Below are 57,671 nucleotides of genomic sequence, written 5' to 3' on the forward strand. Positions count from 1 at the left end.
AGTCGCCCCTTGATTGTGAACTGGTCACCAAGCAATGAGGTTCCATTGGGAAGCGCTTCGCCCTTTGTGGCCGAATTGGTCAGGTTTTTTGAAGCCGCTGCCGTCGTCATAAATCACCAAAAACCTGCGCCGAAACAATAGCGCGTTCAAAAAATTCAACCCTGAACATAAGCGAAGAATGTGGTGGCAATGGGGCCAGCAAGCAAAAAATCGCCTATGTCAGGTGCAGAATATCGACAATAGCCGCTATTCTACCTGAATTGTGTCAGTATTTGCCCATATGAACGCGAGATTCAAGAATTAATTGCGCTTGTAGAAAAGACTGATTCTATGCCACCCAACCCTGCAAGTTGCGGGTGATTACTGCAGATAGTGCGTCAATATGTGCCGGATCATCGTTCAGGCAGGGGATATAGGTAAAATCTGTCCCACCCGCCTCTTCAAAGCTTTCTTTGATCTCTTCGTTGATTTCTTCCAGCGTTTCAATGCAATCGGCAGAAAACGCAGGGGCGCAAACGGCGATGTTCTTGATGCCATCCTCGCGGGCCAGCCGCGCGACCTCTTCGACGGTATAGGGTTTTAGCCATTCTTCGGGGCCGAATTTCGATTGGAACGCTGTTACGATCTGGCTGTCGTCCCACCCCAACCGTTCTTTCAAAAGCCGCGTCGTTTTCTGGCATTGACAGTGATAGGGATCGCCTTCGCGCAAATAGCGTTCAGGCACACCGTGGTAGGAACAGATCAGCTTTTCCGGTTTTTGATCCGCCCCCGCATAGGCGCGTTCAATGGATTGCGCCAGCGCGTCGATATAGGCGGGATCTTCGAAATAGGGTTCAACAACGCGGGCGATGGGTTGCTGTTTTTGGTCGATCAAGGCGCGGAAAAATTGGTCGTTCGCGGTGGCCGATGTTGGCCCCGCGTAATGCGGATAAAGCGGAAAGAACAGGATTTTGGTGCAGCCTGCGGCAACCATTTCTGCAACCTTTGATTTGGTCGACGGGTTGCCATAGCGCATGCAGAAATCAACCAAGACCTTATCGCCATAGGCCTCTGTCATCTTGGCCTTAATCGCTGCGGTTTGCTGTTTGGTGATGGTCAGCAACGGGCTTTCGTCAGCGTCATTGTTCCAGATTGACCGATACGCCGCGCCTGATTTTGACGGGCGCGTCGTCAGGATAATCAGCTGCAAGATCGGTTGCCAACGCCACGCGGGGTAATCGACTACGCGTTTGTCGGACAGAAATTCGCTAAGGTAGCGGCGCATGGGCCAATAATTGGTTGAATCGGGCGTGCCGAGATTGGCCAACAAGATCCCGATCTTTGCGGGCTTGATCGCAGGATGGTCTTTGGGCGCGTGCGCCGGACGGGTTGCTGGCTGGGATGTGTCGGACATTGGCATCACCTTTGGCTGGAATTTGGTTAGGTATCGGACGGATCAAGCGGCGTTTCAACCGCGCCAAGCGCATCGGCTAATCGCGTGCGCGCGCTGCCGGGCCGCAGGGGCTGTTGTTGCCCGTCACCGGGCGCCCAACCTGTCAGAGTGATCAATTCAAACGTGGCATCCACGCGCCCGTCATCATTGCTGAAATGTTCGGCATAGATGCTGGCGGTTTCGGTCATCACATTGCGCCGTGTCATGTGTTTGATCCGGTCGGCCATCGCGTTCGTTTCGCCCATCTTGCGCAGGTCGTGCATCAGGTGGAACGCGTTCATATAGCTTGCGGTCAGCGGTGTGCCGTCAGCCACCGGCAGCGCAAAGCCCGCCCGCTGCAAAAGCGCGCCCAGATCACGAATTTCACCCATCGGCGCGATGCGCGGGGAAATTCCGCCGGCGACGATTGCTTCGGCTTCAGCCAGTGACGCGCGCAATTCGTGCAATGTTTGCCCGCCAAGGAACCCGCACAGCAAAAGCCCGTCGGGTTGCAGCGCGTGGCGGCATTGCACCAATTGCCCGACAGGATCATTCGCCCAATGTAGCGCCATTACATGCAGCACAAGATCATGCGCGCCAGGTGCCAGCGCCAGAACCTCGTCATCTGCAACAATCGTGGCATCAGGAAACGCCTGCGCCCAAAAATCGGGAAAGCCGGTCACAATCGCGACGGACGTAAAGGTTCTGTTAACCTCGTTCAGTCTTTCATGCAGCTCAGCGGCCAATGTGTCGTGCAAGAACAATGCGTCGGCATCTGCGCGGGCGCGGTTGCGTTGCAGGGCGGGGCGGTCAAACAGGGTGGGCATCTTTTCCATGCCCCCCATCTAGGGTGCAATTATGCGAATGCAAAGCGTGATCAGAGCAATATACCCTGCGCAATGCGTCGCATGTGATGCGCAAACCGAAAGCGAATTCGGATTATGTGGCGCCTGCTGGCGTGAAACGCGGTTCATCGGTGGGGTGATTTGTGATCGTTGTGGCACGCCTTTGCCCGGTGATACGCCGGATGAAATGCTGCAATGCGATGACTGCATGAAAGTCGCCCGCCCGTGGGATCACGGGCGCGCGGCGCTTGTTTACACAGGGGTCGGGCGGCGGCTGGTGCTGGGGCTGAAACACGGGGATCGCACAGATCTGGCACGGCCTGCCGCGCATTGGATGGCGCGGGTGGTGCGGCCTTTGGTGCAGGCAGACAGCGTTTTGGTGCCCGTGCCGCTGCATTGGACGCGGCGGGTGCGGCGACGCTATAATCAGGCGGCATTGCTGGCATTGGCGCTGGGCAGGGTGTTGGAAGTACCGACCTGCGCCGATGCGCTCTTGCGGCCCAAAAAGACCAAACCGCTAGAGGGGCACAGCCGTGATGCGCGTTTTGCGGCGCTATCGGGGGCGATCACGAACAATCCTAAACGTGCAGGCGCTATCGCAGGCAAATCGGTGCTTTTGGTGGATGATGTGATGACCTCTGGCGCGACACTTGCCGCCGCAACCGAGGCCGCAATGCAGGCCGGTGCCAGAAATGTGTCAATTGTTACGCTGGCAAGGGTGGCCAAAGACGCCTAAATACATCCCGACGGATAAAGGATGACCACGATGAGCACTGTCGAGATCTACACAAAAGCCACCTGCGGATTTTGCCATATGGCGAAACGGTTGCTTTCAGCCAAAGGTGTGAGCTTTGCCGAAGTTGATATTCTCAAGCAACCCAAGCGCCGCGCCGAAATGATTCAGCGCGCCAATGGCCGCAGCACGGTGCCGCAGATTTTTATTGCGGGCAAACATATCGGCGGCTGCGATGATTTGATGATGCTTGATCGCAATGGCAAGTTGGATGCTATGCTGGCGGCATGAAAACCGCCATCTTACAGCTAAATAGCAGCGATAACCCCGCGCAGAACCTGAACGATACGCTTGCGCTGGTTGCGCAAGCAGCCGCGCAGGGTGCGGGGTTTGTGCTGACGCCAGAGGTGACAAACTGCGTTTCCATGGACCGCGACCACCAGCAAAGCGTCTTGCAGAATGAGGCGGATGATCGCACGCTTGCGGGGCTTTGCGCCGCGGCAAAGGCGCATCGGATATGGCTGTCGATCGGATCACTTGCGCTAAAAACGGATGATCCCGACGGGCGCTTTGCCAACCGGTCCTTTGTGATTGATCCCATGGGCGAGATCGTTGCGCGCTACGACAAAATCCACATGTTCGACGTGACAATCTCCGACAGCGAATCCTACAAAGAATCAGCGGGTTACAGACCAGGCAGTCGTGCCGTTGTTGCGCAAACGCCCTTTGGCGCGCTGGGGTTAAGTATTTGTTTCGATCTGCGCTTCCCCTATCTTTATCGCGCTTTGGCGCAAAGCGGCGCAGAAATCCTGCTGGTGCCCTCGGCGTTTTCGCCTGCGACGGGTGCTGCGCATTGGGAACCGCTTTTGCGTGCAAGGGCGATTGAAACAGGGTCTTATGTGCTAGCCGCTGCGCAGACGGGCACCCATGCCGCAATCACGGGTCGGACGCGCCAAACATATGGGCATTCGCTCGCAATTTCGCCTTGGGGCGAGGTGTTGGCGGATTCCGGCACAGTGGCGGGGATCACAATGGTTGATATTGATCGCACAAAAGTGGCACAAAGCCGCAAACGTATCGCGGCCCTTTCATTTGATCGGGCCTTTGAAGGTCCCTGATGTCCGAAAGCAATAAAAACCTTGCCGTGACGCTCTTTAGCGAGATTCTGGTCGTTGATCAGTTGGCGCGCGCAAGCGTGGCGCGGGTTCTGCCCAAGGGGATGGAGCTGTCGCATTTTTCGGTGCTGAACCAGTTGGCCCATGCGGGCGTGGAACGCACACCGGCCCAGCTGGCCAAGACATTTCACCTGACCCGTGGCGCAATGACTAATACGCTTGCCAAGCTCGAACGCGCAGGTTGGGTGCATGTGCGGCCTGATTGGGATGATGCGCGGCGCAAACTGGTTTCAATCAGCCCCGCCGGTCAATCGGCGCGCGATGTGGCGCTGGATGTCATCGCGCCGCTAATCGCCGAGGTCGTGAACACAGTGGGCGCTGACAAAGTGCGCAGCGCACTGCCGGTCCTGCGCGAAATGCGGGTTAAGCTAAGCGAGATAGAATAGTCGCTGCTAGGTGACAGGTTTTATGGCCGCTGTGACGTAGTTCACAGAAAGGTCCCTGTCCGAAATAGCCCATGTAAACCGCGCAAAATTGAACACAAACCCCTTGCGGTCGACGGGCGTTAGCCCTGCATTCGCGATCAGCGCATATAATTCATCCGGCGTAATAAATTTTGCCCATTCATGGGTGCCTTTGGGCAGCCAACGCATGATCCATTCGGCGCCGATAATGGCCATGCCAAATGATTTTGCGTTGCGGTTGATGGTCGAACAAATCTGGATGCCGCCGGGTTTGAGAAGTTGCTTGCACGCCGTCAGGAACCCAAGCGGGTCTGCGACATGTTCGATGACCTCCATATTCAGGACCACATCAAACTGTTCACCATCAGCGGCCAGCGATTCAGCCGTTACAAAACGGTAATCGATATTTAGACCTGATTGCGCCGCGTGGACCTTTGCGACGGCGATGTTGCGCTCTGCCGCGTCGGCCCCGACGATCGTCGCCCCTAGCCGCGCCATCGGTTCGCACAGCAAACCGCCGCCGCAGCCGATATCAAGAATACGCAGCCCTTTGAACGGTGCGGGCTGCGACAGATCACGCCCGAATTCACCGGCGATCTGCCGCGTAATGTAATCCAAACGCACAGGATTCATCATGTGCAACGGCTTGAACTTCCCGTCTAAATCCCACCATTCTGCGGCCATAGCCTCGAATTTGGCGATCTCGGACGGGTCGACGGTATTGGTGGCAGACATGTGCTGGCTCCGGATGGTCAGGGCATTGTAGGTGGGATATAGGGTGATTATGGATAAAACCGTAGGACAAAAAAGCGCATACGCGTATCTTTACCCCGCTTTGGAACCGTTCGCGCGGCAAATGCTGGACGTGGGCGACGGGCATACGGTCTATTTTGAACAATGCGGGAACCCTGATGGCATCCCCGTTGTTGTCTTGCATGGCGGCCCGGGCGGTGGCTGTAGCCCTGCGATGCGGCGCTATTTTGACCCCGCAGTTTACCGGATTGTTCTGTTTGACCAGCGCGGCTGTGGCAGATCGCGGCCCCATGCAAGCGTCACGGCCAATACAACATGGCATTTGGTTGCGGATATCGAACTGATCCGCCGCACACTCGGAATTGATCGCTGGGTTGTCTTTGGCGGCAGTTGGGGCGCGACATTGGCGCTGATCTATGCGCAGGCCCATCCGGAATGCGTGCGCGCGCTGGCCTTGCGGGGTGTGTTCTTGATGACGCAGCCAGAACTGGATTGGTTTTACGGCGGGGGCGCGGGGCGATTCTGGCCCGAATTATGGGATGCGTTTGCATCGCTGATACCCGCGGATGAACAGGACAACTTTGTTGCCGCCTATCACAAACGCCTGTTCAGCGGTGATCGCGCCCAAGAGGTAAAGTTTGCCCGCGCATGGACGCTTTGGGAAAATGCGCTTGCCGCGATGGGCAGCGACGGTGTGTCGGGCGAGGCACCAGCAGAATACGCGCGCGCATTTGCGCGGCTTGAAAACCATTATTTTGTGAATGGCGGTTTTCTGGATGCGTCACAACAGATCCTGCATTCGTCGCAAATGGCCAAAATCGCGGATATCCCCGGCGTGATCGTGCAAGGACGGTATGACATGATTTGTCCGCCGCATGCGGCCTATCAGCTTGCACAATCTTGGAAAAGCGCGCAGTTGACCATGGTAGCGCAAGCCGGACACGCATTGTCAGAACCCGGCATCAGCGCGGCGCTTGTCCGCAGTATGGATCAATTCGGCGCCACACAGAGCTTCACCGGGCTTTAGGGTTTACACGCTATCTCAGGCCGTTAGGGTGGGGTGCGGCTATTTGGGAAAACGATACTTTGGACACCGTCCTTAAGATTATCTTGCAGCGCCTTGCGCTGGGCATAGTTACCCTACTGATTGTATCTGTGGTCATTTTCATTGCCGTGAATATGTTGCCTGGGGATTTTGCGCAGGCGATCCTTGGTCAGGGCGCAACCGAAGAATCTGTTGCCGCGATCCGCCGCGATCTGGGTTTGGACCAACCGCTAGTGACGCGGTATTTTGGCTGGCTTGCGGGTGTTGTGCAGGGTGATTTCGGGTCCAGCTTTGCCAGCGCGAATGCCGCCAGTTTTAGCGGCACGACCTCTGGCACGACCACGGTTGCCCAGCAAATTGCGCCGCGTTTTGGCAATACGATGTTTCTGGCCGCTGTGACTGCCGCCTTTGCCGTGCCATTGGCAGTGGGATTGGGCATTCTGGCTGCGCTTTACCGCAATTCAGTGTTCGACCGCGCCACGAACATCTTCACGCTTACATCTATCTCAAGCCCCGAATTCTTTCTTGCCTATGTGCTGATCTTGTTTCTGGCAGTGCTGAACCCGATCTTTCCATCGCTTTCAAACATCTATGACGGGATGGCGTTTGGCGAACGGTTGAACAAATCCATGCTGCCCGCGCTGGTGCTGACGCTGGTCGTCACCGCGCATATGATGCGGATGACGCGTGCCGCGATTATTAACCTTCTTGCCAGCCCCTATATCGAAATGGCGCGGCTAAAGGGCATGTCGCCGATGCGCGTGATCGTGAAACATGCGCTACCAAATGCACTTGCACCGATCATTAACGTCGTTGCGTTGAACCTTGCCTATCTGATCACGGGTGTTGTCGTGGTCGAAGTGGTATTTGTTTATCCCGGTATTGGGCAGCTGTTCGTAGACAGTGTGAAAACCCGCGATATTCCAGTGGTGCAAGCCTGCTGCATGATCTTTGCAGCCGCCTATATTCTTTTGAACCTGACGGCTGACATCATGTCGATCCTGTCCAACCCGCGCCTGAGGCATCCGAAATGATTTTATGGATCGCAGCGACATTGATCGGCATGGGCGCATTGGCTTGGGCGTTCCGCTATGCAGGGCAGCAGATCACCAATCAGGCGCCAAAGTTTCGCGATATGCCGTTTGGTGTGGCTTATGGCTATGTGCTTGCGGCGTTTTGTTTAGGCTGGCTGGTCTGGGCCTATATGCAAGGGCGCAGCAGTGATCTTGCGACTGCGAATAAATTCTTCTTTTTGCGGATCGGTATTGAAGGTTTCATCATCTTCGCGATCGCGGCCTATCTGTTTCGTTTGGCGGGGCGCAGTATTGGCACTGCTTGGACCCGCAAGATGTTCCGTGAGATGCCACTGACTGCGGCTTTTGGGATCTTGATAATCCTGATCTACGCATTTGTTGCGATTTTTGCTGGCCAAATACCTGCAAAGTTTATTGCCTATTCTGCCAGTCTTGGCCTTATTCTATGCATTGGGTTGTTCTTGGTTGGGGCTCCAGAGAAGAGGGTTCAGGCGATAGGTATCGTTGCGGTGGCCTTTGCCCTGACTCTCGCAATGTACTTTATTGGGCCGATAGCCCCTTACGGCCAAGAGCAAATCATTCCGGGTGTGGCCGCGAATATTACGCCGGGCGGTGATCCTGCGCTGGGCGGCAATCCTGATTTCCCCCTGGGAACAGATCAAATTGGCCGCGATATCCTTAGTCGTCTGATCTATGGCGCGCAAAATACCGTTGGCATTGCCTTTGCGACAACCTTTCTTGCGTTTTTGCTTGGCGGTACGTTTGGATTTCTGGCTGCGACATTTGGCGGTTGGTTGGATCAGATCCTGTCGCGGATGGTGGATGTGCTGATGGCCATTCCTTCGCTGATCTTTGCGCTGTTGCTGATGACAATCGCCAGCGTCTGGGCACCGCGTTTGGGGATTCCGCTGACCGTATTCATGGTGCTGATTATCGCGGTAATCGACAGCACCCGCGTCTTCCGCCTGTCGCGTGCTGTTGGACAAAACATCGTAGTGATGGATTATATCGAGGCCGCGAAACTGCGCGGTGAAGGGTTTGGTTACATCATCTTTAAAGAAATTCTGCCCAATGCCACGGCGCCCCTGCTTGCCGAATTCGGGCTGCGCTTTTGCTTTGTCTTTTTGACCATCGCGGCGCTGTCATTTCTTGGCGTGGGTATCCAGCCGCCGCTGGCCGATTGGGGCACGATGGTGCGCGACCTTGCCGGCTTTGTGAATTACGCGCAGTTTGCGCCGATGGCCGCGACCGCACCGCTTTTGGCGGCGGGGGCGATTGCGTTGCTGACAGTTGCCGTCAATTTTGTGGTGGACTGGATGCTGCATAAATCATCGGGGCTTAAGGAATGATTGAACCGCTTCTGAAAATGCGCGGCGTCAAGATCGAAGGCCGCAGCGACGATAAATGGAACCCGATTATCAACGGGGTGAATCTGACCTTGAACCGCGGCGAGGTGCTGGGCCTGATTGGTGAATCCGGTGCGGGCAAATCCACGTTGGGGCTGGCTGCGATGGGCTATACCCGCGATGGCGTGCGGATCAGCGGCGGCAGCGTCGAATTTGACGGGATTGATCTGCTGACGGCATCCGCTGCGGTCAAACGCGACCTGTTGGGCAAACGCATCGCCTATGTCGCGCAATCCGCCGCCGCCAGCTTTAACCCCGCCCACCGTCTGATCGACCAGCACGTCGAAGCCCCGATGCAGCACGGCCTTATGGACCGCTCCGAGAGCGAAGAAGACGGGATGGACCTGTATCGCAAGTTGCGGCTGCCGAATCCCGATGAAATCGGCTTTCGCTATCCGCATCAGGTGTCGGGCGGGCAACTGCAGCGCGCGATGACCGCAATGGCGATGTCATGCCGCCCTGATCTGATTATCTTTGATGAACCGACAACCGCGCTGGACGTGACGACCCAGATCGAGGTGCTTTCGGCAATTCGCGATATCGTGACGCGTTTTCGCACGGCGGCGATCTATATCACCCATGATTTGGCCGTTGTCGCGCAGATGTCGGACCGGATTAAGGTGCTGCTAAAGGGTGACGAGGTCGAAACATCTGACACCCGCACGATGCTAAGCGCGCCGACGGAAGAATACACAAAATCGCTTTGGGCTGTGCGTAGCTTCTTGCGCCCAGCGAAACCCGCGGTTGTGACGGGAACGGTGCCACAGCTTAGCATCAAAAACGTTGATGCTGCCTATGGCGACACACCTGTTTTGCATGATGTGAGTTTTGATATGCATGCTGGACGCACTGTTGCGGTCGTTGGTGAATCTGGTTCAGGGAAATCCACGACAGCGCGGTGTATCACAGGGCTATTGCCGCCGACTGCAGGACAGATTTTGCTTGAAGGTGAAGAACTGCCAGCCAGTTATAAAAAGCGTAGCAAGGATCAGTTGCGACAGATCCAGATGATTTACCAGATGGCCGATACCGCGCTGAACCCGCGTATGTCGATTGGCCAGATCATAGGACGGCCTGTGCAGTTCTATCTGGGGCTTACGGGGGCCGCGAAACGCAAACGCGTTGATCAGCTACTTAATCAAATCGAACTGGAACCATCTGAATATTTTAACCGTCTGCCTTCCGAATTATCGGGGGGGCAAAAACAGCGGATCGGGATCGCCCGCGCCTTGGCCGCAGAGCCCAAGTTCATCATCTGTGACGAGGTCACATCGGCGCTTGACCAACTGGTCGCCGAAGGGATTTTGCGGCTTTTGGCGGATTTGCAAGATGATCTGGGTCTGTCCTATATGTTTATCACGCATGATCTGGCTACGGTGCGCGCAATCGCCGATGAGGTCGTCGTGATGAAAGACGGGCGCGTTGTCGAACAAGGGCCAAAGGCCGAAATGTTCACGCCGCCGCACCACGCCTATACGGATTTACTGTTAAGTTCGGTGCCGGAAATGGATCCGGACTGGTTAACCAATGTGCTTAAAGAACGCGGAGTTGATAACATCGGCGACGCAGCTGTTGATAAGATGTAACACGAATCGCCCATCTTCGGATGGGATAAGCGGGCGCACGAACGTCCGAGCAAGATAAAAAGGGAGAACGATCAATGAATGGAATTAGTAGACGCGGTCTATTGAAAACAGGTGTCGCTGCGGGCGTGTTGGGCCTGACTGGCCTGCCTGTACGTGCGCAAACACGTGGCGGGAAATTCACCGCCGGCCTGAACGGCGCAAACACATCCGATAGTTGGGATGGCCGTACGCACGCCGATATGTTCATGATCGGCGCAGCGATGGGCACGGTCTTTGACTGTCTGACCGAAAACGGTGCTGATGGCCTGCTAAAAGGCGAATTGGCCGAAAGCTGGGAAGCCAGCCCCGACGCAAAGGTCTGGACATTCAACCTGCGCCAAGGCGTGACATTCCACAACGGCAAAGCCTTTGGCGCGGACGATGTGATTGAATCGCTGCAACTCCACGTGGCCGAAGGGTCCAAATCCGGTGCGCAGCCGATTGTCTCGGCGATCACCGAAATGCGCAAAATCACCGAACATCAGGTGCAGTTCACGCTTGAATCAGGCAATGCCGATTTCCCCTATCTGATGTCTGACTACCACCTGCTGATCTATCCAGCCGGTCAGATCGAAGAAGCAATCGCCAAAGGGATCGGTACAGGTCTTTACGAGGTTGTCGCCTTTGATCCGGGTGTGCGTTTTGTCGGCAAGCGCGTTGAAAACCACTATAAGGGTGACAGCGCGGGCTTCTTTGACGAGGTCGAATATATCGCGATCAACGATAACACCGCCCGTATGAATGCGCTTTTGACCGGTCAGGTTGATGCGATCAACCGCATTGATTTCAAAGGCGAAGCCCTGTTGAACGCCAACCCCGCCGTGCGCGTCCAAGAAGTGACCGGCAACCAGCACTACACATTCCCGATGCACACCAACACCGCACCGTTTGACAATGTGCATGTGCGTCAGGCGCTGAAATACGGCATCAACCGTCAGGAAATGGTCGATAAAATCCTGCTTGGCCACGGTCGTGTCGGCAATGACAGCCCGATTGGCCCTGCAAACCAATATTACAACGCCGAAATGGAACAGCTGGCCTATGATCCTGACAAGGCGCGTTTCCACCTGCAACAGGCGGGAATGGACAGTCTGGACGTTGATCTATCCGCATCAAGCGCCGCATTCGAAGGCGCCGTCGACGCGGCACAATTGTTCCAGGCATCTGCCTCTGCCGGTGGCATCAACATCAACGTGGTCCAAGAACCTGCGGATGGCTATTGGTCCAATGTCTGGCTGAAGAAACCGTTCTGCGCCTGCTACTGGTCTGGTCGCGCGACCGAAGACTGGATGTTCTCTTCTGCCTATGAGGCGGGTGCGCCGTGGAACGATACCAAATGGGACAATGCGCGTTTCCAAGAACTGCTGGTATCTGCACGTGCTGAACTGGATAGCGATGTGCGCCGTGGCCAGTACTATGAAATGCAGCAGATTCTTTCCACCGAAGGCGGCGCATTGGTGCCGATGTTTGCCAACTACGTGCAAGCGGTGAACAACCGGATCGTTTCACCTGATGTTGTCGGGAACCTGTGGCAGATGGATAACTGCCGCATGGCGGAACGCTGGTCTGTCGCTTAACCGATTATCCGCGATCTGACAGGCAAACGCCCCGCCAAATTGGTGGGGCGTTTTGCATTTTACGTCCGCGGCGCCAAGAATCTTGCATTGCATTTGCAATTCTGGTTTCTGGCCGCTTGCCCCCGGGATCAGGTTTGAGGTAGTGTCCAAATGAAAATGATTTTCATGGAGACACAGCATGTCTGAACAACGCCTTATCCGTTACGACACTGCCGATGCGCAAGCAGGCGGTCAGAAACGCCCCTTTGCCAAAGCCGTGCGCGCTGGTGACTATGTCCACATCTCTGGCCAAGTTCCTACTGTCGATGGTGAGGTTGTCACTGGTGGAATCGCCACACAAACCGAACAGGTGATCGCCAATATCAAGCAGGTTCTCGCGCTTGCAGGTTGCGGCATGGAAGACATCGTCAAGGTGAACTGCTGGCTTGACGACGCGCGCGACTTTTCCTCTTTCAACGCGGTTTTTGAAAAGCATTTTCTTGATAACCCACCTGCGCGGTCCACAGTGGAATCGCGATTGATGGTTGATGCCAAGGTCGAAATCGACGTGCTGGCCTGGAAGCCGCTGTAAAACAAAAGGTGAAACCGATGAAGGTATTGATCCATGAAACCCAAGGAACGGCGGCGGATTGCGTTGCCGGCCTGTTTGCTGAACGGCTGGCGCAGCAGCCCGAAACTGTCTTGGGTCTGGCAACCGGCGGCACGATGGAAACTGTCTACGAACGGCTGATCGCCCGTTTTCAAGCGGGGGAAATGTCGCTGGCCAAGGCGCGGTCGTTCAATCTGGACGAATATGTCGGCCTGCCGCCAGACCACCCCTGTTCCTACTGGCACTACATGCGCGAAAAGCTGTTCAACCACGTTGATCTACGCCCCGATCACGCGTTTTTGCCCAAAGGCGACGCCCCCGATGCCGAAGCCGAGGCCGCGCGCTATGAAGCGGCGATTGTCGATGCGGGCGATATCGGGCTGCAATTGCTGGGTCTGGGTGCAAACGGGCATATCGGCTTTAACGAACCGACATCTAGCCTGACTTCGCTCACACGGATCAAAACGCTGACACGTTCCACCCGCGAAGCAAATGCACGCTATTTTGAAACATTCGATGATGTGCCGCGTTTGGCGATCACGATGGGCATTGGCACGATCATGCGCGCGCAAGAGGTTGTTTTGCTGGCCTTTGGCGCAGGCAAAGCAGAGGTCGTTGCGCAGATGATCGAAGGGCCTGTTTCAGCGGCCTGCCCGGCGTCAATTTTGCAGATGCACCGCAAAGTAACGGTTGTGCTGGACCAAGCAGCGGCAAGCCGCTTGGCCCTGCGCAGCTACTACGAAGAGGTTCACCCCGAAGTGCGCGCGCCAGCAATCTGATCCAGCGATTTGCGCAGGGCAGCGACGCGTGCAGCATCCGTCGCCCGCGCCGCAGCAGGCAAAAACCCGAAGCTGACAATATCAGGATTTTGCGGTGCTTGCGCCGCGACAGAGCAAGACCCGTGAACCTCTGTCAGCGTAAGCCGCTTGGCCAGATCAAACACGTTTGTCGCGTTAACCCCGCAGCCGGGCATCACCGTGATGTCATGTTTGGCCATTTGCGCCAGCCGGTCGATGCCCGCCGCAGCGGTTTGTGCACCACCTGACGACAACACCCGTTTGATCCCCAGTGCTGCGCAAATGTCCAAGGCGGCATCGACATCCGGCGTCAGATCAATCGCGCGGTGCAATGTGATATCCAGACCATCGGCCGCCTGCACCAGTTCTTGCAGGGTTTCGCCGTCTAACTGCCCGTCCGGCAAAGATGCCCCAATCACCACACCGGCAAGCCCCGCATCGCGCACCGCCTGAATTTCAGCGACCAGCGCCGCGCGTTCTTGGCGGGTCCAGACAAAATCACCGGCGCGCGGGCGGATCATCACCATAGCGGGCAGCGGGCATTCGCGCGCAACCTTGATCAGCCCCGCTGACGGGGTAAGCCCCCCAACCCCCAACGCCGCGCAAAGTTCGATCCGGTTTGCACCGCCCCCAGCCGCCGCAAAAATCCCCGCGACATCATCTACACAAATCTCAAGCGTGATCATTTCCCCGACCTTTCCAAGTAAACAAGACTGCATGCCCCCAAAACCCCACCGATACCGCCCAGAACCGACGCGGTTCCATAGCCGCCAATCGTGGTGCCGATGGCAAAAAACAGTGCGCCCAGCGCCGCGCCAAGAAACATATTCACCGCGATCAGTGACGCGGACAAACCGGGGCGGTTTTTGATCAGGTCCAGCAAATAGCTGATCGGCAGCGAAATAATGCCCGCCGCAGCAAAGCCCGCGATCAGGCTTGCGGCGTAAACATGCCCAGGCGCCGACGCCACCGCGATCAAAGCCAAATAAACAAGATAAAGCCCCGCGCTGATCAAAAGCGCTGTGGTCATTTTGATCCGCCGCACCACCCAAGCCCAGAAAAAGATGAACACAACCTCGATCACCGCGACCATGCCGACAAGAAACCCGATATCCGCCGCGACCCCGTTGGCACGACCGGTAACGATCAGCGGCAGCACAGTCGCATTGACCGACAAAACCTGCGTAATCAGCGCCACACCCAAAATCCGCATGACGGTACCGGGGGCCAAAATCTTGGCAAGTTCCAGCAGCGCGGGGCCATTGGATTCGACTGTCGCGGGTTCGGACGAATCGGGATCAATGCCCAAAAGAACAACAATAAAACAAAGCCCCGCAGCACCCGCCGCAATCAGATAGGCCAGCATCATGCTGTCTTGGGTCGCGAGGATAAGCCCGACAATACCAGGGACCAGAACCCAAGCCAAAGACACCATCATGCGCATCAACGAATTGGCGATATTGGCTTCTTCGGGGTCGAAACTATCGGTATGTGCGCGCACATTGCCAAAAAGCATGGAATTGGTGGCGTGAAATATCGCCAAAGGCCCGATTGTCGCGATGATGAATGTCAGCGGGGTCGGGTAGACCCATACCATTGCATAACCGACGATGCCGAAACCGGACACGATCAGCAGCGGCCTCCGATAGCTTTGGAAACGGTCGGACAGGTAACCGCTGACAATCGCGAGCGTCACATGCATGATGGATGCCACAAATGCGACAGCCGCATATGTATTATCCGATAGCCCCAATTCACGGATGCCGATGACCGCCTGATAGGGCGATGTCGCACCACCCGCGAACCCGTAAAGAAAGATCGCAAGCGCCGAAGCACGCACGACACGGTGGTCGCGCAATATGGAAACCCAAGCGTTCATTGTTACCCTTTGAACCGGACAGAGAATTGCGGTGTTGGCGTGAAATCCGGACAGGGATCAAAGGGCACGATACCCTTGGCGCGGTTAAGATTGGGCAGCCGCGCGATATCTTGATTGACCACACCATCTGTCAGCGCCATCAAATTGGGATTGGCAACTGGCGCAAGCTCTGGCGACAGGTATCCCGATTTCACGACAAGCAGCCCAACCGCGCGCGGATCAAGGTCCAGCGCGGTAAAATCCGCAATGTCATGATAGGGGCGCCGCCGCGCGGCAAGAACCACCGTAATACCGCCGATTGCAACAACGGCCTGATCGTCGTCGGCGGTTTTTCCTGTCAGAAGATTGATAACCTTTGCCGCGCAGGTCAGACGCACGCCCGCGGGGTCAAGCGATCCGCCAATCGTCAGCTGCACAGTCGCGCCGACACCTGCCGCAAAACATGCCATGACCGCAGGCCGGTCTGTGATTCCTGCGACCAGCGCGTCTTGCCAGTCGCGCGCGATCAATGCCGCCAGCACATCGCCGCGATCACCCACACCGCCACCGGTCGGATTGTCGCCACTATCGGCAAGGATCACAGGGCGCGTGTCTGCCGCCGCCGCACGATCAAGCATATCATCTAGCGGCCCTGTGACGGGACCGAACCGGAACGCATCGCGCGCGTCCCAAAAACTTTGCGCGATGGTTTTGCCCGCCTTTTCAGCATCCGCACGGCTGGTGCCGGTCACGACGGCGCAGGCAGTTGCGCGCGGCTCATCAGCCCAGACATAGCCGATCATCAGATCGGTGCGCCAAACCTCTGGCCCTTCAAGTGCGGGCAGCGCTGCGTAAAGTTCGCGACCGGGCGCATCTTCGGTCGATGAACGCTCGCCGGGCAACAAAAGCGGGACAGGGACGCGCAGCACGCCGGGGCGCGCGCCCGTTTGCAACGCCTGCAAAAGCATCTGATAGGCGGCTGTCATCGTTTCAGCCACATCAATATGCGGCGCGGTGCGATAGGCCGCAAAGATGTCAATCTGGTCGACGATCTTTTGTGAAACATTGCCGTGCAGATCATAGCTGACCGCGATCAGCATATCGGGGCCAACCGCCGCGCGCACTGCCGCGATCCAGTCACCTTCGGCATCTTGCATGCCGTCAACATGCATCGCGCCATGCATCGCAAGATAGACCGCATCAATCGGACCAGCCGCCGCCAGCCGGTCAAGAAATTCGGCCTTGAACGTCTGATAGGTATCATGCGCCAAAGGGCCACCGGGGACCGCGCGGGCGTGCAGCAGCGGGACCACTTCGGCTGGAAAGCCATGCAGGAACGCAAAATAGGGATCTTGGGGCAGGTCCGCGTCCCGCAAGACGCGAAAATCCTCGGGCTGCATAAGTACCGGAGAATAGGTTGAGCATTCGGTATGGATACCGCCAACAGCGATGCGCATTAGTTTTTCCTTTAATAGGCGGGGCATTGGGTGCGGGGCCGTGCAGGGCCCCGCGATTGATCAAAGTTCGGGATGAAGGCGGACTTGGCGGGCAAACCGCAACCAGTCCTTGTTTTCCTTTTGGGTCCATGCGGCCTCGGCGACAGCGCCAAGACGCGGGAACACCAGATCGTTGAACCAATGGCGGTTGGAATAGTGTTCGCACCAGATACACGATTGCACACCACGCATTTGCCCGCGCAATTCGGCAGGGAAATCGCCTTCGGCTTCGTAGTTATAGCTTTGCTCGGGTGGGACGGGACCAGCCCAGCCTGCACCATTGTCCAGCCAATCGTCGCTTTGCACCATGTCCAGATAATAGGCCTGCCCAGGTGTCATCACGACATCATAACCTTTTTCGGCAAGCTCGATCCCCACTTTGGGGTTTTCCCAAGCCATCAGCAATGTGTCTTCGGGTGGAACACCGCCGCCATGCGCGATTTCATTCCAGCCCACCATGACTTTGCCGCGTGCGCTTAGCATGGTTTTGATTTTGCGCAAGAACCAGCTTTGCAGCTCGAATGTGCCTTGCAGCCCTTCCTTTTCCATTAGCGCCAGCGCCATGGGTGACGTCAGCCATGCATTATGCGCGACCTCATCGCCGCCGATGTGGATGTATTTTGACGGAAAAATTGTGGACAGTTCGTCAAATACGGTTTCAAGCACGTCAAATGTTTCGGGAATGGCGGGGTTCAGGGCGTTGTTGAAGTAGCCTTGCACAGGGAAATAGCTGTCTTTGGGTTCGTCCGGATCAACAAGTGACGGGATTGCTGCCAGCACGGCGGCAGCGTGTCCCGGTGTTTCGATTTCGGGCATGACATCAATGCCAAGGCTGGCCGCATGGGTCACAACAGCGCGCATTTCGTCTTGGGTATAGTAGCCACGTTTGCTTTGCGGCCCGTCGCCCAGTTGCGGCAACATCTGCGCAATATCCGCACCACGCGTGGCCCCCGCGTCGGTCAACGCAGGATAGGCCAGAATTTCGGCGCGCCAGCCTTCATCGTCGGTCAAGTGCCAATGGAATGTGTTCAGCTTGTGCCATGCCAGCAGATCAATCACCCGCAAGACTTCGTCATAGGTCCAGAAATGGCGCGATACATCCAGATGACACCCGCGCCAGTCATAGCGCGGCGCATCGTCGATTTCACCCGTTGCCGGAAACGAAAATTCAGGGTCGCTGAATGTGCCATGCATCATTTGCGCAAGGGCAATCAACCCATAGCGGCGGCCCTTTTCGGTACTGGCTGCCAAGGTGATATCGTCGGCAAAATCAATCCGGTAGGCTTCGTTTGCAAGCGTGGTGTCAGTCACGAAATGCAATGCGCGGCTGCCAGGCGCCGCGGAAAGCTGAAAAACGCGGCGCGCGGCCGGAAACAGCCGCGCATGCAGCGCGTCTACTACCAGCATCAGACGTTTGTCTGCGATCGCGGTTCCGTCGGCGGCATGGATAATCACAGGGGCTGAACCCGGCGCGGCGTCGATCGTATTGGGCCACGGCAAAAGCGCGAAAGGCAGGGTCAATCTGCCCTCTGGTAGGCGGGGTTTGGGGCGCACAGGTGCGGCGCCCGCATGCATCAGGTCGCCAACCTGCACGGCAACATGCGTGCCATCGGCATGGGTGACCCATGCCGTTTTGGCCGCGTCATTGCGGTGGTAAGGCGAACGGTTGATGCCCGTCACATAAAATGTCCAGCTTTCGCCGGGTGCAATCGGATCGGCTGACGTTGGCGCAAATTCGTGAAAATTCGCGTCGCGGCGCAGAAACGTGGCCCCTGTCAGTTCATGATCGGTCATGATCCGCGTGATTGACGTCAGCGAAAGCTTGAAGTCCGACAGCGGCTTGTCTGACAGGTTTGTCAGCGTCATTGTCCACGTGCCTTCGGGCGCGGGCGCGGGGTGCCACGCGTTTTCCAGAAAATATGTCATCGGTTGGTCCTGTTGGTCGAAGGGTGTTTAGTAATCGTCGGATTGGCTGAACGTGCGGGCCAATGCGGGAATGCCGGCGGTCAGCCCGCAATCGACGGGCAGGCAAACGCCAGTGATCGCAGCAGCAAGCGGCGAGGCAAGAAACCCGACCGCCTCGGCGACATCATCGGGGAGCACGATCCGGCCTAGCGCATAATGCTCGGCGGCTTCTTCGAATACTTTGGGATTGGCGGCAGCGCGGTCTTCCCATGCTTGGGTGCGCACGGTTCCTGGTGCAACGGCATTCGCGCGGACACCAAATTTACCATATTCGACGGCGATCATTTTGGTCAGGTGGATCATGCCGGCCTTGGAGGCGGCATAGGCAGGATGCCCAAAGGCGCCTATACCGTTAACCGAGGCAATATTCACAACCGCGCCCTTGCCCGCAATCAGCTGATCTGCAAGCGCCTGAAACACGAAATATGCCCCATCGAGGTTGAGCGCGCGGTCGAATTCCCAATCTTTGACCGATGTGGATTGCAGGCTGACGGCGCGCGATGCACCGGCGTTATTGACCAGCGTTTTCAGATCGCCCATTGCGCGGGTCGCTGTGGCCAAGGTTGCGCAGCTATCGGGGTCGGTCACGTCTAGCTGAAGCGGTACACATTGATCACCAAGCTGCGCCGCCGCGCGTTTGGCGGCTTCAAGATCAAGGTCGGCCAGAATAATGGTGTCGTGATCGGCCATCAGGCGCGCGGCGATTGCGCGGCCGATGTCGCCCGCGCTTCCGGTGATAATTGCAAGGCGTGACGCCATTTTAGTCCTCTTTTGCGGCAGGATGGATCAGGCTGGCGCGGCCGCTGGCGCGCCAGTTGATGGTGTTAGTCGCCCAGAATCTGGCTGTCGTCGCCGCCATCGCGTTGCTTGACGAGCTGCTCTTTGATTCCGCGCAAAATCTTGGCGGTTCTTGTGCGGTCCTGATAGGCGACAAGGTTGGCAATGATATCGACAACTGCCAAAGTGGCGTAACGCGTTGAAGTCGCGCGAAAAATATTCTGACCTTCAGGCAGGTCGACCGCAATTACCACATGGGCGGCTTCGGCCAGCGGTGATCCGCTTTTGGTTAGTGCGATGGTGGGGATGCCCCGTTCGCGCAAAAGCGCAAAGCAATTGGTAAGCTCTTGGTTGCGCCCCGTTAAGGACGATCCGAAAACCACAGTGCCCGTTTGCGCCGCGGCCGACAGCATCAGGTTCATCCCGTGATCGTTTGACGCGGATATACGTGCGCCCAGCCGGAACAGCCGGTTCTGGAGTTCGTTCACGATCATCGATGAATTGCCACCGGATCCGAAAGCATAGATCATTTCCGCCTTGGACAGCAGCGCGACCGCTGCATTGACCTGATCCAGGTCAAGCGTGCGATGGACCTCAAACAGCGCGTTCTGCGCCTTGGTCACAATGTCTTCGGCAACCTGTTCGGGGGTTGTGGTGATGGATTCGGGTTTCAGGTAGCGCAGGCCGACATAGGCGCTCTTGGCGAGCTGCACCTTGAAGTCCGAAAACGATGTGCAACCCAGACGCCGGCAAAACCGTGTCACGGTGGGCGGGGATACGCCCGCGCGGGTCGCAATATCTGTGATCGACGCATTGGTCGCATAATTGACGTCGGCCAAAACTGATTCGGCCAGTTTCTTTTCCATCGCAGATAGCTTGCCGTCCTCGTCTGCGAGGGCCACAATAAGGTTACCAGCGGATGTTGTGCCCGCGGCTGCGGAAAAATCTTGTGAATCAGTCATGTTGTCCTTGCGGCCCTTTCGCGATGGTCATTGTTTGTTGATGGTGTAAGGCAATCCCTCGCTTAGAAGCCATATTTTTGGCGATTACGAAATTCATTTTCGTCGTTTGTAAGAAATTATGCATAATCATCTGGATTTTTCCAGTGAAATTGTAGCATTATAGAAATGAATTTCACAGGATGATGAAAATGACGACTCAACGTGACCCGTTCCGCAACCCGTTTCCTGCCAATGACGCTGATCGTCGCGCGATTTGGGAAATGCTTGTTCCGCGCGATATTGATGCATTTGTTGCGGCGGATTGGTCCGCAGTCGCCCAAGACTTCATTTCCGAGAACTTTACAGGTGTAAGCGGCCATTTTCAGGACGACCCCGCAAAATACGATCTGGCCTATCCAACGCTGGATGCCTACCGCACGGATTGGCTTAAGCAGGCGCAGGATTTCGGCGCGGTGCGTGACGCGGGTGCATATAAAGGTGACCCGCGCGATGGCATCTATGCCGCCACCCGTCTGGAAGAGATCGAAATCACTGGTGACACCGCTTTGGTGCGCAAGAAATTTGACGGCCATTTGCCGCGCACCGACGGCCCCGCCGAACGGATGAACTGGCAAACCCTGTATTGGTGCCGCCGTCAGGATGGCCGTTGGAAAATTGCGGGGTTTGTCGGATACCTGCCGTATATCAAGGAATAACGATGACCCATTCCCCATCAAAACGCATCTTTGTGGCGGCAATGGCGACGGAAACCAACACGTTTTCGCCCATCGTCATCGACCGGCGCGCCTTCGAGGAATCGTTTTATGCCGGCCCTGGCGCGCACCCGTCGACGGCCACGCTTTGCACTGCGCCGATCCCCGTGGGCCGTAAGGTTTGCGCCGAACAGGGCTGGACCCTGATCGAAGGTAGCTCTGCCTGGGCTGATCCTGCGGGGCTTGTGTCCGGACAAACGCACCAAGATTTGCGCGACGAAATTCTGGACCAGCTGCGCGCGGCCCTGCCTGTGGATGCCGTGGTTTTGGGGCTGCATGGCGCGATGGTCGCCCAAGGCTGCATGGACCCCGAAGGTGATTTGCTCGCGCGGGTGCGTGAAATTGTCGGGCCGGATGTGCTGGTTTGTGCAGAACTGGACCCGCATAGCCACCTGACGGCCAAACGGGTCGCTGCGGCGGATTTCTTTGTCGTGTTCAAGGAATTCCCGCACACGGATTTTGTTGAACGTGCCGAAGATCTTTGGGCAATGGTTGTTGAAACGCTTAATGGGCGCATGACGCCAGTGATGTCGACCTATGACTGCCGGATGATCGACGTATTTCCTACCTCGCGCGAACCGATGCGCAGCTTTGTCGACCGGATGATCGGTTTGGAAAAGACGGACCCCAAGGTGCTGTCGATATCGGCAATTCACGGGTTTATGGCGGGGGATGTGCCTGAAATGGGCACCCATATGATTGTCGTGACCGATGGTGATGCGGCGCATGGCGCGGCGCTGGCCGAAAAACTCGGGCAGGAATTATTTGCGAATCGTGGCAAACATATGATGCCGCAGATGGATGAACGCGCGGCGGTTGCGGCCGCAATGGTGCCGCATGACGGTCCTGTGGTGCTTGCTGATATGTGGGATAATCCGGGCGGCGGCACCGCAGGTGATGCCACTGTATTGCTGCGCGAATTGATGACCCAAGGGGCCAAGGGCGCTGCGATTGGCACCATCTGGGATCCAATCGCGGTAAAACTATGCATGGCCGCAGGTGAAGGTGCCGTAATGCCTTTGCGTTTTGGAGCCAAATCCGCGCCGATGACCGGTGATCCGGTGGATGCGTTGGTTAAGGTTGTGACATTATCGAAAAACGCCGAAATGATCTTTGGCGAAAGCGTGGTGCCCTTTGGCCCCGCCGCGCGTATTGCGCTTTTGGATGCGGATGGCGTTGAAATCGGGATCGAGGTAATCCTGAACACCGTGCGCGCGCAAAGCTATGATCCTTCGCTGTTTGCGGTGATGGGCATTGATCCGCTGGCGCAGAAAATTCTGGTGATCAAATCGACCAACCATTTTTATGCGGCCTTTGCGCCGATTGCCTCTGAAATCCTGTATTGCGCGGCGGGCAAGCCCTATCCCAATGATCCTGCGACAAACCCCTACCGGTTTGTGCGGGATGATATCTGGCCGCGCGTCGAAAACCCGTTTGCAAAGGATGCGTGATTTGGATTTCCCTTGGCCCAACATCGGCACCGCATTGGCGGATGTGCTGACCCCGATGCCCGTGATCGACGAAACCCGCCTTGCGGCCAATATCGCGCGGGCGCAGACCTATCTGAACGGGCATGGCAAGGCATTCCGCCCCCATATCAAAACCCATAAAATCCCTGCAGTCGCGCGCCAACAGACAGACGCGGGCGCAATCGGGATCAATTGCCAAAAAGTAACCGAGGCCGAAGTCTTTGCCGATGCGGGTTTTGACGACATCCTGATTACCTATAATATACTGGGCGCCGCACGGGTGGCACGGCTAAAGGCGCTGAACGCACGGGTCGCCAAGTTACGTGTTGTTGCGGATAATCCGGTGACGGTGGACGGGCTGGCCAAGGCATTCGGCACCGGCAAACCGCTATGTGTACTGGTGGAATGCGATACGGGTGCGGGGCGCTGCGGTGTGCAATCGCCTGACGCTGCCGTCGCGCTGGCGCGCCAGATTGCGGATGCCAGCGGGCTGACTTTTGGCGGGCTCTTGACCTATCCGGCAGTTGGCGGCGCTGCGGCCGTTGAAACATTTTTGCAAGACACGATGGGCAAGCTGGCCGCGCTGGGCATTGATTGCCCGATGCGATCAAACGGCGGCAGTCCGGATCTGTTTTCCGCCCATCTGGTGCCCAGCGCGACAGAGCATCGCGCGGGCACCTATGTTTACAATGATCGTTCTATGGTGCGGGCAGGGGAATGCGGCCCCGATGATATCGCGATGCACGTGCTTGCAACGGTCGTGTCACGCCCGACCGAAACCCGCGCGGTGCTGGATGCAGGTTCCAAGGCGTTGACGTCGGATTTGCTGGGCTTTGCGGATCACGGTGAAATCGCCGGGTTGCCTGGCGCAAGGATCACCGGATTGTCCGAAGAACATGCCGTCGTTGATCTGACAGGGTGCAGCGGCCCCTTGCCCGCGGTGGGCGCGCAGGTGCAGATCATCCCCAACCATACCTGCGTGGTGTCAAACCTGTTTGACCACATGGTGTTTCATCGTGACGGCATCGTGACACGGGTTGAACCCGTGGCGGCGCGTGGAACTGTTTGGTAGGTAGGGATAATGACACAAACCACCGCCTTTCACGCGCCACGCATCTTTGACGGCAGCCACTGGCATGATGATGCCGCACTTTTGGTGGCTGACGGGCGTGTCGTGCAGATATTGCCGCGCGCTGATGCGCCTGACGGGGTGCAGATTGACGGCATGCTTGTGCCGGGGTTGATTGATCTTCAGGCAAACGGCGGCGGCGGCATCTTGTTCAACAATGGTCTGACCGCCGATGCGATTGGCACGATTTGCCGCGCGCACGCCGGATTTGGCACGACATCTGTCATGGTGACCCTGATCACCGATACACAAGATTCAACGGCAAAGGCGATTGCAGCTGGTCAGATCGCGGCCCGGACATCGGGTTTTCTTGGGTTGCACCTTGAGGGGCCACATCTGGACCCCGCCCGCAAAGGCACCCATGACCCCGCCTTGATCCGCACGATGGACGCGGATGATCTGGAAATTCTGATTGGGGCAGCCGCACAATTCGATCACCTGATTTGTACGATCGCACCGGAATCTGTCAGTGTGGATCAAGTCACTGCACTGCGGCAGGCAGGTGCGACCATCAGCCTTGGTCATACGGGTTGCGATTTTGCGACGGCGCTTGCCTATGCGGATGCAGGGGCGACAATGGTGACCCATCTTTTTAACGCGATGGGCCAGATGGAACACCGCGCGCCGAACCTTGTGGGTGCCGCACTTGATGACGGGCGGCTTTGGGCGGGGCTTATTGCCGACGGGTATCACGTTGCCGATGCGCCAATGCGCGCCGCGTTGCGGGCCAAGGCCGGACCCGCTGGCATGTTTTTGGTGTCGGATACGATGTCGACGATTGGCAGCGATCTGACCGGATTTACATTGAACGGGCGCGAAATTTTCCGTGCGGACGGGCGGCTGACGCTGGCGGATGGTACGCTTGCGGGGGCAGATATCGCGCTGATCGATGCGCTGCGCTATGTGCATCAGACACTCGGGTTTTCGCTTGAGACAGTGCTGAACCTTTGCGCATTGGCGCCTGCGCAGGCGATGGGCATTGCGGATCGGGGGCATTTGCGTCCGGGCGCGCATGCCGATTTCTTTTGCCTGACACCTGCGATCACCGCAGCAGGCACATGGATCGGCGGAACAAAGATAAAGGTGCAGGGATGATTCTGTGTTTTGACATTGGCGGCACCGCCATCAAAGTGGCCGAAGCCTATAGCGCCGATAAGGTCATTCCGAAGGGCCGCGTTAAGACGCCAACCCAAAGCTATGATGATTTCATCGCAGTGCTGCGCAATGCGATTGCGGCGGCGAATGTGCGGCCGCGGGTGCTGGCGTTTTCGCTGGCGGGTGTTCTGGATCCGGATTCGGGGATCGCAACAGTTGCGAATATTCCCTGCCTGTCGGGCCGAAAGCTGCAATCAGTGCTCGAATCCGAACTGCAATTGCCTGTGGTTCTGGCCAATGACGCGGATTGTTTCGCCCTTGCCGAGGCAACAGTCGGCGCTGGGCGCGGGCATGATGTGGTCTTTGGCCTGATCCTTGGCACCGGCGTTGGCGGCGGCGTTGTTGTGCGCGGGCAATTGATTAATGGTGCTGGCGGTTTTGCAGGTGAATTGGGCCACGGCCCAATTGCGCAGCGCATGTTTGATGACCCGCAAATCACATTGCCTGCATTTTCATGCGGCTGCGGTCTGGATGGCTGTCTGGATGCCGTGTGTTCAGCGCGCGGGCTCGAACGTCTGCACGCGCATCTGCATGGCGCTGCGCTGGACAGTCCCGCCATTGTTGCGGGCTGGGAAGCCAACGAGCCCGCATGTGCGACCACAATTTCTATCTGGCTGGCGTTACTGTCGGGGCCTTTGGCGGCGATGGAAAACATGCTGGGCGCGGGGATCGTTGCGGTCGGCGGCGGCATGTCCAATTCGGTGCGATTGATTGCAGCGCTTGATCTGGCCGTGCGTGAAAAGACGCTGAGGCGATTCGCGCGGCAGCTTGTTGTGCCCGCAGAATGCCCGATTGAACCCGGACTGGTGGGTGCGGCCATCCTTGGCTTGCAGCGCAGTGGAACTGCCGCAGCCTAGCGGTGAAAAATAGTACTAAAAATCCATGAATCTGCGCCACTTGTGAAAACGAATTACAAAAATACAGAAAATATGCGCAAATTTGTGAAAGTTTCTTGACGCAGAGAACGTTTTTGCGCCAATATTAGAAAAGGAATTTCTTCACAGGGGGATGCGGCATGAAAGTCGCTATTATCGGGCTTGGTTTCCGTCTCGGCTATCTGGGCTATGTCTTTCACGAGATGGACCCCGATTTTGAGATCGTCGGCTACTACGATCCTGCACCTGCGGGGATGGCCACACTCACGGAACACGGGATTGACGCGGGACCGGCCCACGCGTCGCCCCAAGAGCTGATCAAGGCGGGTGGTTACGACCTGCTGATGATCGGCTCACCTAATCACATGCATCTTGATCATATTCGTATGGGGCTTGAGGCGGGCAACAAGGTATTTTCAGAAAAGCCGATCGTTTCGACGATTGAACAGACCTATGAGCTGGCGGCATTGCTTGGCAAATACGGTACTGAAAATCTGATGGTCGGGCTGGTGCTGCGCTATGCGCCGCTTTACCGCGATCTGCTTGCGGCGCGCGATACGGGTATGCTGGGCAATATAGTATCGGTCGAGGCGGCCGAACATATCTATCCCTATCATGGCGCGTTTTTCATGCGCGACTGGCGTCGTTATGAAAAATGGTCCGGCAGCTTTATGCTGGAAAAATGCTGTCATGATCTGGACCTTTATAACGGTCTGATCGGCGCGCGCCCCGAACGGGTCGCAAGCTTTGGCGGGCGCAAGACATTCATCCCTGCCAATGATCCGCGCAACGAAGGGATCAATGATCTTGATATCTATCACCGCAAGCCTTCGGGCTGGAACGGATCGGACAAAGTTTTCGATAACGACGGTGATATCATCGACTATCAGGTTGCGATTATCGAATATGCCAATGGTGTCGGGATGAATTTCCACACCAATCTGAACGCCCCTGATCAATTCCGTCGCTTTGCGGTGTTTGGCACCAAGGGTCAGGCCGAGGGCGATTTCATCCGCGCGAATTTCAAAGTGACGGATGTACTGAGCGAAGAAACCAAGATCGACAAGACCTACGCCGAAAGCAAGCTTTCGCAGCATTACGGTGCCGACGAAGAAATGGCGGCCAAGGTCATCGCCCATACAATGCATGGCGGCCCGCTGCCGGTGTCGCCGCTGGACGCGCTCGAGGCAGGTATCCTTGCACTGACAATGGACGAGGCCCGCCGCACCAAACAGGTCATTGATATGCGCCAGATTTGGGAGCGCTATGACAACGCCTATACAATCAAGGAGTTCGTCGCATGACGCAGACCCGCGCCGCTTGGATATTTGCATGGGCGCTGCTTGCGCCGGCAATTCTATACATTCTGGTGATCGTCGCCTGGCCGTTGTTTGAAACATTCCGCCTGTCGTTCACCGATGCGTCTTTGCGCCGGACCACCAACTATGTCGGTTGGGACAATTACACCAAGATTTTCGACAAGGATTTCCTGGAAATTATTATGCGCACCTTCACGTGGACGTTTTTTTCGGTCCTGCTGAAGATGACAATCGGGACATTCGGGGCCGTTTTGCTGAACTGCGCTGTGCCGGGCCGCCATGTGTTCCGTCTGCTGACCATGCCGCCGTGGATCGTGCCGATGGCGATTGGCATTTTCATGTGGGGCTGGATGTATAACGGCCAATTCGGGATGATTTCGGGCCTGATGCAGCGGCTTGGGCTTTCTGACGGTCCGGTTGCGTTTCTTGCCTACGGGAATACGGCCTATTGGTCGACAATCGTGACCGACGTCTGGATCGGCGTGCCGATGGTGACGATCTATTTTCTGGCGGCAATCCAGTCGATCCCACGTGATCTATACGAGGCCGCATGGACCGATGGTGCAAGCCGCTGGATGCGGTTCCGCCGGATCACCCTGCCGCTGATGGGCCCTGCGATTATTACCATGTCGATGCTGTCTTTGATCGCGACCTTCAACAGCTTTGACATCATCTGGATTTTGACCCAAGGCGGCCCGTCCGGCAGCACCACAACGATGATCATCGACACCTATTCGACGGCCATCGGTTCCAAGAAATATGGCGAAGGTGCCGCGCGCGCTGTCGTGATCTGTATCTTCTTGTCGCTGTTCTGCGTCGCCTACTTCCGCGTCACACGCAAACTTGCGTCATCAGATAAGGCATAGGGGAATATCATGGCGCTTAACCTGTTCAAATCCAAAGAAACACGGGCGATGATCGACCGGTATAGCTTGATCGAACTGATCGGCATCTACCTCGGGATTTTCCTGTTCCTGTTCTTTATGCTGGCCCCCTTCATCGAAGGGTTCCTTGTCAGCCTGAAACCGCTGTCACAGCTGTTTTCGACACCCTATTCGTTCTGGCCTGAAAACGGGTCATTCTCGGCCTATGTGACCATGTGGGAAAGCGTGCCGCGCTTCGGGCGCTATATCTTTAACTCGCTGCTGATATCGATCGTGTCGACGATCATCGTGCTGATCCTTGTGGTGCCTGCGGCCTATGCGTTTGCACGGTTCCAGTTCAAAGGCATGGCGCTTGTGCTGGGTGCATTCCTTGCCGTGTCGATGTTTTCGGGTGCGGTGCTGTTGATCCCGCTGTTCCGGCTGATGCGCACGCTAGGCCTGTTGAACACCTACTATGCAATGATCATTCCGGGGGCTGCTTTCTTGATCCCTGCGGCGATCTGGCTGCTGCGCACCTATATGATGCGTATCCCGATTGAATTGAACGAAGCCGCCTATATGGATGGCGCGTCGCAATTCTATACCTTCCGCCGCGTGATCCTGCCGATCGCACGTCCGGGGATCATGGTTGTCGCAATCATGACATTCATCGGGGCCTATGCGCAGCAGTTCATCTTTGCACTGACGTTCAACTCCAAGACCGAATTCATGCCGCTGCCTGTGGGTCTGTTCGCCTACTTCGGCAAACAAGAGGTCATCTGGAACGAACTTATGGCGGCCAGCTTTGTCGGGATTGCACCGGCGATGGTCATCATTTTCTTCCTTCAACGCTATCTTGTCAGCGGTCTGACCGCTGGTGCGGTGAAGCAATAACAAACGATTTCAACATACTAACCAACTGGGAGACTAAAATGACTACTGTAATCAAAAAAGGCCTGTTCGGTGCCCTGCTTGCCGGGACAACCGCGCTGCCAGCGCTCGCACAGGATATCAGCTGGATCTACTGCGGCGATTCTGTTGACCCTGTTCACGAACAAGCAATCGTTGATTGGGAAGCCGCCAACGAAGGCTGGACCGTCACAATCGAAAACGTTGGCTGGGCACAGTGCCAGGACAAAGCAACAACACTTGCTGTTGCAGGTAGCCCTGTTGCTATGGCTTACGTTGGGTCACGCACGCTCAAGGAATTTGCGCTGAACGAACTGATCGTTCCTGTGCCAATGACCGCCGAAGAGCAGGCGCTGTACTACCCGCATATCGTTGATACTGTGACTTTCGAAGGTACACAGTGGGGCGTTCCAATCGCGTTCTCGACTAAGGCGCTGTACTGGAACAAGGACATCTTTGAAGCGGCCGGTCTTGATCCGGAAACACCGCCAACAACATGGGAAGAAGAAATCGCATTTGCGCGCCAGATCACCGAAAACACCGATTTTGCGGGTTACGGTCTGTCGGCAAAGACATTCGACAACACCATGCACCAGTTCCTGCACTGGGTTTACACAAACAACGGCCAAATCATCGATGCTGATGGCAACATTACCATGGACAGCCCAGAAGTTCTTGCTGCTTTGCAAGCCTATCAGGACATCACGCCTTATTCTGTCGTAGGTGCAACCGCTTACGAGCAAAACGAAATGCGCGCGATCTTCCTTGATGGTCAGGTTGGCATGTTGCAAGCATCTGTTGGCGCAGCGATGTTGCTGCCAGATACCGGCATCAACTGGGGTGTTGCTACATTGCCCGTTGGTCCAGCGGCAAGCGGTCCAGGCACATTGTTGATCACCGATTCACTGGCGATCTTTGATGGTTCTGGCGTTGAAGAAAAAGCGATTGAATTCGCGAAATACGTCACATCGCCTGAAATCCAGCTGAGCTACGAAATGTCACCGACATCCGGCCTGACACCGCTGCGCCCATCCGCCGCTGTTGATGCGCTGGTTGCTGAAAAACCATTCTGGGCACCTTACATTGAAGGTATCGCCTACGGTGGTCCAGAGCCGCTGTTCACCGACTACAAAGGTTTCCAGAACGTGATGATCGAAATGGTACAGGCTGTTGTAACCGGCGAAGCTGAACCAGCAGAAGCCCTGTCATCAGCAGCTGTAGAGCTTGAAGAGTACAAATAAACGTCCTCCCGGCGTGACCCAGCCGCCCGTTTACAGGGCGGCTGGGCCAAACCAGTTCAAACCGTGAGACGATTAAACATTAAACCCGAGGAGAAGCCATTTGGGCCAGCTATCCCTTAAAAACGTCGTAAAGACCTTTGGTGATTTCGAAGTCGTCAAACGCATTTCACTGGACGTGCAAGAAGGCGAGTTCGTCGTATTCGTCGGCCCGTCTGGCTGTGGTAAATCCACGCTTTTGCGGATGATCGCGGGTTTGGAACATACAACTGCGGGCGATATTCTGATCGACGGCAACCGTGTGAACGATCTGCCGCCCGTCAAACGTGGTATTGCGATGGTGTTCCAATCCTACGCGCTTTACCCGCACATGTCGGTCTATGAAAACATCGCGTTCCCCTTGCGGGTCGAGCGCGCCCCCGAAAAAGAAATCCGCGAAAAGGTCGAAGCTGCCGCCGCGATCCTGCATTTGGACAGCCGTTTGGACCAAAAACCTGGCAATCTGTCGGGTGGTCAGCGCCAGCGGGTTGCAATTGGCCGCGCAATTGTACGCCAGCCAGAAATTTTCCTCTTTGACGAGCCGCTTTCGAACCTAGATGCCGCCCTGCGCGCGGATATGCGGATCGAATTGACGCGCCTGCACAAACAGCTCAGCACCACGATGATCTATGTGACCCATGATCAGGTCGAGGCCATGACAATGGCGGACCGTATCGTTGTGCTGCATGACGGTCATATCGCGCAGGTCGGTGCGCCGCTTGCGCTTTACCACAAGCCCGAAAACACATTTGTCGCCGGATTTATCGGAAACCCGCGGATGAATTTCCTGCCCGTAACTGTTCAATCCGCCTCGGACGAGGGGATCACTGTTGAATTTCAGGGGCAAAGCCTGACAGTCGCGGTGGATGTGCCCGCTGACCGGCGCGCCGCGCTGGCCGGTACGCAGGTATCGCTTGGCATTCGACCCGAACATATTTCATTGGGCGCGGGCAACGCCGTGATCAAAATCACCCCGACGGTCGTTGAACATCTTGGCCAGCAGACAATCGGCTATGCAAAACTGCCCGATCTTGAAGACAACTTTTGCTTCGTCCTGCCCGGCACGCAGATGATCATGGATGATCAATCGGTCAATGTGTCATTCGCAACCAGCGACTGCCATATCTTTGATTCCGATGGTCAAGCATTCGAGCGTCAAATCGACCTTTCGGCGATGACTGTCCCCGCGCCGGTCCTTTCCGAATAACGAATTGGTGCCGCCGCGCAAGGCGGCACTTGCAGACTCGGGCAACTGGGCGTATATGGACGCTAATAGCGGCGCCTTGGCTTCCAAACCCAACGGTTCCACCGGGAAATATCAACGGGCCGCGCGCCCGTTTTTTTGTGCTTGAGAGAGATATGAACGACCTGATCGCCAAAGCGGCCATTGACCGCCGTATCGCTGGAATTATCACCCCCGTTGTCGAGGACATGGGGTTCGAAGTCGTGCGCGTGCGTCTGATGACAGGCAAGGAAAGCATCCTGCAAGTCATGGTGCAAAAACCGGACGGCACGATGGAAGTTGACGATTGCGGGCATGTGTCCACGGCGCTTAGCGCGATTCTGGATGTCGAGGACCCGATTGTTGACGTTTATAACCTTGAGGTTTCCAGCCCGGGCATTGACCGCCCGCTGACACGGCTCAAAGACTTTGATCAATGGGAAGGCTTTGAAGCCAAGATCGAAACTGACGAATTGATCGACGGTCGCCGCCGCTTTAAGGGCGCGCTGGCCGGGACCGAAGGTGACGAGATTTTGATCACGATCCCCGAAGGCACGATCGGTCTGAAATTTGAATGGCTGTCAGACGCCAAACTGGTGCTGACAGATGAATTGATCCGCGATGTTTTGCGCGGTCGCAAGGATGCGGGCCAAATTGACGAGGCCCAATTTGACGAGATTGAAACCATAATTGATGGTGAGGAGAACACCTGATGGCATATACTTCCGCGAACCAGCTGGAGCTTTTGCAAACGGCCGAAGCCGTCGCACGTGAAAAAAATATCGACGCTGGTCTGGTTGTCGAAGCGATGGAAGAATCGCTCGCGCGGGCTGCAAAGTCCCGCTACGGCGCTGAAATGGATATTCGCGTGGATATCGACCGCAAGACCGGCAAGGCCACGTTTACCCGCGTGCGCACGGTTGTGGAAGAAGAAGAGCTTGAGAACTATCAGGCCGAATTCACCGTCGAACAAGCCCGCGAATACATGGAAAACCCCGAAGTGGGTCAGCAGTTCATCGAAGAAGTGCCCCCTGTTGAACTGGGCCGGATTGCTGCGCAATCTGCGAAACAGGTGATCTTGCAAAAAGTCCGCGAAGCCGAGCGTGACAAGCAATACGAAGAATTCAAAGACCGCGCAGGCACCATCATCAACGCGCTGGTCAAACGCGAAGAATATGGCAACGTTATTGTTGATGTCGGTTCAGGTGAGGCCGTTCTGCGCCGCAATGAAAAGATCGGCCGCGAGGCATACCGCCCCAACGACCGTATCCGTTGCTACATCAAAGAAGTCCGTCGCGAGCAGCGCGGCCCGCAGATTTTCCTGTCGCGCACAGCGCCGGAATTCATGGCCGAACTGTTCAAAATGGAAGTGCCTGAAATCTACGAAGGTGTCATCGAGATCAAAGCTGTTGCCCGTGATCCTGGATCGCGCGCGAAAATCGCTGTGATTTCTTATGACAACTCGATTGATCCTGTGGGTGCTTGCGTTGGTATGCGCGGCAGCCGTGTGCAGGCTGTTGTGAACGAACTGCAAGGCGAAAAAATCGATATCATTCCTTGGAATGAAGACATGCCGACGTTCCTTGTGAACGCGCTTCAGCCTGCTGAAGTGTCCAAAGTTGTTCTGGACGAAGAAGCCGGCAAAATCGAGGTTGTTGTTCCAGATGAGCAGCTGTCGCTGGCAATTGGCCGCCGCGGCCAGAACGTGCGCCTTGCGTCACAGCTGACCGGTCTCGACATCGACATTCTGACCGAAGAAGAAGAGAGCAAGCGCCGTCAGGCCGAGTTTGAGCTACGCACGAAGTTGTTCATGGATACACTTGATCTGGACGAATTCTTTGCCCAGCTTCTGGTTTCCGAAGGCTTCACCAGCCTTGAAGAAGTCGCCTATGTCGAGGTGGACGAGTTGACAGTGATCGAAGGCGTTGACGAAGACACCGCCGGCGAATTGCAAGCCCGTGCCCGCGATTATCTGGAAGCCAAAGCCAAAAAGGCGATGGACGCAGCCCGCGCGCTGGGCGTCGAAGACAGCCTCGCGAACTTTGAAGGTCTGACACCGGATATGCTTGAGGCATTGGGCAAAGACGGTGTGAAAACGCTGGAAGACTTTGCAACCTGCGCAGATTGGGAACTGGCCGGCGGCTGGACGATCGTGAACGGCGAACGCGTCAAGGATGACGGTGTGTTGGAACCGTTTGATGTGTCTTTGGAAGAAGCACAAAACATGGTCATGACAGCGCGCGTCATGTTGGGCTGGGTTGATCCGGCTGAACTGGAAACCGCTGAAGAAGACGATGAATTGACAGAGGAAGAAGAGGCCTAAGTCAGGCCTTTTTGAAGGGATAGATCATGGCGCGTGGCGGCCACAACAAAGCAAACGACGAAGCGGCGACACGTAAGTGCATCGTTACCGGCGAAGCGCAGCCAAAGGCTGGGCTGGTGCGGTTTGTTGTGGGGCCGGACAATATGGTCTACCCCGATGTATTGGGTAAATTGCCCGGACGCGGCATGTATGTTTCGTCAACGCGCGAAGCATTAGATGCAGCGACAAAGGGGCATTTTTCCCGTTCAGCCAAACAGGCGGTGACCGTTCCCGATGGTCTGGCCGACGAGGTTGAACGCCAGATTGCCCGCCACGCGGTGGATATGATCGCGATGGCGCGCAAAGCGGGCCGTGCGGTCTGCGGATTTGAAAAGGTTAAGGGGTGGCTCGCCGGTGGCGAGCGGGTCCGCGTCTTGGTTCAGGCCTCTGATGGGTCCGAACGTGGCAAGACGAAATTATGGACGCCCGAAGGTGCCCGCTATTTTGGTTGTTTCACAGCCGAAGAATTGGGTTTGGCTTTTGGGCGGCAAAGTGTGATACATGGCGCGCTTGCGACTGGCGGACTCAGCAATCGTGTTGTAGAGGAAGCCACAAGGCTACGTGGCTTACGCGAAGTGGACGGTGGCGATACGGCCACCGGGAAGGATAAAGAAGCTAAATGAGCGATAACGACGGTAAAAAGACACTCGGTCTCGGTGGTTCGCGTCCAAGCAACGTGAAGCAAAGTTTTAGCCATGGGCGGACCAAGAACGTCGTGGTGGAAACCAAACGCAAACGCGTTGTGGTGCCCAAGCCGGGTGCGGCCAAACCAACTGGTGGCGCAGGCCCAATTATTGGTGGTGACCCATCAAAACGTCCCGCAGGGATTTCGGATGTCGAACTCGAACGCCGGATGAAGGCGCTTGCGATGGCGAAAGCCCGCGAAGCCGAAGAACAGGCAAAGCGCGAAGCCGAAGAAAAAGAACGCGCAGCCGAACGCGAGGCGCGCCGCGCCGAGATCGAAGCCAAAGAAGCCGAAGACCGCGAACGCGAAGAACGCGCCAAGGCCAAAGCCGAAGAAGAAGAGCGCAAGCGCGCCGCCGAAGCAAAAGCCAAGGCAAAAGCAAGCGCGCCTGCTGCGGCACCTGATGCCGCCTCTGTTCCGGGTGAAACAGCTGTTTCGCGCCCGACGTCGGCGCCCCGCAAGACCGATCGCGACGACCAAAGCCGCGACAAGGGTGGCAAAGCAAAACCTGGCCGCGGCGATTCAGACGGACGCCGTTCAGGCAAGCTGACATTGAACGATGCGATGGCTGGCCGTGAAGGTGGCCGCCAGCGGTCAATGGCGGCAATGAAACGCAAGCAAGATCGCGCCCGCGCCAAAGCAATGGGTGGTTCGGTCGAGCGTGAAAAAGTGTTCCGCGAAGTGGCATTGCCCGAAGCGATCACCGTATCCGAGCTTGCAATCCGGATGTCCGAACGGGTGGCAGATGTGGTTAAGGCCTTGATGACAAACGGCATCATGGCGACACAAAACCAGACAATCGACGCCGATACCGCCGAACTGATCATCGAAGAATTCGGCCATACCGTTGTGCGCGTTTCTGACGCTGACGTCGAAGATGTGATCACCAAGATCGAAGATGACCCGAAAGACCTGAAACCACGCCCGCCGATCATCACGATCATGGGCCACGTTGACCACGGGAAAACATCGCTTTTGGATGCAATCCGGAATGCCAAAGTCGTCGCTGGCGAAGCTGGCGGGATCACACAGCATATCGGCGCCTATCAGGTGACAACCGACAGCGGTGCGGTTCTGTCGTTCCTTGATACACCAGGCCACGCGGCGTTTACGTCGATGCGGTCACGCGGTGCGCAAGTGACGGATATTGTTGTGCTTGTTGTTGCAGCCGATGATGCGGTCATGCCGCAAACTATCGAGGCGATCAACCACGCCAAGGCCGCCAAAGTTCCAATGATCGTTGCGATCAACAAGATCGACAAGCCTTCTGCAAACCCTGACAAAGTGCGCACAGATTTGCTGCAGCACGAGGTTATCGTCGAAAAAATGTCGGGCGATGTGCAAGACGTTGAAGTGTCTGCGATGACGGGCCAAGGGCTTGACGCGCTTCTCGAGGCGATTGCGCTGCAAGCGGAAATTCTGGAACTGAAAGCCAACCCTGACCGGCTTGCCGAAGGTGCGGTGATCGAAGCGCAGCTTGATGTTGGCCGTGGACCGGTTGCAACTGTCTTGATCCAAAACGGGACATTGCGTCAGGGCGATATCTTTGTTGTCGGCGAGCAATACGGGAAAGTCCGTGCGCTGATCAACGACAAAGGCGAACGCGTCACCGAGGCGGGGCCTGCAGTTCCGGTCGAGGTTCTGGGCCTGAACGGTACACCCGAAGCCGGTGACGTGCTGAACGTTGTTGAAACAGATGCGCAAGCCCGTGAAATCGCAGAATACCGCGAAAAAGCTGCCAAAGAAAAACGTGCTGCTGCGGGTGCCGCGACAACGCTTGAACAGTTGATGGCAAACGCCAAGCAAAATGAAAACGTCAGCGAATTGCCCGTGGTCGTAAAGGCCGATGTGCAAGGCTCTGCCGAAGCAATCGTTCAGGCGATGGAAAAAATCGGCAACGAAGAAGTCCGCGTGCGCGTGCTGCATTCCGGTGTTGGCGCGATTACCGAGACAGACATCGGACTGGCCGAAGCGTCCGGCGCACCTGTGTTTGGCTTTAACGTGCGTGCCAATGCGTCCGCACGGAATACTGCGAACCAAAAAGGCGTCGAAATCCGTTATTATTCAGTGATCTACGATCTTGTGGATGACGTGAAAAAAGCGGCCTCTGGTCTGCTGTCTGCTGAAATTCGCGAGAAATTCATCGGTTACGCGAGCATCAAAGAGGTCTTTAAGGTCTCGAACGTTGGTAAGGTCGCGGGTTGTATCGTCACCGAAGGGGTCGCGCGTCGCTCTGCGGGTGTGCGCCTGCTGCGTGATAACGTGGTGATCCACGAAGGGACGCTGAAAACCCTCAAGCGCTTTAAGGACGAAGTCGCAGAAGTGCAATCCGGGCAGGAATGCGGGATGGCGTTTGAAAATTACGATGATATCCGTCCAGGTGATGTGATCGAGATTTTCGAGCGCGAAGAAGTCGAACGCAACCTGTAAGTTACACGCAATAGTCATAGAAAAAAGGGCGGTCCTATCGGGCCGCCCTTTTTCGTTTTCCGCTGCCAAATCCTCAACGAGACTTTGCGCGCTACAGCCAGTCGCGCAGGATCGGGATCAGGGGCACGTCGGCTGCGGGCATCGGATAATTGCGCATCTCGTTGGGGCGCACCCATTTGAGCACCTGACCTTCGCGTGCTTGCGGCGCGCCACCCCATTTACGGCAGGCGAACAGCGGCATCAGCAGGTGAAAACTATCGTAGCTGTGGCTCGCAAATGTCAGTGGCGCAAGGCATGACGCCCATGTGTCGATCCCCAGTTCCTCGTGCAACTCGCGGATCAAAGCGGCCTCTGGGGTTTCGCCGGGTTCAACTTTGCCGCCCGGAAATTCCCAAAGCCCCGCCATTGATTTGCCTTCGGGGCGCTGCGCCAAAAGCACGCGCCCGTCACGATCGATCAACGCAACGGCCGATACCAGAATTGTTTTCACGACCGGTAATCCGCGTTGATATCGATATAGCCGTGGGTCAGATCGCATGTCCAAACCGTCGACGCGCCCGCCCCAAGCCCGAGATCAACAGCGATCGCCAGTTCCTGGTTTTTCATATAGGCGCTGGTGGCTTCTTCGGAATAATCCGGTGCGCGCCACCCATTTTCGGCGACCAGAATATCACCAAACCGTATTGATAAAAGATCACGTTCTGCCGCGGCTCCGGATTTGCCAACAGCCATGACAACACGCCCCCAATTGGCATCTTCGCCTGCGATGGCGGTTTTGACCAAGGGAGAATTCGCAATTGCCATCGCCACTTTGCGCGCGTCGCGTGCATCGGCGGCGCCGGTCACGTCAACAGTCACAAATTTTGTGGCGCCTTCGCCGTCGCGCACAACCTGAAGCGCCAGATCAAGCATGACCGCGTGCATCGCATCCACAAAATCACTGTTGCCGGTGACATCAACCCCCGATGCGCCTGTCGCCGCAGCAACCAAACTGTCAGAGGTCGAAGTATCGCTATCCACGGTAATGCAGTTGAATGTCTTGTCATTCTCGCTGCTGATGATTTCTTGCAGATCCGCCTGGCTGATTTTGGCATCGGTAAAGATATAGACCAGCATCGTCGCCATATCAGGCGCGATCATTCCGGACCCCTTGGCGATCCCTGCGATTTTGACAGGTTTCCCGCCGACATTGATCGTCGCGGTTGCGCCTTTGGGGAAGGTATCCGTGGTCATGATCGCGCGCGCCGCGTTTTCAATGCTAGCAGCGCTTTGGTTTGCGGCCAGCTCTGCAATTTTTGCCGTGATCCGGTCATGTGGTAGTTGTTCACCGATAACGCCGGTCGAGGCGGTGAAAACGCGTGATGGATCAAGCGACAGAGTGGCACCAACTGCGGCGCAAATTGCGGCAACGCTTTCATCGCCGTGTTTACCGGTGAAGGCGTTTGAATTGCCGGAATTCACGATAATGGCAGCACGGCCGCTTGGGTCACTGCCCAGTTTCGCCTGACAATCCAACACGTTGGCAGAGCGGGTCGCGGACCGTGTAAACACACCCGCAATCGCAGTGCCTTCGGTCAGGCAGGCCATCATAACATCGGTCCGCCCCGCATAGCGGACGCCGGCGGCAGCCGAAGCAAAGGTAACGCCAGCAATTTCTGGCAGGTCCGGAAATTTTGCGGGGGCTAGGGGTGAAATGGTCATGTGATCAATCCAAAAGATCAAAGCGGCCGATGATCGAAGGGTCAAACTGACCTTCTTCGGGCTCGGTGACTTCTGACGCAGCGGCCAGCTCTTCGAGATGCGCTGTGATTGCGGCTTCTTGTAGCTCACCGGTCAGCTGAGGTGTCATTTCTTCGAGCGTTGGGCGTGGCTGCACACGTTCTTCGAGCAATGTAGCCAGATGCCAGCCGAATTGGGTTTCAAACGGGTCCGATACACCGCCGGTTTCAAGCGCGGTAATTGCGGCTTCGAACTCGGGGACCATGGCGCCCAGCCCGAACCAGCCCAGATCACCGCCATTGGGACCAGTGGGCCCTGTTGACACGGCACGTGCCACATCTGCAAATTCTTCGCCTGCGTCGATGCGGGCCTTGGCTGCTGCGGCTTCTTCTTCGGTTGCCACCAAAAGATGGGCTGCATGGAATTCGGGAAGCTCTTCGGCGTTCGCAAACCGTTCGTCATATGCTGCCTGAACATATTCGGGTGTCACTGCGGCTTCGGCGACAGCGGTGATTGCTTCACCGGCAAGCAATGTGCGCTCTTCGTTTTTCAGCGCGTAAACAACATGCGCGGGGGCCTGTGTGACCGTATCGGCAAGCAACTGTTGCTGGATCAGCTGGTCAACCAGCCCCTGAAAGAGCATTTCTTCGGGAAATTGTGCGTATTGTTCGGGCAACTGGGTGCGCGCGATCAACAATTCGCCCAGTGTGATCTCTGTATCGCCGACCTTGGCGATGACCGTGTCGGCTGTGACATCGTCTTGGGCAAATGCGGCGCCCGCCAAAGTCAAACAAAGTGCGGTTGCACCCAAAAATGTAACATGTTTCAGCATAAATCGATCCCTAAATGATCCACGCGGGCGCGTGGCGTTGACACTGCATATCCGGCCCCTTACATCCCTAAGATGCCTTGACGGGGCTGGCTCTTGGCCCTTTGTAAGTGGCCAATCACGGGGCTACAAGCGACCTCGTCTTAATTTGATGTCAGACAGGCGCGGATGCGCCGCCGGAGTGAATATGCTGGGTATTGGAACGATTACCAAAAAGGTGTTTGGTACTGCCAACGACCGCAAAGTTAAGGCTATTCGCCCATTGATCGCGCAGATCAATGCGCTTGAGCCCGAGTTCGAAGCGCTGTCAGACGACGACATCAAGAACAAGACAGAAGCGCTCGCTAAACGTGCGATGGGCGGCGAAAGTCTGGACAAACTTTTGCCCGAAGCATTTGCCAACTGCCGCGAAGCCGCCAAGCGGGCATTGGGTCTGCGGGCCTTTGATACCCAACTGATGGGCGGGATTTTCCTGCATCAGGGCAATATTTCCGAAATGAAAACCGGTGAGGGCAAGACCCTTGTCGCGACATTCCCCGCCTATCTGAACGCACTGACCGGCAAGGGCGTGCATATCGTCACCGTGAACGATTATCTGGCTGCACGCGATGCCGAATGGATGAGCAAGGTCTACAGCGCCTTGGGTCTGACCACCGGTGTTGTGGTCCCTAACCAGCCGGACGCAGAAAAAAAGTCCGCTTACGCATGTGATGTGACCTATGCGACGAATAACGAGCTTGGCTTTGACTACCTGCGCGACAACATGAAATCTGAATTGTCGCAGATGTATCAGCGCCCCCATAATTTTGCGATTGTGGATGAGGTTGACAGTATCCTGATCGATGAGGCGCGCACACCGCTGATCATTTCCGGCCCCGCCGAAGACCGCAGCGAAATGTATGCAACGGTTGATAAGCTGATCCCTGAAATTCAGGCCGAACATTACACGCTGGATGAAAAGACCAAGCAAACGACCTTTACCGATGAGGGTAATGATTTTCTTGAAAGCCGTCTGGCCGAACTTGGCCTGTTGCCCGAAGGGCAGACGCTTTACGACCCGGAAAGCGCGACATTGGTCCACCACGTCAATCAGGCCCTGAAAGCGCACAAGCTGTTTACCCGCGACGATAACTATATTGTGCGCAATAATCAGGTTGTTTTGATTGATGAATTTACCGGCCGTATGATGGAAGGCCGCCGTCTGTCAGACGGTCTACATCAGGCGATCGAAGCCAAAGAAGGCGTTGCGATCAAACCTGAAAACGTCACCTTGGCGTCGGTCACCTTCCAGAACTATTTCCGTCTTTATGAAAAACTGGGCGGCATGACAGGGACCGCGACCACCGAAGCCGAAGAATTCATGGAAATCTACGGGCTTGGCGTTGTCGAAGTGCCAACCAACCGGCCCATCGCACGGGTTGATGAAAATGATCAGGTTTACCGCACTTCAAAGGAAAAATTCGAAGGCGTTGTAAAAGAGATCAAGACGGCACATGCCACCGGACAGCCGATCCTTGTCGGGACGACCTCGATTGAAAAATCCGAATACCTTGCGCAATTGCTTGCGGCAGAGGGTATCAAATTCAATGTTCTTAATGCGCGCCAGCACGAACAAGAAGCCCAGATCGTTGCCGATGCGGGCCGTCTGCATGCGGTGACAATTGCGACCAACATGGCGGGCCGCGGGACCGATATCAAACTTGGCGGCAACGTCGAATTCAAGATCATGGAAGCCATTGCCGCCAACCCCGAAGGCGACCACGCCGCCATTCGGGCGCAGATGGAGGCAGCACATGCAGCCGACGAACAGGCGGTCAAAGACGCGGGCGGCCTGTTTGTTCTGGCAACCGAACGGCACGAAAGCCGCCGGATTGATAACCAGTTGCGCGGCCGGTCGGGCCGTCAGGGCGATCCGGGGCGTTCGTCGTTCTTTCTTTCGCTTGACGATGATCTGATGCGGATCTTCGGCTCCGAGCGGTTGGATAAGGTTCTGTCTGGCCTCGGCATGAAAGACGGCGAAGCCATTGTGCACCCATGGGTCAACAAATCGCTGGAGCGTGCGCAAGCCAAGGTCGAAGCCCGCAACTTTGACATTCGCAAACAGCTGCTGAAATACGACGATGTGATGAACGACCAGCGCAAGGCGATTTTTTCGCAGCGCCGCGACATCATGGAAGCCGATGATCTTTCCGAGATCACAAAAGACATGCGTGATCAGGTTATCGAAGACATCGTCGTGACCTATATGCCCGCAAAAAGCTATGCAGACCAATGGGATACCGAAGGACTGGCAATTGCTGTTCGGGATACGCTCGGGCTTGACCTGCCGATTGCCGATTGGGCCGCCGAAGAAGGTGTTGATGATGGTGATATCATTGAACGCCTTGAAGACGCAGGCACCAAGAATATGGCAGAAAAAGCCGAAAGCTTTGGTGAAGACACAATGCGGCGGGTCGAAAAACAGATCCTGTTGCAGACCATTGATACAAAATGGCGCGAACATCTGCTAACGTTGAACCATTTGCGATCTGTTGTCGGGTTTCGGGGTTACGCACAGCGTGATCCGTTGAACGAATATAAAACCGAAGGATTTCAACTGTTTGAAAGCCTTTTGGACGGGCTGCGCGTGGATGTAACAAAGCAGCTTTCGCGCATCCGGCCGATGTCAAAAGAAGAACAAGAAGCCATGATCGCACAAGCCATGCAACAACAGCAGGCCGCTGCTGCGGCTGCCGCAGCAGCGCGCAATGCGGTTGCAGATTTTGACGAGAACGACCCGTCAACATGGGGCAACCCATCGCGCAACGAAGACTGCCCCTGTGGATCGGGGAAAAAGTTCAAACATTGCCACGGTCGGCTCGCCTAAATTAGTGCTTAGACCCGTTGCCGGATGCTGTTAGGCTTTTGGCAATGGGATGGGCTGGCGGAATCACTTATGTTGCGCACAATCACGGTTAAGACGGTCTTAACGACAGTTGCGTTGGCGCTTGGTATCGGCTTTTTTGTCCAGCTTGGGGAAACCCTGCCAAGCATGACGCGCGCACCTGTCACCACGACCGTGCCCCGCGCCGTAACCGTCGTGACAAATACGCGCACGAGCGCGATATTTGGTGTACCGGCAATCAACCATCAGCTGGTTGACCATCTATCGCAGGTCCAGACAGTCGCTTATGTCCACACAAACAGCGAAGTTGACGCTCCCGAAATGGGTATTATTTCGGCCGCGCCCGTCATTGACGACCCTTGCAAAGTGGTGGTTTCCGCGTCGGGTATTCCAGCCGCAATGGCTGTTTTGGCCATTGACGCGCCGTGCCATCAAAACGCCGATTTTGTTGTTGTTCATGAAACCCTTCGGTTTTCTGGCCGCACGGATGCGACCGGCCATGCCGAGGTAAGAACCCCGATACTGGCCAAGGACGCGAGGTTTTCTGTACGTTTTGGCAATGTTGAGCACGGGCGTACAGCGATCTATATGCCCGATGTTGCGCATTATGACCGGACGATATTGCAGTGGCGCGGCGCGGATTATTTGCAGCTCCATGTGCTGGAAGCCGGCGCACGTATTGGCCAGACGGGGCATATTTGGACAGGATCGAGCCATACTGGCGAAATTACCGTGCTGGGCCAGCGCGGATTTGTTGCAAGCTATGGAAGCGCGCGAACCGGCATTCCGTTGCAAGCCGAAGTCTATTCGTTTCCGGCGCGGTTCGGGCGGCCGGATATGTCTGTTGATATGCCGATCGGCTTGATGGTCACCCCCGAAAACTGTGGCCGCGCGGTTGATGTGCAGCTTATCCAGGTCGTTTTGGGGCAAATCTGGTCCCCCACTGATATCGCGATCAGCGTTCCGTCTTGCGATTCTGTGGGTGAATTTGTCATGCTGCCAGATGCGATCGCACCCTATACGCGGTTGATGCGCTAGCGATCCTGATCAAGAAAGCCCTGCGCGCGAAAACTGGTTTCGCAGGATTTCCCGATAATCAGATGGTCATGCAAAGTGATCCCCAAGGTGGCCGCCGCGCGCCCGATCTGGGCGGTCATGTTGATATCTGCCGCAGATGGTGTTGGATCCCCCGAAGGATGATTGTGCACCAAAATGAGCGCGGCCGCGTTCAGTTCCAGCGCACGTTTGACCACCTCGCGCGGGTAGACGGGCACATGGTCCAACGTTCCTTTGGCCTGTTCTTCATCGGCGATAATGGTGTTTTTCGTGTCCAGAAACAGAATGCGAAACTGTTCTGTTTCACGGTGCGCCATGGTCGTATGACAATAGTCGAGCAAGGCATCCCAGCTAGACACGACATGCCGTTGCATGACCTTGGCCCGTGCCAGCCTATGGGCGGCCGCCTCGACAATTTTCAGTTCAGTCGCCACCGCATCGCCGACCCCGTCAACTTGGGTCAGTTGCGACACCGGCGCCGATAAAACGCGGTTAAAATCGCCGAAGGTCTGGATCAACAGATGGGCAAGCGGTTTCACATCCTGACGCGGGATTGCGCGAAACAGGATCAGTTCCAGCAATTCATAATCGGGGACAGCGGTTGCGCCGCCTTGCAAAAAACGGTCGCGCAGCCGTTTGCGGTGATCACGCAAATAGGATGGTGCGCGCGCGCGTGCGGGCACGACAACATCATCAATATCAGAAAAGAGGGTTCGCGATTCGGACAGTTGGGACATGCGTCCACTGTCGCGCGATTTCGGTTAATGAACCGTGAAAATGGCCCCGGATCGCGTCCGGGGCCACAATATTAGCCCTTCATCGAATCCCAAAAGCTTTTGACCGAAGTAAAGAAGCTGGACCCTTGCGGATTGTTTTCTTCGCTCAGCTCGTCAAATTCTTTCAGAATTTCGCGTTGGCGCGCCGTTAGTTTGACGGGTGTTTCAACGGCAAGTTCAATGAACATATCGCCGCTACCGGCCCCACGCAGCGCGGGCATCCCTTTGCCGCGCAGGCGCATCTGGCGGCCTGATTGCGACCCTTCGGGCACTTTTACGCGGCTGCGGCCACCGTCGATTGTTGGCACTTCGATTTCGCCACCCAATGCGGCTGTCGCCATTGATACAGGCACGCGGCAGAACAGATTGTTGGCCTCGCGCTCGAACAAGGCGTGCGCCTTTACTTCGATAAAGATGTAAAGATCGCCTGTCGGACCACCGCGCATTCCGGCTTCGCCTTCGCCAGCCAGACGAATGCGGGTGCCGGTTTCAACACCTGCAGGGATATTAACCGAAAGCGATTTTTCTTTCTCGACGCGGCCCTGACCATGGCAGGATTTGCAAGGGTTTTTGATCGTTTGCCCCATGCCGGAACAGGTCGGACAGGTGCGTTCTACAGTAAAGAAACCTTGCTGTGCGCGGACCTTGCCCATGCCTGCACATGTCGGACAGGTCTGGGGTTCTGATCCGCCTTCGGCGCCCGTTCCCTTGCAGGCATTACAGCCGACAGCCGTGGGGACCGCGATTGTCTTTTTGAGGCCTGCAAAGGCGTCTTCGAGGTTAATGCGCAGGTTATAGCGCAGGTCATTGCCGCGCTGTGCGCCGCCACGACGGGCCCCGCCACCACGGCCACCGCCCATGAAATCGCCAAACAAATCGTCGAACACATCCGAAAACGCACTGCCGAAATCGCCGTGCCCGCCGCCAGGACGTTGCCCGCCGCCGCCCATGCCGTTTTCAAAGGCTGCATGACCATAGCGGTCATAAGCGGCCTTTTTGTCGGCGTCTTTCAGGACTTCATAGGCTTCGTTGGCTTCTTTGAACTTGGCTTCGGCGGTAGGATCGTCGGCATTGCGGTCCGGGTGCAGCTCTTTCGCCTTTTGGCGATAGCCCTTTTTGATGGCAGCTGCATCGGCGCCTTTGGCGACGCCTAGAACCTCGTAATAGTCACGTTTTGCCATGATAGTTTTCCCCTTGGGAATGGAAAAGACCGACCCGGTGTTGGGCCGGTCCTATTTCCAAAGACAGCGTTGGCTTAGTTGCCGCGCTTGTCGTCATCCAGATCTTCGAAGTCAGCGTCGAGAATTTCTTCGTCGGCGGCTGGTGCGTCAGGCTCTGCTTCTCCGGCCTCTTCCTGGCTGGATTTATAAATCGCTTCGCCCAGTTTCATCGCAGCTTCGGTGACGTTCTGGATGCCCGATTTGATCTTGTCGGCTGTACCATCCTCAAGATCGTCCTTGAGCGCGGCAATGGCCAATTCGATGGCTTCGATTGTTGTCGGATCAACCTTGTCTGCATGTTCTTCCATCGACTTTTCAGTTGAATGGATCAGGCTTTCGGCTTGGTTTTTCGCTTCGATCAGCTCGCGGCGGTCTTTATCAGCCTCGGCGTTTTCTTCAGCGTCTCTTACCATTGCTTCGATGTCGTCATCAGACAGACCACCAGAGGCTTGGATCGTGATTTTCTGTTCTTTGCCGGTGCCTTTGTCCTTGGCGCCCACTTCAACGATACCGTTGGCGTCGATGTCAAAGGTCACTTCGATCTGCGGCAATCCGCGTGGCGCTGGCGGGATGTCTTCAAGGTTGAACTGGCCCAACATTTTGTTGTCGGCGGCCATTTCACGCTCCCCTTGGAAGACGCGCAGGGTCACGGCGTTCTGGTTGTCTTCGGCAGTCGAGAAGACCTGAGACTTTTTGGTTGGGATCGTTGTGTTGCGGTCGATCAGGCGTGTGAATACGCCGCCCAATGTTTCGATGCCCAGTGACAATGGTGTCACGTCCAAAAGAACAACGTCTTTCACGTCGCCTTGCAGAACGCCGGCCTGAATTGCGGCACCCATCGCAACAACCTCGTCGGGGTTCACACCCTGATGTGGTTCCTTGCCAAAGAATTTACCGACTTCTTCTTTGACGCGCGGCATGCGGGTCATACCACCCACAAGAACAACCTCGTCGATGTCGCCAACGGAAAGACCGGCATCCTTGATCGCGTCTTTACATGGTTTGATCGAGTTCTTGATCAGGTCCAGAACCAGTGATTCCAGTTTTGCGCGGGTCAGTTTCATGACCATGTGCAATGGCTGGCCGTTTGAACCCATAGAGATAAACGGCTGGTTGATTTCGGTGCTGGAAGACGAAGACAGTTCGATTTTTGCTTTTTCAGCGGCTTCTTTCAGACGCTGCAGCGCCATTTTGTCTTTGGTCAGATCGACAGAATGTTCTTTTTTGAATTCATCCGCGAGGTAGTTCACGATGCGCATGTCAAAGTCTTCACCACCAAGGAACGTGTCACCGTTGGTAGATTTTACTTCGAACAGGCCGTCGTCGATTTCGAGGATGGTCACGTCGAATGTACCACCGCCAAGGTCATAGACCGCGATTGTTTGTGTGTCTGCTTTATCAAGGCCATATGCCAGCGCGGCTGCTGTCGGCTCGTTGATGATGCGCAATACTTCGAGGCCGGCGATTTTACCGGCGTCTTTTGTCGCCTGACGCTGTGCATCGTTAAAATACGCAGGAACTGTGATAACTGCCTGTGTGACGCTTTCGCCAAGGTAGCTTTCTGCAGTTTCTTTCATTTTGCCAAGAATAAACGCCGAGATCTGGCTAGGGGAGTATTTCTCACCCTTGGCTTCGACCCATGCGTCGCCGTTGCCGCCATTGACGATCTCAAACGGCATGTTTTTCTTTTCTTTTGCCAGATCCGCGTCGTCGAACCGACGGCCGATCAGACGCTTTACAGCAAAGATTGTGTTTTCTGGGTTTGTGACGGCCTGACGTTTTGCAGGCTGACCGACAAGACGTTCGTCGTCAGTAAACGCAACGATAGATGGCGTTGTGCGCGCACCTTCGGCGTTTTCAATCACGCGCGGCTTTGAGCCATCCATGATGGCAATACAAGAGTTGGTCGTTCCGAGGTCGATACCAATAACTTTGGCCATTTTTCAAATCCCTTTACTTAGGCAGTTTGAGTAGCGCGAACCCGTTTCGGCACCCGCGCCAGTTACGTTCTGATAATCCGGGGAAGCCCCCAAACAATTGATCTAGGCGTATATAGGGATGCGAATTCGGGGCTGCAAGCGGTCAAAGACCGACAAAACAGCAAAAAACAGGCTTTTTCTTGAGAGAAAGTTAAGACAGCTTGGGGAATACCCTATTTGCCCATGGTCCAGCTTGCCGAAACATGTTGCCGTGTAAAAAACATCCCCATCATGCCCAACACCAGAAACACCAAAGATACAATAAGAGGGTAGGAAATTGTTGTGAAATGCGGGTTGTAGTCCAAAAAGACAAAACCTTTGTTCTGGTCGATAATGTGAAACAGCGGGTTCCAGTCAAATGATGCAATCACGCTTGCTGGCAGCGCGTTAACAAGAAACATCTTGCCCGATGCAATCATATTCATCCGGCGATACAATTGGGCGACGATCGCCATTGTGCGTGGAAACCATGGCGTAATCGCCAGAAACACAATCCCGATGCAGCAACCGGAAAACCACGCGAGCAAAAACATGCCAAGCGCGGCAATCGGTTTGTCGATGTAAACAGGCGTGAACGCGCAGTGATAGATCAAAAGCACAATCATGATTGCCAATAGCTGCTGATACAGTGTTGCAATCGCGGATGCGCAAATTGTTACAATAGGGTTCATTGGTGCATAAAGCAGCATCGGCGCGAGCGCACTATTTGCCCCCTGCGTTGCCTTTACCGATTGAATATGTGTCCTGAACAGCATCACACCGGCCATGATGTAGATTAGAAAATCTTCTCCGGGAATAGGGCAGCTGCGCACGCCGACGACCAGAAACATCACCAAAAAGACGGCAACCAAAACCAGACTTTGCAAAATGGTCAAAACCAGCCCGACCAAGGCATTCGAGTGCCCGCCCCGCACAGACCGCACAGTGACCTCGTAAATCAGGTAGAGATTGCTGAAAAAGCTGCCAACGGTAGACACATTGCGGCGGGTTTGGAACATGGTGCTGCTTTCGCTGAATGCCTGCGGATACCCCGCACGAGGATTGGCTTGCCCAACTTCGATCAAGCATTCATAACCGCTACACCCTAATTATTCAATAAAACAGGACCCCCAAGATGGATTTTGACAAGCTAAGCACCGTGATGCGGGAACTGGCGCTGTTGGCGGGCGATAAGATTATGGAAATCTATGCCGCCGATGATTTTGACGTGCGCGCCAAAAGCGACGAAAGCCCTGTCACCGCAGCGGATGAAGCCGCCGATGCGATCATCAGTGCGGGCCTGCGTGCGGCCTTTCCTGATGTGCCGCTTGTCACCGAAGAACAATCCGCGTCACATGGGCAAACCGTCAGCACATTCTTGATTGTCGATCCGCTAGACGGCACCAAGGAATTCATCAAGCGCCGTGGCGAATTTACCGTGAATATCGCCTATGTCGCCGATGGCGTGCCGGTGCGCGGCGTTGTCTATGCGCCCGCCAAAGGGCGGCTGTTCTACACGCTGGCCGACGGTCAATCAGTCGAGGAAACAGGCCCGTTTGCCAAAGACAATATCGGCGAGACCGAAGAAATCGCCGTGTCCCACCCCGACAATAATGCGCTACTGGTCGTTGCATCAAAATCGCACCGCGATCAGGCAACCGATGATTACATCAATCAATATAGCGTCAAAGCGATGAAAAGCGCGGGGTCTTCGTTGAAATTCTGTCTTGTCGCTACTGGCGAGGCGGATTTTTATCCCCGTCTTGGCCGCACGATGGAATGGGACACTGCCGCAGGGCATGCCGTTCTGAACGGTGCAGGCGGGCAGGTCGTGCGTTTTGACAACCATACGCCGCTGACCTACGGCAAACCGATTTTCGAAAACCCGTTCTTTATCGCGCTTGCACCCGGTGTCGTGCTGGAGAAAGCATAATGCCTGTCCTGATCGTGATCCCCGCGCGCTATGCGTCGACCCGTTATCCAGGCAAGCCGCTCGTCGCGCTGCGTGGTGCGGACGGTGTCGCCAAAACGTTGATCCGCAGGTCTTGGGACGCGGCGATGCAGGTTAATGGCGTCGACCGCGTGGTTGTGGCCACCGATGATGACCGGATCGCCGATGCCGCGCGCGGTTTCGGCGCCGAGGTTGTGATGACATCTGTCGATTGCCAGAACGGCACCGAACGTTGCGCAGAGGCCGTTGCGAACCTTGGCGGTGGTTACGACATTGTGGTGAACCTGCAAGGTGACGCACCGCTGACGCCCGCGTGGTTTGTCGAAGACCTGATCGCCGGATTGCGCGCCAATCCGCAGGCTGATGTCGCAACGCCGGTCTTGCGCACCGAAGGGCGCGCGCTGAACGGGTTTCTGGCCGACCGGCGTGCTGGCCGTGTGGGCGGGACTACTGCGGTATTTGGAACCAACAACAATGCGCTTTATTTCTCGAAAGAGGTGATCCCCTACACCGGCAAGACCTATGCGGACGCGGATGAAACGCCCGTATACCACCATGTCGGCGTTTACGCCTACCGCCCCGATGCCTTGGCGTCCTACCCAACATGGGCGACGGGCCCACTAGAGCAGCTTGAAGGGCTGGAACAACTGCGGTTTCTGGAACGTGGCACGCCTGTGCTATGCGTCGAGGTCGATGGCAAAGGCCGACAGTTCTGGGAGCTAAATAATCCGCAAGATGTGCCACTTATTGAGGCAATGTTACAAGAAATGGGCGATAGTTAGCTGCCGCGGCGAAAAACACTGGTGATGCCCCTTTAGGTGAGGGGGCTTCGGCACTACGCTGGGGTCAAGTAATCAGAAGGCACGGATATGAAAAGAAGAGTAACCAAAGCAATTTTTCCGGTCGCAGGGCTGGGAACACGGTTTTTGCCGGCAACCAAATCCGTCCCAAAAGAAATCATGACCTTGGTGGATCGTCCGTTGATCCAATACGCGATCGACGAAGCCCGTGCCGCCGGAATTGAGGATTTTATCTTTGTCACCTCACGCGGGAAATCCGCGCTCGAGGATTATTTCGATCATTCACCGGAATTGGCATCGGCATTGCGCAAGGCCGGCAAGACAGAGCTTCTTGAAACCTTGCAAGCCACCAACATGGATAGCGGCGCAATCGCCTATATCCGCCAGCACAAGGCGCTGGGCTTGGGCCATGCGGTTTCTTGCGCGCGCAAATTAATCGGTGATGAACCTTTTGCGGTTATCCTGCCGGACGATGTCATTGCAGCGGAAAAACCCTGTTTGAAACAAATGATCGAAGCCTACCAAGACACGGGCGGCGCGATGGTCGCCGCGATGGAGGTCGCGCCGGATAAAACATCATCCTACGGGATTTTGGATGTGGTCAGCGATCAAGGACCGGTCGTTGAGGTGAAAGGCATGGTTGAAAAACCGGCACCCGGCACAGCGCCGTCCAATCTTGCTGTGATTGGACGCTATATTCTGACGCCGCGGATCATGCAGAACTTTGACAAGATCGAACGCGGCGCGGGCGGCGAAATCCAGCTGACGGATGCGATTGCCTATGAATTGACCACCGGACGCGACATCTTTGGCTTTAAGTTCGAGGGTGAGCGGTTCGATTGCGGATCAAAGGCGGGGTTCTTGCAGGCGACAGTATCATTTGCGCTTAACCGTCCGGAATTGCGCGGTGAACTGGCGGCATTCCTCAAGGATTTGAAATTGCCAGCATAGGCAGCAAGGGGACAGATTGCGCGCAAGGATTTCGGACGTTCGGTTGGCGTTGCGGTTACGTTGGAAACGGCAACGGTTGCTGCTGCGAATCTGGCGCAACCGTAGGCAGATTGTCCCGCATGTCGATCGCACGCAATCCATCACGCCAACAGCGATCCTCGCGTTTACAACCCTGCGCAACGAGATGCTGCGGCTGCCGTATTTCTTGGACTACTACCGGAAATTGGGGGTCGCGCATTTTCTGATCGTGGATAACGGCAGCACGGACGGCAGCGTTGAATTTCTGGCAGCGCAGCCTGATGTATCGCTTTGGACCACGGCGCATAGCTATAAATTGTCGCGCTTTGGCATGGACTGGTTGGGCTGGTTGCAATGGCAGTATGGGCCGGACCATTGGTGCCTGACCGTCGATGCCGATGAATTGCTGGTCTATCCGCACTGCGACAGCCGTGATTTGCACGCGTTGACAGCCCATCTGGACAAAAACGGCCAGTCGGCTCTTGGCGCGCTGTTGCTGGATATGTACCCTAAGGGGCCGTTAACCAATGCGTCCTATGCTAAGGGGCAAGACCCTATCGCGGCGCTTGGCTGGTTTGATGGCGCGGGATACCGGCACCGGTTGCATCCGGTGTTTGGCAATCAATGGATTCAGGGCGGCCCGCGTGACCGTATGTTTTTTCGGGCGGATCCCGACCGCGCGCCGACATTGAACAAAACCCCGCTGGTCAAATGGCATTGGCGGCAGGTCTATGTGACGTCGACACATCATATGTTGCCGCGCAGGCTTAACCATGTGTTCGACTGGCCCGCCAAAACAGTGATGACGGGTGCGCTGTTGCACACCAAATTCCTGCCCGATATTGCGGCGCGTTCAGCCGAGGAAGTGGAACGAAAACAACATTTTGAGAATAGTGTGCTTTATGTGGACTATTACCAGAAGCTCATTGAAAACCCTGATTTGTGGACGGATGGTTCAATGGCATATAAAGGTTGGCAGCAGCTTGTTGAACTTGGGCTGATTGCGCCGGGCGCTTGGCGCTAGAAGAGGAAACCAATTGGGCATTTGGACATCATATCGGCTGCGCATGCGGCGGAAATATTGGAAAATGCGCGCGCGTCGTAAAGGCCGCGAACTGACCGCTGCCCAAGACCGAACCAGCCAGATTACCGATACTGATATCTTGCTGTTTTGTACTTTTCGTAACGAAGATATCCGGCTTCCGTATTTTCTGGAATACTACCGGAAACTTGGCGTGAACCATTTCTTGTTGGTCGATAACGGCAGTGACGACGGGGGCGATAGCTATGTTGCCGAACAGCCTGATGTGTCTCTTTGGAAGACCAACGCGCCCTACGGAAAATCACGCTTCGGGATGGATTGGTTAACCTATCTGCAGGGCAAATATGCGCATGGGCAATGGGCGTTAACCGTCGATGTTGATGAATTTTTTGTCTACCCGTTTTGCGACACAAGGCCGTTGCGGGCATTGGCAGACTGGCTAGAGGCGTCAGAGGTCCGGTCGTTTGGCACGATGATGCTGGATATGTACCCCAAAGGTCAGGTGAGCGACGCGATCTACCAGCGCGGAACCGACCCGTTCAAACTGGCCAACTGGTTTGATCCGGGTAATTATACGCTGAAATTAAACAATTTTTATCACAATTTGTGGATTCAAGGCGGGCCGCGTGCGCGCGTGTTCTTTGCGGAAAAGCCGCGTCAGGCTCCGGCGCTGAACAAGATCCCGTTTGTAAAATGGGACCGGAATTTCACCTATGTCAGCTCGACCCATATGCTTTTGCCGCGGGGGCTAAATCTTGTTTACGGGCAAAACGGCGGGGAAAAAACATCTGGCGTTTTGCTACACGCCAAGTTTCTGAATACCTTTGGCCCGCGCGTGAGCCAGGAAGCCGCGCGCGCCCAGCACTATGGCGATGGCCGTGAATATAAAACCTATGCCTCAGAACAAGACAGTTCAGAGATTTGGTGCCAATGGAGCGAACAATATCTGAACTGGCGCCAGCTAGAGGCGATTGGTCTGATGTCAAAGGGGAACTGGGCATGAGCTTGGGCGTTGTCATGTTGGTCCATTCGGATTTCGCACGTGCAGGCCAAATGGTGCGCCACTGGGCGGCGGGGGGCTGTCCGGTAATGATCCACGTCGACAGCGATGTCGATACGGCAACTTTTGACTGGTTTGTCGCAAACCTGTCTGATCTGGATGACGTGCGGTTCAGCACGCGGCACCGTTGCGAATGGGGCATGTGGGGGCTTGTTGCGGCGACGCAGGATGCTGCCGGCCAATTGTTGCGAGAATTTGCACATGTTGATCGGGTCTTTCTGGCCTCTGGTTCGTGCCTGCCGTTGCGCCCGATTTCCGAATTGCGGGATTTCCTTGATGGTTGCCCCCAGACAGATTTCATCGAAAGCGCGACAACAGCCGACGTTCCCTGGACGGTTGGCGGGCTTGATCGGGAACGGTTCACGCTTCGCTTTCCATTTTCGTGGAAACGCCGGCGGCGGTTGTTCGACAATTATGTAAAATTTCAGCAAGCTATAGGTGTTAAACGAAAAATACCCAAAGGCCTTGTGCCACATATGGGGTCGCAATGGTGGTGTCTGACGCGCAAGACCCTTACCGCCATCCTAAACGATCCAAAGCGCCGCAAATATGACAGGTATTTCAAGCGGGTCTGGATTCCGGATGAAAGCTATTTCCAGACGCTTGTGCGCAAACACGCCACACGCATTCAGAGCCGGTCGTTGACGCTGTCAAAGTTTGATTTTCAGGGCAAACCGCATATTTTCTATGACGATCATGCCGAAATCCTGAGGCGGTCGGGGTGCTTTGTGGCGCGAAAAATATGGCCGAATGCGCAAGTGCTTTTTGACAGCTTTCCGCAAGCGACCACACCGAACGGTCCGACTAGGCCCAGCACCGGCACCGTTGACCGGATTTTTGGCAAAGCCGTCGAGCGCCGCACGCGCGGACGGCCCGGTCTGTATATGCACAGCCGCTATCCCAACGTCAAAAAGGCAAACGGCATCTCGGCTGCGCCGTTTTCGGTGATGCACGGGTTTGATGCCCTGTTCCCGCATTTCGAAAACTGGCTTGCGCAGCAGACAGATGCCCAGGTGCATGGCCATCTATTTGCCAAGGACAAAGCGCAATTTGCCGATAGGTCGACCGTTTTTCGGGGCGCGCTGTCAGATTGCGCACGCCTGCGCGATTATAATGCCCAAGGGTTTTTGACCAATTTGCTTTGGACCACGCGCGACCGGTATCAATGTTTTATGTTCGGGCCGACAGATACGCCGTCAATCCATTGGATGCTGGCGCATGATACCAACGCGCGCGTCTGGGTGATTTCCGGCGCATGGTCGATTCCCCTGTTTTTGTCGGGGCGTACGGCAGCCGAAACACGCGCCGAAGCCGCGCATCTTCAGCGGTGCGAAAACAAGTTCCTAAAAGCCCTGAACGCACCCCAAGCACATGCGCGGATTCGCATCAGCACCTTGGCGGATTTTCTGGATAATCCGCGCGACACCCTGCAGGTTCTGGTCGACCAGATCGCGGGCCATAAAGCGCGCGCGCTGTCTGATCTGCCCGAAATGGCCGATCTGGGCGGCTTGCCTGCATACTTGCAAGAACTGAAAAACCAGGGGATGCACCCCTTTTTAACCGGTGATCTTTCAGCAGAAATGCACCGCAACGCAGCGGTCAACTCCGAACCGCGTTCATATGTGGTTGGGCATAAATGACCAAGTTTAACAGCTTTATCGTGTTGGCTGAAATGCGGACCGGCTCGAACTTTCTTGAGGCGAATTTGAACGCATTGGAAGGGGTGACCTGCCACGGTGAGGCCTTTAACCCCGCGTTTATCGGCTATCCCAAGTTTGATAGCTTGCTGGGGATGACACAAGAAGAGCGCGACGCCGATCCGGCAGCGCTTGTTGCAAAAATCGGCGCGGATGACGGGCTTTGCGGGTTCCGGTTTTTCCACAATCATGACCCGCGGGCGCTTGCGATTTGTATGGATGACCCGCTGTGCGCAAAGATCATTTTGACGCGCAATCAGGTAGACAGCTATGTCAGCTGGAAATCCGCGCGCGAGACGGGTCAATGGAAATTGACCAACGCGACCAATGCAAAATCGGTGAAAATTACCTTTGATGCAGAGGAATTCGAAGAACAGATCGGGCGGATTCAGGCGTTTCAAATTGAGGTTCAACGCAGCTTGCAAACCAGCGGGCAAACCGCGTTTCACATCCATTATGACGACCTGCGCGATGTTGAAATTCTGAACGGTTTGGCGGCATTTCTGGGCATCGAGGCCCGATTGGACGCGTTGGACAAAAAGCTGAAAAAACAAAATCCCGAACCGCTTTGGCAGCGGGTCGCAAATTATGATGACATGCAGCTCGCGCTTGGGCAGATGGACAGGTTCGATCTTTCGCGCACCCCAAATCTGGAACCGCGGCGCGGTGCGGTTGTGCCGACATATGTTGCGGCAGACGGCGCGCGGCTTTTGTTTATGCCGCTGCGGTCGGGTCCGGATTGGGCAGTGCGTCGCTGGCTCGCGGATATAGAAGCGGTGCGCCCGCGTGACCTGCGGCGCAAGTTTACGCAAAAAACATTGCGTGACTGGCAAAACGACCATACCGGGCACCGCAGTTTCACTGTGCTAAGGCATCCGGTCGCGCGCGCCCATGCCGCATTTTGCGATTGTATCTTGGGCGATGGGCCCGACAGTTTTCCCGGTATCCGCGCGAATTTGCGCCGGATTCACAAGTTGCCGATCCCGGAAGACGCAGCGGACCTGACTGATCTGACCAGTTACGATAACACACAACATCGCGCAGCGTTCTTGGGGTTCTTGCAATTTTTGCGGCAAAATCTGTCAGGGCAAACGGCCATTCGCGTGGATCCAGCCTGGGCAAGCCAACTGGCGATTTTGCAAGGTATAGCCGCGGTTTCATTGCCTGACATGATCTTCCGCGAAGACAGGCTTGCTGATGAATTGGGGTGTCTTGCAGCGCAGGTCGGCATCGAAATGCCGCCAGCGATCGGCGACACGGAACATCCGCACACCAACCGGTTAAGGGCGGTGTACGACCCGATCATAGAAGAGGCCGCGCGCGCCGCCTATGCGCGTGACTATGCTGCGTTCGGATTTGGAAATTGGGCCTAGGCCGCCTGCGACGATTGTTCCGCGGTCAGGATCGTATGCAGGGTTGCCGCGTCGCTATTTGCGCGCAGTTTTGCGCAAATGGCTTCGTCACGTAGCGTGCGCGAGACAAGCGCAAGCGCCTTGAGATGATCGACGCCCGCGCTTTCGGGCGCGATCAGGCAAAATACGAGATCAACAGGCTGGCGATCAACCGAGTCAAAATTCAGCGGTTTTTCAAGGCGCAAGAATATCCCCTGCACCTTGGTCGCGCCGGGAATCCGCGCATGCGGCAGGGCAATGCCATGTCCGACACCGGTGGGGCCAAGCCCCTCGCGTTCGATCAATGCATCAATAACTTCGGTTGCATTCAGCCCGTAGCAAGTATGCGCCAGTTCACCCAGATCGTGAAACAGCCGCTTTTTGCTGGTGCAAGACGCGATGACTTTCACCGCGTCCAGCTTGAGAATATTTGCAACTTGCATCAGCCGTTTCTTTCACCAAATTTGCCGGGGTTTAACCCAGTGCTTTTGGGTCAATCCAGCCAATATTTCCGTCGTCGCGTCGATAGACGACGTTAATTCCATTGTGTTTCTCGTTACGGAACACCAGCACCGGGGCGCTTGCGATTTCCATTTGCATCACTGCCTCGCCAACCGAAAGCGACGGGATTTTCGTTTCCATCTCGGCCACGATCATGGCGTTAACTGTGTCTTGCGCGGCCTCGTCTGAGTCATCAATTGGTTCGAGGATATAGGACCCGGCATCGGAAAGTTCAACAGGCTGTGAACGACCCGCGTGGTGGTCCTTTAGCCGGCGTTTGTAACGCCGCAGCTGTTTGTCCATTTTTTCGCCGCTGCTATCAAAGGCGGCGTAAATTTCAGAAGCCTTTCCAGTAGCTTGGGCTGTCAATCCGGTCGAAAGATGAACAACGGATTCGCAGACGTATTCGTGCCCGGACTTGGAGAAGACGACATAGGCATCCGTTGGACGCCCGGCATATTTTGCGAGAATCTCGCCTAGCTCTGTTTTCACATGTGTTTGCAGTGCTTCGCCAATGTCGATTTGCTTACCGCTGATCTGATACCGCATCGTTTCTCCTATCTTATGGTTACAGACACGCAATACACCTCGAATCTAGAGGTGTGGTTAACGCGTATCTAGTCGGTGGAAAACGATAACACCCCAATTTCATTACGATTATTCCCTGACCCCGCCGCAGGTACCAGAAACATCATGAGAGAAGAAATCGGGTTAGTCATCTCCTACAGTTGGCGACGAATTGAGGTGCTTGTCAATATCGCAGCGATCAAACTGTTCAAAGAATCAGTCAACCCGAAAGCTGTCACCCAGATAAACACGCCGGACGTTTTCATCTGCGACTACCTCGGCTGTGGTGCCGTTCATCAACACGGTGCCGTCATGCAAAATATAGGCGCGGTCAACAATTTGCAGGGTTTCT

General features: G+C 55.9%; 54 protein-coding genes (2 of these 54 only partly in view). 34 read left to right on the top strand and 20 right to left on the bottom strand.

All coding sequences use genetic code 11. From position 1 onward, the window contains the following. From BM320_RS13540 to BM320_RS13550, 3 genes are all read right to left on the bottom strand, one after another. On the bottom strand, nt 1–110 hold the 5' end (the start) of the coding sequence (locus tag BM320_RS13540) for a serine/threonine protein kinase (protein WP_090201150.1). 1,153 nt of this gene lie to the left of the window's left edge; 110 of the gene's 1,263 nt are visible here — the first part of the coding sequence; the start codon lies at nt 108–110; the stop codon falls past the left edge of the window. A gap of 218 nt (nt 111–328) precedes the next feature. Beyond that, nucleotides 329–1,393, bottom strand: coding sequence for a ferrochelatase (gene hemH, locus BM320_RS13545; protein WP_090201152.1), 1,065 nt, complete (start codon nt 1,391–1,393; stop codon nt 329–331). A 26-nt stretch (nt 1,394–1,419) separates the two neighbouring features. After that, nucleotides 1,420–2,247 carry a methyltransferase domain-containing protein gene (locus BM320_RS13550; protein ID WP_375342075.1) on the bottom strand — a complete coding sequence of 276 codons (828 nt, stop codon included), beginning with the start codon at nt 2,245–2,247 and terminating at the stop codon, nt 1,420–1,422. A 22-nt stretch (nt 2,248–2,269) separates the two neighbouring features. On the opposite strand from BM320_RS13550, the gene BM320_RS13555 reads away from it, so the two are divergent. Genes BM320_RS13555 through BM320_RS13570 form a run of 4 tightly spaced genes read left to right on the top strand, consistent with a single transcriptional unit; the run spans nt 2,270 to nt 4,550 of the window. Next, nucleotides 2,270–2,992 carry a double zinc ribbon domain-containing protein gene (locus BM320_RS13555; RefSeq protein WP_090201155.1) on the top strand — a complete coding sequence of 241 codons (723 nt, stop codon included), beginning with the start codon at nt 2,270–2,272 and terminating at the stop codon, nt 2,990–2,992. Nucleotides 2,993–3,022: 30 nt separating this feature from the next. After that, nucleotides 3,023–3,280, top strand: a complete 258-nt coding sequence (gene grxC, locus BM320_RS13560; protein ID WP_090201567.1) for a glutaredoxin 3 — start codon at nt 3,023–3,025, stop codon at nt 3,278–3,280. Then, nucleotides 3,277–4,107: a carbon-nitrogen hydrolase family protein gene (locus BM320_RS13565; protein ID WP_090201157.1), complete on the top strand. Its 831-nt coding sequence runs from the start codon at nt 3,277–3,279 to the stop codon at nt 4,105–4,107. Before grxC ends, BM320_RS13565 begins: the two co-directional genes overlap by 4 nt. Beyond that, on the top strand, nt 4,107–4,550 hold the full coding sequence (locus tag BM320_RS13570; protein ID WP_090201160.1) for a MarR family winged helix-turn-helix transcriptional regulator: 444 nt from the start codon (nt 4,107–4,109) through the stop codon (nt 4,548–4,550). Before BM320_RS13565 ends, BM320_RS13570 begins: the two co-directional genes overlap by 1 nt. 6 nt (nt 4,551–4,556) lie before the next feature. On the opposite strand, the gene ubiG is transcribed toward BM320_RS13570, so the two are convergent. Further along, nucleotides 4,557–5,303, bottom strand: coding sequence for a bifunctional 2-polyprenyl-6-hydroxyphenol methylase/3-demethylubiquinol 3-O-methyltransferase UbiG (ubiG, locus tag BM320_RS13575; protein ID WP_090201162.1), 747 nt, complete (start codon nt 5,301–5,303; stop codon nt 4,557–4,559). A gap of 49 nt (nt 5,304–5,352) precedes the next feature. Here ubiG and pip point away from each other — a divergent pair, with 49 nt between their 5' ends. The 7 genes from pip to nagB all read left to right on the top strand — a co-directional run bounded on the left by pip (nt 5,353) and on the right by nagB (nt 13,376). Then, nucleotides 5,353–6,348 carry a prolyl aminopeptidase gene (gene pip, locus BM320_RS13580; protein ID WP_090201164.1) on the top strand — a complete coding sequence of 332 codons (996 nt, stop codon included), beginning with the start codon at nt 5,353–5,355 and terminating at the stop codon, nt 6,346–6,348. A gap of 59 nt (nt 6,349–6,407) precedes the next feature. Beyond that, complete coding sequence (locus tag BM320_RS13585; RefSeq protein WP_090201165.1) at nt 6,408–7,400, top strand: ABC transporter permease; 993 nt, start codon at nt 6,408–6,410, stop codon at nt 7,398–7,400. Then, nucleotides 7,400–8,749, top strand: coding sequence for an ABC transporter permease (locus tag BM320_RS13590; RefSeq protein WP_375342079.1), 1,350 nt, complete (start codon nt 7,400–7,402; stop codon nt 8,747–8,749). Before BM320_RS13585 ends, BM320_RS13590 begins: the two co-directional genes overlap by 1 nt. After that, the gene (locus tag BM320_RS13595; protein ID WP_090201167.1) at nt 8,746–10,392 is read left to right on the top strand and encodes an ABC transporter ATP-binding protein; all 1,647 of its coding nucleotides are present in this window, start codon (nt 8,746–8,748) and stop codon (nt 10,390–10,392) included. Before BM320_RS13590 ends, BM320_RS13595 begins: the two co-directional genes overlap by 4 nt. Nucleotides 10,393–10,466: 74 nt before the next feature. After that, nucleotides 10,467–12,008, top strand: a complete 1,542-nt coding sequence (locus BM320_RS13600) for an ABC transporter substrate-binding protein (protein ID WP_090201169.1) — start codon at nt 10,467–10,469, stop codon at nt 12,006–12,008. 178 nt (nt 12,009–12,186) lie between these two features. Further along, nucleotides 12,187–12,579, top strand: coding sequence for a RidA family protein (locus BM320_RS13605; RefSeq protein WP_090201171.1), 393 nt, complete (start codon nt 12,187–12,189; stop codon nt 12,577–12,579). 17 nt (nt 12,580–12,596) lie between these two features. After that, complete coding sequence (nagB, locus tag BM320_RS13610; RefSeq protein WP_090201173.1) at nt 12,597–13,376, top strand: glucosamine-6-phosphate deaminase; 780 nt, start codon at nt 12,597–12,599, stop codon at nt 13,374–13,376. On the opposite strand, the gene BM320_RS13615 is transcribed toward nagB, so the two are convergent. The 6 genes from BM320_RS13615 to BM320_RS13640 all read right to left on the bottom strand — a co-directional run bounded on the left by BM320_RS13615 (nt 13,346) and on the right by BM320_RS13640 (nt 20,452). Then, complete coding sequence (locus BM320_RS13615) at nt 13,346–14,080, bottom strand: copper homeostasis protein CutC (protein WP_090201175.1); 735 nt, start codon at nt 14,078–14,080, stop codon at nt 13,346–13,348. The two genes, nagB and BM320_RS13615, sit on opposite strands and share 31 nt — an antisense overlap. After that, nucleotides 14,077–15,273 (bottom strand): MFS transporter, encoded by a 1,197-nt coding sequence (locus BM320_RS13620; protein ID WP_090201177.1) that lies wholly within the window; start codon nt 15,271–15,273, stop codon nt 14,077–14,079. The genes BM320_RS13615 and BM320_RS13620 overlap by 4 nt, the downstream gene beginning before the upstream one ends. Before the next feature lie 2 nt (nt 15,274–15,275). Next, a complete protein-coding gene (locus BM320_RS13625; RefSeq protein WP_090201179.1) occupies nt 15,276–16,709 on the bottom strand; it encodes a M81 family metallopeptidase in 1,434 nt (477 codons plus the stop codon). A gap of 60 nt (nt 16,710–16,769) precedes the next feature. Beyond that, nucleotides 16,770–18,674, bottom strand: a complete 1,905-nt coding sequence (locus tag BM320_RS13630; RefSeq protein WP_090201181.1) for a beta-N-acetylhexosaminidase — start codon at nt 18,672–18,674, stop codon at nt 16,770–16,772. A gap of 27 nt (nt 18,675–18,701) precedes the next feature. Then, the gene (locus tag BM320_RS13635) at nt 18,702–19,472 is read right to left on the bottom strand and encodes an SDR family oxidoreductase (protein ID WP_090201183.1); all 771 of its coding nucleotides are present in this window, start codon (nt 19,470–19,472) and stop codon (nt 18,702–18,704) included. A 65-nt stretch (nt 19,473–19,537) separates the two neighbouring features. Further along, entirely contained in the window at nt 19,538–20,452 is a 915-nt protein-coding gene (locus tag BM320_RS13640) for a MurR/RpiR family transcriptional regulator (RefSeq protein ID WP_090201185.1), read from the bottom strand. 188 nt (nt 20,453–20,640) lie between these two features. Here BM320_RS13640 and BM320_RS13645 point away from each other — a divergent pair, with 188 nt between their 5' ends. The 14 genes from BM320_RS13645 (at nt 20,641) to infB (ending at nt 36,899) form a co-directional block, all read left to right on the top strand. Next, entirely contained in the window at nt 20,641–21,147 is a 507-nt protein-coding gene (locus BM320_RS13645; protein ID WP_242651056.1) for a hypothetical protein, read from the top strand. Between the two features lie 2 nt (nt 21,148–21,149). Next, complete coding sequence (locus tag BM320_RS13650) at nt 21,150–22,655, top strand: M81 family metallopeptidase (protein WP_090201187.1); 1,506 nt, start codon at nt 21,150–21,152, stop codon at nt 22,653–22,655. Between the two features lies 1 nt (nt 22,656). Beyond that, the gene (locus tag BM320_RS13655; protein ID WP_242651057.1) at nt 22,657–23,745 is read left to right on the top strand and encodes a D-TA family PLP-dependent enzyme; all 1,089 of its coding nucleotides are present in this window, start codon (nt 22,657–22,659) and stop codon (nt 23,743–23,745) included. Nucleotides 23,746–23,754: 9 nt separating this feature from the next. Next, nucleotides 23,755–24,897 (top strand): N-acetylglucosamine-6-phosphate deacetylase, encoded by a 1,143-nt coding sequence (gene nagA, locus BM320_RS13660; protein ID WP_090201190.1) that lies wholly within the window; start codon nt 23,755–23,757, stop codon nt 24,895–24,897. Beyond that, nucleotides 24,894–25,814: an ROK family protein gene (locus BM320_RS13665; protein WP_090201192.1), complete on the top strand. Its 921-nt coding sequence runs from the start codon at nt 24,894–24,896 to the stop codon at nt 25,812–25,814. Before nagA ends, BM320_RS13665 begins: the two co-directional genes overlap by 4 nt. 158 nt (nt 25,815–25,972) lie before the next feature. Next, complete coding sequence (locus BM320_RS13670; RefSeq protein WP_090201194.1) at nt 25,973–27,136, top strand: Gfo/Idh/MocA family protein; 1,164 nt, start codon at nt 25,973–25,975, stop codon at nt 27,134–27,136. Further along, nucleotides 27,133–28,017 carry a carbohydrate ABC transporter permease gene (locus BM320_RS13675; protein ID WP_090201196.1) on the top strand — a complete coding sequence of 295 codons (885 nt, stop codon included), beginning with the start codon at nt 27,133–27,135 and terminating at the stop codon, nt 28,015–28,017. The genes BM320_RS13670 and BM320_RS13675 overlap by 4 nt, the downstream gene beginning before the upstream one ends. 9 nt (nt 28,018–28,026) lie before the next feature. Then, nucleotides 28,027–28,908: a carbohydrate ABC transporter permease gene (locus BM320_RS13680; protein WP_090201198.1), complete on the top strand. Its 882-nt coding sequence runs from the start codon at nt 28,027–28,029 to the stop codon at nt 28,906–28,908. A 38-nt stretch (nt 28,909–28,946) separates the two neighbouring features. Next, entirely contained in the window at nt 28,947–30,164 is a 1,218-nt protein-coding gene (locus BM320_RS13685) for an extracellular solute-binding protein (RefSeq protein ID WP_090201200.1), read from the top strand. 100 nt (nt 30,165–30,264) lie between these two features. Continuing rightward, complete coding sequence (locus BM320_RS13690; protein ID WP_090201201.1) at nt 30,265–31,407, top strand: ABC transporter ATP-binding protein; 1,143 nt, start codon at nt 30,265–30,267, stop codon at nt 31,405–31,407. Nucleotides 31,408–31,559: 152 nt separating this feature from the next. After that, the gene (gene rimP / locus BM320_RS13695; RefSeq protein WP_090201203.1) at nt 31,560–32,135 is read left to right on the top strand and encodes a ribosome maturation factor RimP; all 576 of its coding nucleotides are present in this window, start codon (nt 31,560–31,562) and stop codon (nt 32,133–32,135) included. Then, nucleotides 32,135–33,745, top strand: coding sequence for a transcription termination factor NusA (gene nusA / locus BM320_RS13700; RefSeq protein ID WP_090201205.1), 1,611 nt, complete (start codon nt 32,135–32,137; stop codon nt 33,743–33,745). Before rimP ends, nusA begins: the two co-directional genes overlap by 1 nt. A gap of 26 nt (nt 33,746–33,771) precedes the next feature. Beyond that, nucleotides 33,772–34,407, top strand: coding sequence for an RNA-binding protein (locus BM320_RS13705; RefSeq protein WP_090201207.1), 636 nt, complete (start codon nt 33,772–33,774; stop codon nt 34,405–34,407). Further along, nucleotides 34,404–36,899 carry a translation initiation factor IF-2 gene (infB, locus tag BM320_RS13710; protein WP_090201208.1) on the top strand — a complete coding sequence of 832 codons (2,496 nt, stop codon included), beginning with the start codon at nt 34,404–34,406 and terminating at the stop codon, nt 36,897–36,899. Before BM320_RS13705 ends, infB begins: the two co-directional genes overlap by 4 nt. Before the next feature lie 91 nt (nt 36,900–36,990). Here infB and BM320_RS13715 read toward each other — a convergent pair whose 3' ends face one another. From BM320_RS13715 to BM320_RS13725, 3 genes are read right to left on the bottom strand one after another with little or no spacing between them, the layout of a single operon-like run. Next, nucleotides 36,991–37,389 carry a (deoxy)nucleoside triphosphate pyrophosphohydrolase gene (locus BM320_RS13715; protein ID WP_090201210.1) on the bottom strand — a complete coding sequence of 133 codons (399 nt, stop codon included), beginning with the start codon at nt 37,387–37,389 and terminating at the stop codon, nt 36,991–36,993. Next, complete coding sequence (argJ, locus tag BM320_RS13720) at nt 37,386–38,600, bottom strand: bifunctional glutamate N-acetyltransferase/amino-acid acetyltransferase ArgJ (RefSeq protein WP_090201569.1); 1,215 nt, start codon at nt 38,598–38,600, stop codon at nt 37,386–37,388. Before argJ ends, BM320_RS13715 begins: the two co-directional genes overlap by 4 nt. Before the next feature lie 4 nt (nt 38,601–38,604). Next, nucleotides 38,605–39,450, bottom strand: coding sequence for a peptidylprolyl isomerase (locus BM320_RS13725; protein WP_090201212.1), 846 nt, complete (start codon nt 39,448–39,450; stop codon nt 38,605–38,607). A gap of 184 nt (nt 39,451–39,634) precedes the next feature. On the opposite strand from BM320_RS13725, the gene secA reads away from it, so the two are divergent. Together secA and BM320_RS13735 are read left to right on the top strand one after the other, a co-directional pair. Next, nucleotides 39,635–42,313 (top strand): preprotein translocase subunit SecA, encoded by a 2,679-nt coding sequence (secA, locus tag BM320_RS13730; protein WP_090201213.1) that lies wholly within the window; start codon nt 39,635–39,637, stop codon nt 42,311–42,313. A gap of 69 nt (nt 42,314–42,382) precedes the next feature. Continuing rightward, entirely contained in the window at nt 42,383–43,369 is a 987-nt protein-coding gene (locus tag BM320_RS13735) for a hypothetical protein (RefSeq protein WP_090201215.1), read from the top strand. Here BM320_RS13735 and radC read toward each other — a convergent pair. From radC to BM320_RS13755, 4 genes are all read right to left on the bottom strand, one after another. Beyond that, complete coding sequence (gene radC / locus BM320_RS13740; protein WP_090201217.1) at nt 43,366–44,124, bottom strand: RadC family protein; 759 nt, start codon at nt 44,122–44,124, stop codon at nt 43,366–43,368. The genes BM320_RS13735 and radC overlap by 4 nt on opposite strands. 71 nt (nt 44,125–44,195) lie before the next feature. Beyond that, nucleotides 44,196–45,344, bottom strand: coding sequence for a molecular chaperone DnaJ (dnaJ, locus tag BM320_RS13745; RefSeq protein WP_090201219.1), 1,149 nt, complete (start codon nt 45,342–45,344; stop codon nt 44,196–44,198). A gap of 74 nt (nt 45,345–45,418) precedes the next feature. Next, on the bottom strand, nt 45,419–47,323 hold the full coding sequence (gene dnaK, locus BM320_RS13750; protein ID WP_090201221.1) for a molecular chaperone DnaK: 1,905 nt from the start codon (nt 47,321–47,323) through the stop codon (nt 45,419–45,421). Between the two features lie 212 nt (nt 47,324–47,535). Further along, entirely contained in the window at nt 47,536–48,360 is an 825-nt protein-coding gene (locus BM320_RS13755; RefSeq protein WP_242651058.1) for an ABC transporter permease, read from the bottom strand. A gap of 116 nt (nt 48,361–48,476) precedes the next feature. On the opposite strand from BM320_RS13755, the gene cysQ reads away from it, so the two are divergent. The 7 genes from cysQ to BM320_RS13790 all read left to right on the top strand — a co-directional run bounded on the left by cysQ (nt 48,477) and on the right by BM320_RS13790 (nt 56,233). Continuing rightward, complete coding sequence (gene cysQ / locus BM320_RS13760; RefSeq protein WP_090201223.1) at nt 48,477–49,274, top strand: 3'(2'),5'-bisphosphate nucleotidase CysQ; 798 nt, start codon at nt 48,477–48,479, stop codon at nt 49,272–49,274. Further along, complete coding sequence (locus BM320_RS13765; RefSeq protein ID WP_090201225.1) at nt 49,274–50,074, top strand: 3-deoxy-manno-octulosonate cytidylyltransferase; 801 nt, start codon at nt 49,274–49,276, stop codon at nt 50,072–50,074. The genes cysQ and BM320_RS13765 overlap by 1 nt, the downstream gene beginning before the upstream one ends. A gap of 87 nt (nt 50,075–50,161) precedes the next feature. Beyond that, nucleotides 50,162–51,043, top strand: coding sequence for a UTP--glucose-1-phosphate uridylyltransferase GalU (gene galU, locus BM320_RS13770; RefSeq protein WP_090201227.1), 882 nt, complete (start codon nt 50,162–50,164; stop codon nt 51,041–51,043). Between the two features lie 76 nt (nt 51,044–51,119). Further along, entirely contained in the window at nt 51,120–52,085 is a 966-nt protein-coding gene (locus BM320_RS13775; protein ID WP_242651059.1) for a glycosyltransferase family 2 protein, read from the top strand. 64 nt (nt 52,086–52,149) lie between these two features. After that, nucleotides 52,150–53,106 (top strand): glycosyltransferase family 2 protein, encoded by a 957-nt coding sequence (locus BM320_RS13780; protein WP_090201571.1) that lies wholly within the window; start codon nt 52,150–52,152, stop codon nt 53,104–53,106. Further along, nucleotides 53,103–54,803 carry a DUF5927 domain-containing protein gene (locus tag BM320_RS13785; RefSeq protein ID WP_090201231.1) on the top strand — a complete coding sequence of 567 codons (1,701 nt, stop codon included), beginning with the start codon at nt 53,103–53,105 and terminating at the stop codon, nt 54,801–54,803. The genes BM320_RS13780 and BM320_RS13785 overlap by 4 nt, the downstream gene beginning before the upstream one ends. After that, on the top strand, nt 54,800–56,233 hold the full coding sequence (locus tag BM320_RS13790) for a nodulation protein NodH (RefSeq protein WP_090201233.1): 1,434 nt from the start codon (nt 54,800–54,802) through the stop codon (nt 56,231–56,233). Before BM320_RS13785 ends, BM320_RS13790 begins: the two co-directional genes overlap by 4 nt. On the opposite strand, the gene BM320_RS13795 is transcribed toward BM320_RS13790, so the two are convergent. From BM320_RS13795 to lptB, 3 genes are all read right to left on the bottom strand, one after another. Then, the gene (locus BM320_RS13795; RefSeq protein ID WP_090201235.1) at nt 56,230–56,694 is read right to left on the bottom strand and encodes a PTS sugar transporter subunit IIA; all 465 of its coding nucleotides are present in this window, start codon (nt 56,692–56,694) and stop codon (nt 56,230–56,232) included. The genes BM320_RS13790 and BM320_RS13795 overlap by 4 nt on opposite strands. A gap of 31 nt (nt 56,695–56,725) precedes the next feature. Continuing rightward, nucleotides 56,726–57,301 (bottom strand): ribosome hibernation-promoting factor, HPF/YfiA family, encoded by a 576-nt coding sequence (gene hpf, locus BM320_RS13800; protein WP_090201237.1) that lies wholly within the window; start codon nt 57,299–57,301, stop codon nt 56,726–56,728. 234 nt (nt 57,302–57,535) lie between these two features. Beyond that, nucleotides 57,536–57,671 carry the 3' portion of an LPS export ABC transporter ATP-binding protein gene (gene lptB, locus BM320_RS13805; RefSeq protein ID WP_090201239.1) on the bottom strand. 614 nt of this gene lie beyond the right edge of the window, so only the last 136 of its 750 coding nucleotides appear in the window; its start codon lies beyond the right edge, outside the window — the gene reads right to left on this strand; the stop codon is at nt 57,536–57,538.

Source organism: Yoonia tamlensis, assembly GCF_900115105.1.
Lineage (GTDB): Bacteria > Pseudomonadota > Alphaproteobacteria > Rhodobacterales > Rhodobacteraceae > Yoonia > Yoonia tamlensis.

Excerpts from the sequence above, each read along its gene's own strand:
- BM320_RS13670 (WP_090201194.1), top strand. The coding sequence starts at position 25,973 with ATGAAAGTCGCTATTATCGGGCTTGGTTTCCGTCTCGGCTATCTGGGC.
- BM320_RS13630 (WP_090201181.1), bottom strand. The coding sequence starts at position 18,674 with ATGACATATTTTCTGGAAAACGCGTGGCACCCCGCGCCCGCGCCCGAA.
- infB (WP_090201208.1), top strand. The coding sequence starts at position 34,404 with ATGAGCGATAACGACGGTAAAAAGACACTCGGTCTCGGTGGTTCGCGT.
- BM320_RS13550 (WP_375342075.1), bottom strand. The coding sequence starts at position 2,247 with ATGGAAAAGATGCCCACCCTGTTTGACCGCCCCGCCCTGCAACGCAAC.
- nusA (WP_090201205.1), top strand. The coding sequence starts at position 32,135 with ATGGCATATACTTCCGCGAACCAGCTGGAGCTTTTGCAAACGGCCGAA.
- BM320_RS13620 (WP_090201177.1), bottom strand. The coding sequence starts at position 15,273 with ATGAACGCTTGGGTTTCCATATTGCGCGACCACCGTGTCGTGCGTGCT.
- BM320_RS13650 (WP_090201187.1), top strand. The coding sequence starts at position 21,150 with ATGACCCATTCCCCATCAAAACGCATCTTTGTGGCGGCAATGGCGACG.
- nagA (WP_090201190.1), top strand. The coding sequence starts at position 23,755 with ATGACACAAACCACCGCCTTTCACGCGCCACGCATCTTTGACGGCAGC.
- hpf (WP_090201237.1), bottom strand. The coding sequence starts at position 57,301 with ATGCGGTATCAGATCAGCGGTAAGCAAATCGACATTGGCGAAGCACTG.
- BM320_RS13725 (WP_090201212.1), bottom strand. The coding sequence starts at position 39,450 with ATGCTGAAACATGTTACATTTTTGGGTGCAACCGCACTTTGTTTGACT.
- BM320_RS13765 (WP_090201225.1), top strand. The coding sequence starts at position 49,274 with ATGCCTGTCCTGATCGTGATCCCCGCGCGCTATGCGTCGACCCGTTAT.
- nagB (WP_090201173.1), top strand. The coding sequence starts at position 12,597 with ATGAAGGTATTGATCCATGAAACCCAAGGAACGGCGGCGGATTGCGTT.
- BM320_RS13615 (WP_090201175.1), bottom strand. The coding sequence starts at position 14,080 with ATGATCACGCTTGAGATTTGTGTAGATGATGTCGCGGGGATTTTTGCG.
- BM320_RS13705 (WP_090201207.1), top strand. The coding sequence starts at position 33,772 with ATGGCGCGTGGCGGCCACAACAAAGCAAACGACGAAGCGGCGACACGT.
- hemH (WP_090201152.1), bottom strand. The coding sequence starts at position 1,393 with ATGTCCGACACATCCCAGCCAGCAACCCGTCCGGCGCACGCGCCCAAA.
- BM320_RS13755 (WP_242651058.1), bottom strand. The coding sequence starts at position 48,360 with ATGTTCCAAACCCGCCGCAATGTGTCTACCGTTGGCAGCTTTTTCAGC.
- BM320_RS13565 (WP_090201157.1), top strand. The coding sequence starts at position 3,277 with ATGAAAACCGCCATCTTACAGCTAAATAGCAGCGATAACCCCGCGCAG.
- BM320_RS13595 (WP_090201167.1), top strand. The coding sequence starts at position 8,746 with ATGATTGAACCGCTTCTGAAAATGCGCGGCGTCAAGATCGAAGGCCGC.
- BM320_RS13605 (WP_090201171.1), top strand. The coding sequence starts at position 12,187 with ATGTCTGAACAACGCCTTATCCGTTACGACACTGCCGATGCGCAAGCA.
- radC (WP_090201217.1), bottom strand. The coding sequence starts at position 44,124 with ATGTCCCAACTGTCCGAATCGCGAACCCTCTTTTCTGATATTGATGAT.
- BM320_RS13680 (WP_090201198.1), top strand. The coding sequence starts at position 28,027 with ATGGCGCTTAACCTGTTCAAATCCAAAGAAACACGGGCGATGATCGAC.
- BM320_RS13635 (WP_090201183.1), bottom strand. The coding sequence starts at position 19,472 with ATGGCGTCACGCCTTGCAATTATCACCGGAAGCGCGGGCGACATCGGC.
- pip (WP_090201164.1), top strand. The coding sequence starts at position 5,353 with ATGGATAAAACCGTAGGACAAAAAAGCGCATACGCGTATCTTTACCCC.
- BM320_RS13555 (WP_090201155.1), top strand. The coding sequence starts at position 2,270 with ATGCGAATGCAAAGCGTGATCAGAGCAATATACCCTGCGCAATGCGTC.
- secA (WP_090201213.1), top strand. The coding sequence starts at position 39,635 with ATGCTGGGTATTGGAACGATTACCAAAAAGGTGTTTGGTACTGCCAAC.
- BM320_RS13795 (WP_090201235.1), bottom strand. The coding sequence starts at position 56,694 with ATGCAAGTTGCAAATATTCTCAAGCTGGACGCGGTGAAAGTCATCGCG.
- BM320_RS13640 (WP_090201185.1), bottom strand. The coding sequence starts at position 20,452 with ATGACTGATTCACAAGATTTTTCCGCAGCCGCGGGCACAACATCCGCT.
- BM320_RS13790 (WP_090201233.1), top strand. The coding sequence starts at position 54,800 with ATGACCAAGTTTAACAGCTTTATCGTGTTGGCTGAAATGCGGACCGGC.
- BM320_RS13675 (WP_090201196.1), top strand. The coding sequence starts at position 27,133 with ATGACGCAGACCCGCGCCGCTTGGATATTTGCATGGGCGCTGCTTGCG.
- BM320_RS13645 (WP_242651056.1), top strand. The coding sequence starts at position 20,641 with ATGACGACTCAACGTGACCCGTTCCGCAACCCGTTTCCTGCCAATGAC.
- BM320_RS13780 (WP_090201571.1), top strand. The coding sequence starts at position 52,150 with ATGCGCGCGCGTCGTAAAGGCCGCGAACTGACCGCTGCCCAAGACCGA.
- grxC (WP_090201567.1), top strand. The coding sequence starts at position 3,023 with ATGAGCACTGTCGAGATCTACACAAAAGCCACCTGCGGATTTTGCCAT.
- BM320_RS13665 (WP_090201192.1), top strand. The coding sequence starts at position 24,894 with ATGATTCTGTGTTTTGACATTGGCGGCACCGCCATCAAAGTGGCCGAA.
- dnaJ (WP_090201219.1), bottom strand. The coding sequence starts at position 45,344 with ATGGCAAAACGTGACTATTACGAGGTTCTAGGCGTCGCCAAAGGCGCC.
- BM320_RS13600 (WP_090201169.1), top strand. The coding sequence starts at position 10,467 with ATGAATGGAATTAGTAGACGCGGTCTATTGAAAACAGGTGTCGCTGCG.
- BM320_RS13570 (WP_090201160.1), top strand. The coding sequence starts at position 4,107 with ATGTCCGAAAGCAATAAAAACCTTGCCGTGACGCTCTTTAGCGAGATT.
- galU (WP_090201227.1), top strand. The coding sequence starts at position 50,162 with ATGAAAAGAAGAGTAACCAAAGCAATTTTTCCGGTCGCAGGGCTGGGA.
- cysQ (WP_090201223.1), top strand. The coding sequence starts at position 48,477 with ATGGATTTTGACAAGCTAAGCACCGTGATGCGGGAACTGGCGCTGTTG.
- BM320_RS13685 (WP_090201200.1), top strand. The coding sequence starts at position 28,947 with ATGACTACTGTAATCAAAAAAGGCCTGTTCGGTGCCCTGCTTGCCGGG.
- BM320_RS13785 (WP_090201231.1), top strand. The coding sequence starts at position 53,103 with ATGAGCTTGGGCGTTGTCATGTTGGTCCATTCGGATTTCGCACGTGCA.
- BM320_RS13625 (WP_090201179.1), bottom strand. The coding sequence starts at position 16,709 with ATGCGCATCGCTGTTGGCGGTATCCATACCGAATGCTCAACCTATTCT.
- dnaK (WP_090201221.1), bottom strand. The coding sequence starts at position 47,323 with ATGGCCAAAGTTATTGGTATCGACCTCGGAACGACCAACTCTTGTATT.
- ubiG (WP_090201162.1), bottom strand. The coding sequence starts at position 5,303 with ATGTCTGCCACCAATACCGTCGACCCGTCCGAGATCGCCAAATTCGAG.
- BM320_RS13735 (WP_090201215.1), top strand. The coding sequence starts at position 42,383 with ATGTTGCGCACAATCACGGTTAAGACGGTCTTAACGACAGTTGCGTTG.
- argJ (WP_090201569.1), bottom strand. The coding sequence starts at position 38,600 with ATGACCATTTCACCCCTAGCCCCCGCAAAATTTCCGGACCTGCCAGAA.
- rimP (WP_090201203.1), top strand. The coding sequence starts at position 31,560 with ATGAACGACCTGATCGCCAAAGCGGCCATTGACCGCCGTATCGCTGGA.